The 55,120-nt window shown below is 69.1% G+C and carries 56 protein-coding genes and 2 riboswitches (1 of these 58 cut by a window edge); of the genes, 34 read left to right on the top strand and 22 right to left on the bottom strand.

Annotated elements, in window-relative coordinates:
- Window positions 1-1,649 carry the 3' portion of a 4-alpha-glucanotransferase gene (gene malQ / locus GVV77_RS15070; protein ID WP_159619718.1) on the top strand. Its footprint begins 532 nt before the window's first position, so 1,649 of the gene's 2,181 nt are visible here — the last part of the coding sequence; the start codon falls outside the window, past its left edge; its stop codon occupies window positions 1,647-1,649.
- 45 nt (window positions 1,650-1,694) lie between these two features.
- On the opposite strand, the gene GVV77_RS15065 is transcribed toward malQ, so the two are convergent.
- The 6 genes from GVV77_RS15065 to GVV77_RS15040 all read right to left on the bottom strand — a co-directional run bounded on the left by GVV77_RS15065 (window position 1,695) and on the right by GVV77_RS15040 (window position 8,295).
- On the bottom strand, window positions 1,695-1,973 hold the full coding sequence (locus tag GVV77_RS15065) for an acylphosphatase (protein ID WP_159619716.1): 279 nt from the start codon (window positions 1,971-1,973) through the stop codon (window positions 1,695-1,697).
- 48 nt (window positions 1,974-2,021) lie between these two features.
- The gene (locus tag GVV77_RS15060) at window positions 2,022-2,714 is read right to left on the bottom strand and encodes an alpha/beta hydrolase (RefSeq protein ID WP_201293254.1); all 693 of its coding nucleotides are present in this window, start codon (window positions 2,712-2,714) and stop codon (window positions 2,022-2,024) included.
- A 267-nt stretch (window positions 2,715-2,981) separates the two neighbouring features.
- On the bottom strand, window positions 2,982-4,322 hold the full coding sequence (locus GVV77_RS15055) for an ABC transporter substrate-binding protein (RefSeq protein WP_159619714.1): 1,341 nt from the start codon (window positions 4,320-4,322) through the stop codon (window positions 2,982-2,984).
- Between the two features lie 76 nt (window positions 4,323-4,398).
- Window positions 4,399-5,232, bottom strand: coding sequence for a carbohydrate ABC transporter permease (locus tag GVV77_RS15050; protein WP_120167494.1), 834 nt, complete (start codon window positions 5,230-5,232; stop codon window positions 4,399-4,401).
- A 77-nt stretch (window positions 5,233-5,309) separates the two neighbouring features.
- Window positions 5,310-6,248, bottom strand: a complete 939-nt coding sequence (locus tag GVV77_RS15045; protein WP_133403618.1) for a carbohydrate ABC transporter permease — start codon at window positions 6,246-6,248, stop codon at window positions 5,310-5,312.
- On the bottom strand, window positions 6,232-8,295 hold the full coding sequence (locus GVV77_RS15040; RefSeq protein ID WP_159619712.1) for a beta-galactosidase: 2,064 nt from the start codon (window positions 8,293-8,295) through the stop codon (window positions 6,232-6,234). Before GVV77_RS15040 ends, GVV77_RS15045 begins: the two co-directional genes overlap by 17 nt.
- A 199-nt stretch (window positions 8,296-8,494) precedes the next feature.
- On the opposite strand from GVV77_RS15040, the gene GVV77_RS15035 reads away from it, so the two are divergent.
- Window positions 8,495-9,511, top strand: coding sequence for a LacI family DNA-binding transcriptional regulator (locus tag GVV77_RS15035; protein WP_159619710.1), 1,017 nt, complete (start codon window positions 8,495-8,497; stop codon window positions 9,509-9,511).
- 125 nt (window positions 9,512-9,636) lie between these two features.
- Here GVV77_RS15035 and GVV77_RS15030 read toward each other — a convergent pair whose 3' ends face one another.
- Entirely contained in the window at window positions 9,637-11,784 is a 2,148-nt protein-coding gene (locus GVV77_RS15030) for an alpha-galactosidase (protein ID WP_159619708.1), read from the bottom strand.
- 101 nt (window positions 11,785-11,885) lie between these two features.
- Window positions 11,886-13,616, bottom strand: coding sequence for a sensor histidine kinase (locus GVV77_RS15025; protein ID WP_159619706.1), 1,731 nt, complete (start codon window positions 13,614-13,616; stop codon window positions 11,886-11,888).
- Between the two features lie 181 nt (window positions 13,617-13,797).
- Here GVV77_RS15025 and GVV77_RS15020 point away from each other — a divergent pair, with 181 nt between their 5' ends.
- A complete protein-coding gene (locus GVV77_RS15020) occupies window positions 13,798-14,556 on the top strand; it encodes a response regulator transcription factor (protein ID WP_159619704.1) in 759 nt (252 codons plus the stop codon).
- A gap of 82 nt (window positions 14,557-14,638) precedes the next feature.
- On the opposite strand, the gene GVV77_RS15015 is transcribed toward GVV77_RS15020, so the two are convergent.
- The 3 genes from GVV77_RS15015 to GVV77_RS15005 form a co-directional block, all read right to left on the bottom strand.
- Window positions 14,639-15,925, bottom strand: a complete 1,287-nt coding sequence (locus GVV77_RS15015; protein ID WP_159619702.1) for a glycoside hydrolase family 26 protein — start codon at window positions 15,923-15,925, stop codon at window positions 14,639-14,641.
- Window positions 15,926-15,940: 15 nt separating this feature from the next.
- Window positions 15,941-16,015: riboswitch (cyclic di-GMP riboswitch) on the bottom strand.
- 138 nt (window positions 16,016-16,153) lie between these two features.
- On the bottom strand, window positions 16,154-16,726 hold the full coding sequence (locus GVV77_RS15010) for a dihydrofolate reductase family protein (RefSeq protein ID WP_159619700.1): 573 nt from the start codon (window positions 16,724-16,726) through the stop codon (window positions 16,154-16,156).
- 81 nt (window positions 16,727-16,807) lie between these two features.
- A complete protein-coding gene (locus GVV77_RS15005; RefSeq protein WP_201291467.1) occupies window positions 16,808-17,878 on the bottom strand; it encodes a LacI family DNA-binding transcriptional regulator in 1,071 nt (356 codons plus the stop codon).
- A gap of 177 nt (window positions 17,879-18,055) precedes the next feature.
- Between GVV77_RS15005 and GVV77_RS15000 the strand changes: the two genes are divergently transcribed.
- The 6 genes from GVV77_RS15000 (at window position 18,056) to GVV77_RS14975 (ending at window position 23,637) form a co-directional block, all read left to right on the top strand.
- Window positions 18,056-19,144: a mandelate racemase/muconate lactonizing enzyme family protein gene (locus tag GVV77_RS15000; protein ID WP_159619698.1), complete on the top strand. Its 1,089-nt coding sequence runs from the start codon at window positions 18,056-18,058 to the stop codon at window positions 19,142-19,144.
- Window positions 19,145-19,205: 61 nt separating this feature from the next.
- Window positions 19,206-20,180 carry a C-terminal binding protein gene (locus GVV77_RS14995; protein WP_159619696.1) on the top strand — a complete coding sequence of 325 codons (975 nt, stop codon included), beginning with the start codon at window positions 19,206-19,208 and terminating at the stop codon, window positions 20,178-20,180.
- Window positions 20,177-21,232, top strand: a complete 1,056-nt coding sequence (locus tag GVV77_RS14990) for a zinc-dependent alcohol dehydrogenase (protein WP_159619694.1) — start codon at window positions 20,177-20,179, stop codon at window positions 21,230-21,232. Before GVV77_RS14995 ends, GVV77_RS14990 begins: the two co-directional genes overlap by 4 nt.
- Window positions 21,225-21,980, top strand: a complete 756-nt coding sequence (locus tag GVV77_RS14985) for an SDR family oxidoreductase (RefSeq protein WP_159619692.1) — start codon at window positions 21,225-21,227, stop codon at window positions 21,978-21,980. Before GVV77_RS14990 ends, GVV77_RS14985 begins: the two co-directional genes overlap by 8 nt.
- Entirely contained in the window at window positions 21,977-22,663 is a 687-nt protein-coding gene (locus tag GVV77_RS14980) for a bifunctional 4-hydroxy-2-oxoglutarate aldolase/2-dehydro-3-deoxy-phosphogluconate aldolase (protein ID WP_159619690.1), read from the top strand. Before GVV77_RS14985 ends, GVV77_RS14980 begins: the two co-directional genes overlap by 4 nt.
- Window positions 22,660-23,637, top strand: a complete 978-nt coding sequence (locus GVV77_RS14975) for a sugar kinase (RefSeq protein ID WP_159619688.1) — start codon at window positions 22,660-22,662, stop codon at window positions 23,635-23,637. Before GVV77_RS14980 ends, GVV77_RS14975 begins: the two co-directional genes overlap by 4 nt.
- Window positions 23,638-23,664: 27 nt before the next feature.
- Here GVV77_RS14975 and GVV77_RS14970 read toward each other — a convergent pair whose 3' ends face one another.
- Window positions 23,665-24,120: a MarR family winged helix-turn-helix transcriptional regulator gene (locus GVV77_RS14970; RefSeq protein ID WP_159619686.1), complete on the bottom strand. Its 456-nt coding sequence runs from the start codon at window positions 24,118-24,120 to the stop codon at window positions 23,665-23,667.
- Window positions 24,121-24,417: 297 nt separating this feature from the next.
- Here GVV77_RS14970 and GVV77_RS14965 point away from each other — a divergent pair, with 297 nt between their 5' ends.
- Window positions 24,418-25,839 (top strand): dihydrolipoyl dehydrogenase family protein, encoded by a 1,422-nt coding sequence (locus tag GVV77_RS14965; protein ID WP_159619684.1) that lies wholly within the window; start codon window positions 24,418-24,420, stop codon window positions 25,837-25,839.
- Window positions 25,840-25,908: 69 nt separating this feature from the next.
- Here the strand turns inward: GVV77_RS14965 and GVV77_RS14960 are convergent, their stop codons facing one another.
- Complete coding sequence (locus GVV77_RS14960; protein ID WP_159619682.1) at window positions 25,909-26,526, bottom strand: ABATE domain-containing protein; 618 nt, start codon at window positions 26,524-26,526, stop codon at window positions 25,909-25,911.
- A gap of 277 nt (window positions 26,527-26,803) precedes the next feature.
- Here GVV77_RS14960 and GVV77_RS14955 point away from each other — a divergent pair, with 277 nt between their 5' ends.
- The 6 genes from GVV77_RS14955 to GVV77_RS14930 all read left to right on the top strand — a co-directional run bounded on the left by GVV77_RS14955 (window position 26,804) and on the right by GVV77_RS14930 (window position 30,698).
- Entirely contained in the window at window positions 26,804-27,448 is a 645-nt protein-coding gene (locus GVV77_RS14955) for a uracil-DNA glycosylase family protein (protein WP_246199854.1), read from the top strand.
- Between the two features lie 117 nt (window positions 27,449-27,565).
- Window positions 27,566-28,630 carry a spore photoproduct lyase family protein gene (locus GVV77_RS14950; RefSeq protein WP_159619757.1) on the top strand — a complete coding sequence of 355 codons (1,065 nt, stop codon included), beginning with the start codon at window positions 27,566-27,568 and terminating at the stop codon, window positions 28,628-28,630.
- Window positions 28,631-28,753: 123 nt separating this feature from the next.
- A complete protein-coding gene (locus GVV77_RS14945) occupies window positions 28,754-28,948 on the top strand; it encodes a hypothetical protein (protein WP_133403634.1) in 195 nt (64 codons plus the stop codon).
- Between the two features lie 148 nt (window positions 28,949-29,096).
- The gene (locus GVV77_RS14940; RefSeq protein ID WP_159619756.1) at window positions 29,097-29,846 is read left to right on the top strand and encodes a YqjF family protein; all 750 of its coding nucleotides are present in this window, start codon (window positions 29,097-29,099) and stop codon (window positions 29,844-29,846) included.
- 11 nt (window positions 29,847-29,857) lie between these two features.
- Entirely contained in the window at window positions 29,858-30,196 is a 339-nt protein-coding gene (locus GVV77_RS14935; protein ID WP_159619680.1) for an ArsR/SmtB family transcription factor, read from the top strand.
- Between the two features lie 4 nt (window positions 30,197-30,200).
- Window positions 30,201-30,698: an SRPBCC family protein gene (locus GVV77_RS14930; RefSeq protein WP_159619678.1), complete on the top strand. Its 498-nt coding sequence runs from the start codon at window positions 30,201-30,203 to the stop codon at window positions 30,696-30,698.
- 62 nt (window positions 30,699-30,760) lie between these two features.
- Here the strand turns inward: GVV77_RS14930 and GVV77_RS14925 are convergent, their stop codons facing one another.
- Window positions 30,761-31,453 carry an SDR family oxidoreductase gene (locus GVV77_RS14925; protein ID WP_159619676.1) on the bottom strand — a complete coding sequence of 231 codons (693 nt, stop codon included), beginning with the start codon at window positions 31,451-31,453 and terminating at the stop codon, window positions 30,761-30,763.
- Window positions 31,454-31,558: 105 nt separating this feature from the next.
- Between GVV77_RS14925 and GVV77_RS14920 the strand changes: the two genes are divergently transcribed.
- The 3 genes from GVV77_RS14920 (at window position 31,559) to GVV77_RS14910 (ending at window position 33,961) form a co-directional block, all read left to right on the top strand.
- Window positions 31,559-32,113 carry an AMIN-like domain-containing (lipo)protein gene (locus GVV77_RS14920; RefSeq protein ID WP_159619674.1) on the top strand — a complete coding sequence of 185 codons (555 nt, stop codon included), beginning with the start codon at window positions 31,559-31,561 and terminating at the stop codon, window positions 32,111-32,113.
- A 214-nt stretch (window positions 32,114-32,327) separates the two neighbouring features.
- Window positions 32,328-33,524, top strand: a complete 1,197-nt coding sequence (locus GVV77_RS14915) for a TerC family protein (RefSeq protein ID WP_159619672.1) — start codon at window positions 32,328-32,330, stop codon at window positions 33,522-33,524.
- Between the two features lie 98 nt (window positions 33,525-33,622).
- Window positions 33,623-33,961 carry a YciI family protein gene (locus GVV77_RS14910; protein ID WP_159619670.1) on the top strand — a complete coding sequence of 113 codons (339 nt, stop codon included), beginning with the start codon at window positions 33,623-33,625 and terminating at the stop codon, window positions 33,959-33,961.
- 35 nt (window positions 33,962-33,996) lie between these two features.
- Here GVV77_RS14910 and GVV77_RS14905 read toward each other — a convergent pair whose 3' ends face one another.
- Window positions 33,997-35,640 carry an ABC-F family ATP-binding cassette domain-containing protein gene (locus GVV77_RS14905; RefSeq protein WP_159619668.1) on the bottom strand — a complete coding sequence of 548 codons (1,644 nt, stop codon included), beginning with the start codon at window positions 35,638-35,640 and terminating at the stop codon, window positions 33,997-33,999.
- Window positions 35,641-35,744: 104 nt separating this feature from the next.
- Here GVV77_RS14905 and GVV77_RS14900 point away from each other — a divergent pair, with 104 nt between their 5' ends.
- Together GVV77_RS14900 and GVV77_RS14895 are read left to right on the top strand one after the other, a co-directional pair.
- Entirely contained in the window at window positions 35,745-36,719 is a 975-nt protein-coding gene (locus GVV77_RS14900) for an ATP-grasp domain-containing protein (protein ID WP_159619666.1), read from the top strand.
- A gap of 32 nt (window positions 36,720-36,751) precedes the next feature.
- The gene (locus GVV77_RS14895) at window positions 36,752-37,183 is read left to right on the top strand and encodes a ChaB family protein (RefSeq protein ID WP_159619664.1); all 432 of its coding nucleotides are present in this window, start codon (window positions 36,752-36,754) and stop codon (window positions 37,181-37,183) included.
- Window positions 37,184-37,222: 39 nt separating this feature from the next.
- Here the strand turns inward: GVV77_RS14895 and GVV77_RS14890 are convergent, their stop codons facing one another.
- The 5 genes from GVV77_RS14890 to GVV77_RS14870 all read right to left on the bottom strand — a co-directional run bounded on the left by GVV77_RS14890 (window position 37,223) and on the right by GVV77_RS14870 (window position 40,832).
- Window positions 37,223-37,528, bottom strand: coding sequence for a PRC-barrel domain containing protein (locus GVV77_RS14890; RefSeq protein WP_159619662.1), 306 nt, complete (start codon window positions 37,526-37,528; stop codon window positions 37,223-37,225).
- A gap of 76 nt (window positions 37,529-37,604) precedes the next feature.
- Window positions 37,605-38,651 (bottom strand): iron-siderophore ABC transporter substrate-binding protein, encoded by a 1,047-nt coding sequence (locus tag GVV77_RS14885; RefSeq protein WP_159619660.1) that lies wholly within the window; start codon window positions 38,649-38,651, stop codon window positions 37,605-37,607.
- Between the two features lie 115 nt (window positions 38,652-38,766).
- Window positions 38,767-38,997 (bottom strand): DUF6480 family protein, encoded by a 231-nt coding sequence (locus tag GVV77_RS14880; protein ID WP_159619658.1) that lies wholly within the window; start codon window positions 38,995-38,997, stop codon window positions 38,767-38,769.
- Between the two features lie 74 nt (window positions 38,998-39,071).
- Window positions 39,072-39,344 (bottom strand): hypothetical protein, encoded by a 273-nt coding sequence (locus GVV77_RS14875; protein ID WP_159619657.1) that lies wholly within the window; start codon window positions 39,342-39,344, stop codon window positions 39,072-39,074.
- A gap of 117 nt (window positions 39,345-39,461) precedes the next feature.
- Complete coding sequence (locus tag GVV77_RS14870; protein ID WP_159619655.1) at window positions 39,462-40,832, bottom strand: dihydrolipoyl dehydrogenase family protein; 1,371 nt, start codon at window positions 40,830-40,832, stop codon at window positions 39,462-39,464.
- Between the two features lie 103 nt (window positions 40,833-40,935).
- Between GVV77_RS14870 and GVV77_RS14865 the strand changes: the two genes are divergently transcribed.
- Window positions 40,936-41,757 (top strand): CPBP family intramembrane glutamic endopeptidase, encoded by an 822-nt coding sequence (locus GVV77_RS14865; protein ID WP_246199852.1) that lies wholly within the window; start codon window positions 40,936-40,938, stop codon window positions 41,755-41,757.
- A 97-nt stretch (window positions 41,758-41,854) separates the two neighbouring features.
- The gene (locus GVV77_RS14860; protein ID WP_159619653.1) at window positions 41,855-43,921 is read left to right on the top strand and encodes a sensor histidine kinase; all 2,067 of its coding nucleotides are present in this window, start codon (window positions 41,855-41,857) and stop codon (window positions 43,919-43,921) included.
- Here the strand turns inward: GVV77_RS14860 and GVV77_RS14855 are convergent.
- Entirely contained in the window at window positions 43,918-44,991 is a 1,074-nt protein-coding gene (locus GVV77_RS14855) for an NAD-dependent epimerase/dehydratase family protein (RefSeq protein WP_159619651.1), read from the bottom strand. The genes GVV77_RS14860 and GVV77_RS14855 overlap by 4 nt on opposite strands.
- Window positions 44,992-45,139: 148 nt before the next feature.
- On the opposite strand from GVV77_RS14855, the gene GVV77_RS14850 reads away from it, so the two are divergent.
- From GVV77_RS14850 to GVV77_RS14825, 6 genes are all read left to right on the top strand, one after another.
- Window positions 45,140-46,234, top strand: a complete 1,095-nt coding sequence (locus tag GVV77_RS14850; RefSeq protein ID WP_159619649.1) for a YihY/virulence factor BrkB family protein — start codon at window positions 45,140-45,142, stop codon at window positions 46,232-46,234.
- A gap of 110 nt (window positions 46,235-46,344) precedes the next feature.
- Complete coding sequence (locus tag GVV77_RS14845; protein ID WP_159619648.1) at window positions 46,345-47,394, top strand: FecCD family ABC transporter permease; 1,050 nt, start codon at window positions 46,345-46,347, stop codon at window positions 47,392-47,394.
- 77 nt (window positions 47,395-47,471) lie between these two features.
- Window positions 47,472-48,482 carry a FecCD family ABC transporter permease gene (locus tag GVV77_RS14840; RefSeq protein WP_159619754.1) on the top strand — a complete coding sequence of 337 codons (1,011 nt, stop codon included), beginning with the start codon at window positions 47,472-47,474 and terminating at the stop codon, window positions 48,480-48,482.
- 1 nt (window position 48,483) lies between these two features.
- Entirely contained in the window at window positions 48,484-49,332 is an 849-nt protein-coding gene (locus GVV77_RS14835) for an ABC transporter ATP-binding protein (protein ID WP_159619647.1), read from the top strand.
- On the top strand, window positions 49,329-50,375 hold the full coding sequence (locus GVV77_RS14830) for a siderophore-interacting protein (protein ID WP_159619646.1): 1,047 nt from the start codon (window positions 49,329-49,331) through the stop codon (window positions 50,373-50,375). The genes GVV77_RS14835 and GVV77_RS14830 overlap by 4 nt, the downstream gene beginning before the upstream one ends.
- 123 nt (window positions 50,376-50,498) lie before the next feature.
- A riboswitch (cyclic di-AMP (ydaO/yuaA leader) is annotated at window positions 50,499-50,732 on the top strand.
- 4 nt (window positions 50,733-50,736) lie between these two features.
- Complete coding sequence (locus GVV77_RS14825) at window positions 50,737-51,591, top strand: M23 family metallopeptidase (protein WP_159619645.1); 855 nt, start codon at window positions 50,737-50,739, stop codon at window positions 51,589-51,591.
- A 25-nt stretch (window positions 51,592-51,616) separates the two neighbouring features.
- Here GVV77_RS14825 and GVV77_RS14820 read toward each other — a convergent pair whose 3' ends face one another.
- Window positions 51,617-52,576 carry a diacylglycerol/lipid kinase family protein gene (locus tag GVV77_RS14820; protein ID WP_159619644.1) on the bottom strand — a complete coding sequence of 320 codons (960 nt, stop codon included), beginning with the start codon at window positions 52,574-52,576 and terminating at the stop codon, window positions 51,617-51,619.
- A 98-nt stretch (window positions 52,577-52,674) separates the two neighbouring features.
- On the opposite strand from GVV77_RS14820, the gene GVV77_RS14815 reads away from it, so the two are divergent.
- The 5 genes from GVV77_RS14815 (at window position 52,675) to rpsN (ending at window position 55,074) form a co-directional block, all read left to right on the top strand.
- Window positions 52,675-53,460, top strand: coding sequence for an SGNH/GDSL hydrolase family protein (locus tag GVV77_RS14815; protein WP_159619643.1), 786 nt, complete (start codon window positions 52,675-52,677; stop codon window positions 53,458-53,460).
- A gap of 62 nt (window positions 53,461-53,522) precedes the next feature.
- Window positions 53,523-54,011, top strand: a complete 489-nt coding sequence (locus tag GVV77_RS14810) for a MarR family winged helix-turn-helix transcriptional regulator (protein ID WP_159619642.1) — start codon at window positions 53,523-53,525, stop codon at window positions 54,009-54,011.
- 350 nt (window positions 54,012-54,361) lie between these two features.
- On the top strand, window positions 54,362-54,598 hold the full coding sequence (rpmB, locus tag GVV77_RS14805; RefSeq protein WP_026545364.1) for a 50S ribosomal protein L28: 237 nt from the start codon (window positions 54,362-54,364) through the stop codon (window positions 54,596-54,598).
- A complete protein-coding gene (gene rpmG, locus GVV77_RS14800) occupies window positions 54,598-54,765 on the top strand; it encodes a 50S ribosomal protein L33 (protein WP_019481734.1) in 168 nt (55 codons plus the stop codon). Before rpmB ends, rpmG begins: the two co-directional genes overlap by 1 nt.
- Before the next feature lie 3 nt (window positions 54,766-54,768).
- Entirely contained in the window at window positions 54,769-55,074 is a 306-nt protein-coding gene (gene rpsN / locus GVV77_RS14795) for a 30S ribosomal protein S14 (protein ID WP_120167570.1), read from the top strand.
- Window positions 55,075-55,120: the final 46 nt, after the last annotated feature.

The following is a 55,120-nucleotide window of genomic DNA, read 5'->3' as shown; positions in this document are numbered from 1 at the left end:
CACGGAACTGGGGCCTGATGGCGCAGCTGTATTCTGTTCGGTCCTCGACCTCGTGGGGGATCGGAGACCTGGCGGACCTGGGCCAGCTCGCCGGGGTGGCTGCCGAACAGGGCGCCGGCTTCGTGCTGGTGAACCCGCTGCACGCCGCCGAACCCGCGCCGCCGGTCGAACCCTCGCCCTACCTGCCGACCACCCGGCGGTTCTTCCATCCGATGTACCTGCGCATCGAGGCCATCCCCGAGTACGCGCGGCTGGACGCGGAATCGCGCCGGATCGTGGACGGGCTCGCGGCCGGATTCCGCGACGCGAACACCACCACTGACCTGCTGGACCGCGATGCGTCCTTCGCGGCGAAGCTCACGGCCCTCGAGCTGATCTTCGCCGTGGAACGGCCGGCGCAGCGGCAGTCCGACTTGGAAGACTACTGTGCCGGGCAGGGACAGGGGCTCGAGGACTTCGCGCTCTGGTCCGCCCTGGCCGAGACCCTCGAACCCGGGGCACCGGAGTGGGACGAGGCAGGCAGGCCGGGCACCCCGGCGGCCCGCCGGGCCCGGGAGCGGTTCGCGGCGCGGGTGGAGTTCCATCAATGGCTCCAGTGGCTGTGCGACGAGCAACTGCAGGAGGCCCAGCTGGAAGCCACCGATGCCGGAATGGCAATCGGTATTGTTCACGACCTCGCAGTCGGGGTTCACCCCAGCGGCGCCGATGCGTGGGCGCTGCGGGACGTGCTGGCCCAGGGGATCAGCGTCGGGGCCCCGCCGGACATGTTCAACCAGCACGGGCAGGACTGGAGCCAGCCGCCGTGGCACCCCGAGCGGCTGGCCGAATCCGGATATGCCGCGTTCCGAGACATGCTGCGGAATATTCTCCGGCATGCCGGAGGGATCCGGGTCGACCACATTCTCGGCCTGTTCCGCCTCTGGTGGATCCCGGCCGGAGCCGCACCCGGCGGCGGAGCCTACGTGTATTACGACCACGAGGCCCTGATCGGGATCCTCGCCCTGGAGGCGGAGCGGGCGGGGGCGCTCGTTGTCGGCGAGGACCTCGGCGTGTTCGAGCCAGGCGTCCAGGAGTATCTGGCCGAGCGCGGAATTTTTGGCACCTCCATCCTGTGGTTCGAGCAGACCGGCAGTGGACCGCGGCCCCCCGAGGAGTACCGACGGGCCTGCCTCACCACCGTGACCACCCACGACCTCCCGCCGTCGGCCGGTTACCTGGTCGGCGAGCACGTCGTGCTGCGCGAGTCCCTCGGGCTGCTCAGCCGCCCCGTCGAAGAGGAGCGCGCAGCGGATCGGGCGGTCCAGGAGAGCTTCCTGGCGCTGCTCCGCGAGCGGGGACTGCTGTCCCGCGGGGAGGCGTCGGTCCAGGAGACCGTCGAGGCGCTCCACGCGTTTATCGCGCAGTCACCGTCGGCGCTGCTCGGTGTTGCGCTTGCCGACGCTGTCGGGGAACGCCGCACGCAGAACCAGCCGGGAACCAACAATGAATACCCCAACTGGCGCATCCCGCTGGCCGACGCCGGGGGCCGTGCCGTCCTGCTTGATGAACTGGCCGAGAACCCGCGTTTCCTGTCCCTGGTGCGGGCGCTGCACCGGCCCGCTCCCGTGGCCGGGCAGGCAGCTAGGCCGGGGGGCCCGGCGGAAGGCTGATCGGGCCGGCAGAGAACGACGGCGCGGGCGGATGGCAGCTGCCGGTCAGGATCCCCGGAATCCGGTCAGTCCCCCGGAGGGGGCGGTGATCACCGCGTCGACGCCGGCCACCCGGCCTGGGGTGCTCCCGGAGCGCAGCCGGCTCAGCAGCTCGCGGAGCGCCGGTTCCGGTCCTTCGGCGACAATGTCCACAGAGCCGTCGTCGCGGTTCACTGCGGTGCCGACGAGGCCGAGCTGCTCCGCCTGGAGCCGTGTCCAGTAGCGGAAGCCCACCGCCTGTACCTCACCGGAAACGACAGCTTCGAGCCGCTGGTGCCCGCTCATGGCCTTCCCTCCCTGCCGCAGTAGAACCTGAGCACGTCCCTGATCCCACTAGACGCGCTGGTGCCAGTTGAGCCAGGAGGCGGCCTCCTGGGCGATGCCGGCCGGGACGGTGTGGGGTCCGTCGAACTCGCGGTACGCCACCTCGTATCCCTCCTGCTCGAGCGCGGGGACGACCTTGCGGCTCGTCGATGAGATCGGCAGCACCGTATCGCCCGTGCCGTGCGAAATGAACATCGCCGGTTCGCCGCTGCGCGGGGCCGGCGGGATGAAGCCGGGGGAGAAGGCGACGATGCGCCGGAACAGGTCGCCGTTGGCAAGGCCCAGCCCCAGGGCGTAGGAGGCGCCGTCGGAAAAGCCGCCGATCCCGACCATCGACGGATCGATGGCGACCAGATCGAAGACCTCTGTAAGGGACCGGTTGATCACATCGACGTCGGGCCCGTAGGTCTCCCGGATGGCGTCCCAGGTGGAGCCCCGGGAGGCGGGGGAGAGGATGACGATGTTGTACTGGTCCGCGATGCGGCGCAGCAGCGCCAGCCCGCCGGCGGCGTCGCCCCCCGCGCCGTGCAGGGCGAGAAGCAGCGGAGCGGGCCGGTCGGCCTGCAGGCCTTCGGGCACGTACACGAGGGGATCACGCCGCGCCTCGAGCCCCAGGGGGTGGACCCCCTTCATCGTCCGGTCGTGCTGCGCATCCGGGTCGGGCCGCGCCGAGAGCAGCGCCGGGTTTTCCTGATTCTGCACGCTTCCTCCCGGAGGTCCGCATCCAAAAACCGCTGTCAGCAGCGCACACTGGCCGGCCCCCAGAAGAAAATCGCGGCGCGTCACCACAGATGTCAGTTTAGGGGAGGTGATGCCGTTAGGGCAGGGCCGCGGGAGAAGGTTTCGGCAGGGAACCTGCCGGTAAAACAGATCACCACCCCCGCCGGTGCGGCGGAGGTGGTGATCCGGGTAAGCGGGCGGCCCCGGGGCGGGGCCTCCCTGTGGAGATGGCCGCGGGGCGGCCGGTCGTTACTCCTTGACGGGGATGGACTGCGACTTCAGGGACTCGACGGTCGCTTCCTCGCCGGAGGCAAGGGCATCCATGAGGGTGCCGTCGCCGCCGATGGCCTTGCCGAACCCGTCCGAGACGTCGGTGTAGGTCTGGGTCATCGTCGGGCCCCAGGTGAAGTTGGGGTCGACGTTCGAGGAGGCCTCTGCGAACACATCGTAGATCTTCTGTCCGCCGAAGTACTCGACGCCACCGCTGAAGGCCTCGAGGTCCGTGGCCGACTTCGCGGCGGGGTAGAGCCCGCCGAGTTCGTTCGCCAGGGCCAGGGCTTCGGGGTCGGTGTTGAGCCACAGGGCGAACTGCGCCGCCTCGTACGGGTGCTCCGAACCCTTCAGGACCGCGGTGGAGGAACCGCCCCAGTTGCCTGCGGCCGTTCCGCCGTCTTCCCACTGCGGCATGGGCGCCACGGCCCACTTGCCCGAGGTGTCGGGGGCGCCGGTGGCCAGTGTCGAGGCACCCCACACCGCCGAGATCCAGGTCCACTGGTCACCCTCGTTGAACGAAGCGTTCCACTCGTCCGAGAAGGAGGGCAGGGTCGAAACCTGGTCCTTCTCGAGCAGTCCCTGCCAGTAGTTGGCGACCTGCTCGGACTCCTCACCGGTGAGGTTCACATCCCAGCCCTCGTCGTCGTTGGAGAACCACTGACCGCCGGCCTGCCACACATTGCCGGCGAACCAGTTCACGTCGCCGCGGGGGAAGTTGGTGATGTAGGAACCCTGGGCCTTGATCTCCTCCGCTGCGGCAGCGTATTCCTCCCACGTGGTGGGAACCTCGATGCCGGCCTGCTCGAAGAGATCCTTGCGGTAGAACATGGCCATCGGGCCGCTGTCCTGAGGCACCGCGTAGACGGCGTCGTCCTCGCCGAAGGTCACCTGGCCCCAGGTCCAGTCAACGAACTGGTCCTCGGCGTCGGAGACGTTCTCGCAGGCCGCGATGTTCTCGAGGCCGTCCTGGACGCGGAAGTTCGGCAGGGCGTCGTATTCGATCTGGCCGAGGTCCGGCGCGTTGCCGGCCTGCAGCTGGTTGAAGAAGTTCTGGTAGGTGCCCGAGTTGCCGTTCGGTCCGGTCTGCACCTCGACCTGAATGTCGGGGTTTTCCTCGTTCCACAGGTCGACAACCTTGTCCATGCCCGGAACCCAGGTGGTGAAGGTCAGGTCGACGGGACCGGACGACGGCTCGCACGAGCTGCCGCCTTCACCGCCGGCCGTGGAGTCGCCTCCGCCGCCGCCTGCGCAGCCGGCGAGGGTGAGCGCAGAGACCATGGCAAAGGCTGCGGTGGCTTTTCCGTAATGCGCGCGCATTTTCTTTTCCTATCGGTGGGGGGTGCTCCGCGGCGGTTGCCGCGGAGCAGGTTAGTGGAGGTGTTGGTGCTGGAAGCTACTTGACGCTTCCAGCGCCCAGCCCGCTGCTCCAGAAGCGCTGAAGCGCAAGGAAAGCTGCGATGAGCGGGAGGATTGAGACGAGGGCTCCAACGATCACGAGGACCCTCAATTCGGGAATCTGGCTGATCTGGCTGTTCCACGCGTAGAGGCCCAGGGTCACCGGGAACAGGGTCTGGTCGCGGAGCATGATCAGGGGCAGGAAGAAGTTGTTCCAGATCGCCACGAACTGGAACAGGAAGATTGTCACCAGCGCCGGCGCCATCAGGCGGGTGGACACGGTGAAGAACGTCCGGATCTCCCCGGAGCCGTCGAGCCGGGCGGCTTCGAGCAGTTCGCCGGGGACGCTGGCCGCCGCGTAGATGCGGGCGAGGTACACGCCGAACGGGCTGACCAGGCTCGGGAGGAACACGGCCCACAGGGTGTTGGTGAGCTTGACCTCGCTGAAGATCAGGAACAGGGGCAGGGCCAGGGCCGTGGCCGGCACCAGCACACCGCTGAGCACGATGTTGAAGATGGCCTCGCGGCCCTTGAACTCGTACTTGGCCAGGGCATAGCCGCACATGGCGGCGATGATGGTGCCAAGGAGCGCGCCCAGGCCGGCGTAGATCGCGCTGTTGAGCAGCCAGCGCCCGAACACGCCGTCGCTGTAGGTGAAGAGCCTGCCGATGTTGCTGAAGAACGTCGGGATCGACTCCATGGTGAACCACAGCGGCGCCGTGCCGGTGATCTGGCCGCCGGTCTTCGTCGAGGAGACCAGCAGCCACCAGATGGGGGTGAGGAAGTACAGGGTGAAGACACCCATGATGAGCATCGCCCCGGTGCGGGACATGATGCTGTGCCGGGGGCCGCGGGGGGCGCTTCCCCTGCGCATTGACTTTCGGGTTGAAACTGGGGCCGCTGCTGCGCTCACTGGCTGACCTTCCGCTGGGTTGCCTTGAGGAAGACGAAGGAGAGGATAAACGTTGCCAGGGCCAGCACTACGGAGAACGCTGCGGCAAGGTGGTAGTTGGGCACCGACGCCGTGGTGTACACCGCGAGGTTCGGGGTGAAGGTGCTGCTGATGGCCGAGCTGAAGCTGCGAAGCGTCTGGGGTTCGGCGAGGAGCTGGAGCGTACCGATGATCGAGAACACTCCGGTGAGGATGATGGCCGGCACGACCAGGGGGATCTTGATGCGCCAGGCGATCTGGATGTTGCTGGCGCCGTCGAGCTTGGCGGCCTCATAGATTTCGGTGGGGATGGCCAGCAGCGACGAGTAGATGATCAGCATGTTGTAGCCCACGTACACCCACGTCACGACGTTGGCGATGGCCCACAGGACGAGCTCCGCGGAGAGGACGTTGACCTCCGAGGTGATCAGCCCGAACGGCGAGAGCGTCGGCGAGTAGAGGAAGCCCCACATGATCGCGGCGATGACGCCGGGAACGGCGTAGGGGGCGAAGAACGCGAGGCGGAAGAACTTCTTGCCCTTCAGCAGCGGGGAGTCCAGCAGCAGGGCGAACAGCAGGGCCAGGCCGAGCATGATCGGAACCTGGACGACGCCGAAGAGGACCACCCGTCCCACGGACCGCCAGAACTCGGTGTTCTGGAACACCTGCTGGTACTGGACGAAACCGCCGAAGACCTCCTGCGGTGCCCCGAAGGTGCCCTCCCGCTCCACGGTCAGGAGCGACTGCACCACGGCGAAGACGATCGGGATGGCGTAAAACGCCAGGAACAGGACGGCGAACGGCGCGATGAAGAGGAGCACGGCGCGGCGCTGGGCCGCGAAGGTCTTGGTTCTCCGGGGTTTCTGCGCCCCCTTGGCCAGTGCCGGAGAAATGCTTGAACTAGTCACTTTCAACATCCTTTGAGCCTGTGGGGAGGCCATTGGTTGGGTGGGCGGGGGTGGAGGTGCAGACAACCCGTACGGCGCCTGCGGGGACCACGACGACGTCGGCAACTTCCTCACCGACAATCAGTTCCTGGCCCTGGATTGCGTGTTTGTGTTCTTCGTGCGAGTGGTTGATCAGGAAGACGTAGCTCCGGTCCCCGCTGGAGCGGACGACCGTCTCCAGGCCCTCGGGGGAGGACGCGACGGTGATCCCGGCGTCGACGGCGGCCTGGGAGAGCGTGTCGCGCAGCGCCGCCGGCTCGAGCGCGGTGGCGAGGTACCAGGCGGTGCCGGCGCCGTGCCGATTGCGGGTGACGGCGGCGGTGCCGGCAAGGTGGCCGCCGGTGAAGGAGACCATGGCCTCGGCTCCCTCGAGGCGCAGCGCCTCGCTCCACAGCGACGCCGCGGTGCCGTTGTCCAGGGCCGGTGCGTCGCCGGGAGCCAGGGGAAGGAATTCCTCGGTGCGGATGCCGAGCAGTTCGCGGTACGCGCCGGGGTAGCCGCCGGTGCGGACCTTCTCGTTCTCGTCGACAATGCCGCTGAAGAAGGTCACGAGCGCGTGGCCGCCGCCGGCAACGTAGTCGGCCAGCGCCGCGGCGTCGCTGTCCCGCACCAGGTACAGGCCGGGCACGACGGCGAGCTTGTAGGCGGAGAGGTCGGCACCCGGGGCGACGATATCGACGGTGATGCCTGCCTCCCACAGGGCCTTGTAGGCGGCGTGGACCTGATCGAGGTAGGCGACGTCCGAGGACGGGTGGGACTCCCGGTCGTAGGCCCACCAGGCTTCCCAGCTGAAGACCAGGGCGGCCTCGGCGGTCACGGTGCTGCCGCCAACCTCGGTGAGGCGTTCGAGGATGCCGCCCAGTTCGACGACTTCCTTCCAGACCCGAGAGTCGGTGCCGGCGTGGGGGAGCATCGCGGAGTGGAACTTCTCGCTGCCCTGGACGGAGGCGCGCCACTGGAAGAAGCACAGGCCGTCGGCCCCGCGGGCGAGGTGGGTAAGGGAGTTCCGGATCATTTCCCCGGGTGCCTTGGCGATGTTGCGCGGCTGCCAGTTCACGGCCGAGGTGGAGTGTTCCATCAGCAGCCAGGGCGAGCCCTGGGCGAGTCCGCGCGTGGCATCGGCGGCGAAGGCCAGTTCCATGGTCGGTGCCTCGAGCCGGTGGTCGAGGTAGTGGTCGTTGGCGATGACGTCCATGTGCGGCGCCCAGGACCAGTAGTCCTGGGTGCGGATGTGGGCCGTGACCATGAAGTTGGTGGTGACCGGCACGGTGCTGTGCTGCCGCAGGATCTCCGCCTCGGCCGAGTAGTAGCCGAGCAGTTCGTCGGAGCTGAAGCGGTGGAAGTCCAGGACCTGGGTGGGGTTGTACGCGGAGATGGTGGTGCGCGGAGGAAGGATCTGGTCCCACCCGGAATAGCGCTGCGACCAGAAGGTGGTACCCCAGGCGGCGTTGAGCGCGTCGAGGGTTTCATAGCGGTTGCGGAGCCAGCCGCGGAAAGCGGACGCGGAGACGTCGCAGTAGCACAGGGCGTTGTGGCAGCCGAGTTCGTTGGAGACGTGCCAGAGCCGGACGGCGGGGTGGGCGCCGTAGCGGCGGGAGACCTGCTCGACGAGGCGCAGGGCGTGCTCGCGGTAGACCGGGGAGCTTGAACACCAGGCCTGCCGTCCGCCGGGCCACGCCCGGACTCCATCGGCGGACTGGGGGAGGATCTCGGGGTGCAGGGTGGTCAGCCAGGCCGGGGTGGAGGAGGTGCCGGTGCCGAGGTTGACGCCGATTCCGTGCTCGTGGAGCAGGTCGAGGATTTCATCGAGGCGTTCGAACGAGTAGATCCCGGGCGAGCTTTCGAGCTCGGCCCAGCCGAAGATATTGATGGCCACGAGGTTCACGCCGGCCTGCTTCATCAGCTGGACGTCTTCCTGCCAGACCTCACGGCCCCACTGCTCGGGGTTGTAGTCGCAGCCGTAGACGAGCTTTCCGTTTCCGGACAGCTCCGTGACTGGATATTTGTTCAGGTTCAACCCTGCTCCTTCGGCTTGCTCTGCACGTGCAAGACGAGAAGGGGCCTCGTTGCCTTGAACGCTCTGTGAACGCTCCCAGAAACCGCGGAACCGAAGTCCTCTGCAATTTCTGGGAGCGTTCACAGCGTAGCAACGGCCCCGGAGGCTGTCAACGGCTGAGCGGCCTCCGGGCAGCCGGAGGCTCGGCTACAGTACAGATATGTCCCTCACCCGAATGCGAGCACGGCGCGCCACGATCAACGACGTCGCCGACGCTGCGGGGCTGTCCCGGGGCACCGTCTCCCGGGTGGTCAACGGGGAGAAATATGTCTCGGCGGAGGCGCGGATGGCCGTCGAGGCGGCGATCGCCCAGGTGGGTTACGTGCGCAATACGGCGGCCCGGAACCTGGTCACCCAGGAGTCCCGCGCGATCGGCCTGATCATCCACGAGCCGCATTCGCTCCTGTTCGAGGACCCGAACATCGGCTCGATCCTGCTGGGTGCCAATGAGGCTCTCTCCAAGGCCGACTACCAGCTGGTCACCCTCATTATCGACTCCGACCGCGACAGCCACCGGGTCGCCGACCACCTGCGTGGGGGCCTGATCGACGGCGCCGTCATCGTGTCGGCCCGCGCCTCGGATCCCATTGCCGCCGCCGTCGCCGACATCGGGCTGCCGGCCGCCTTCGTCGGGCATCCCGACGGCACCCCGGACCTGCCGTACGCGGCGATCGACAATGTCGAGGCGGCACGCACGATCACGAGCAGGCTGCTCGGCACCGGCCGCCAGCGCGTCGGCATGATCGCCAGCGCCCTGGACCGCGACTCGGGCCAGGACCGCCTCGCCGGGTTCCGGGCCGCGATGGGGGAGCGGTACAACCCCCGCCTGGTGGTTGAGTACCCCCTCTACACCTACGCGGCCGGCTTCGAGGGCATGCAGAAGCTGCTCCGCCGCGACCCGTCGATCGACGGCGTGTTCGCCGCCTCGGACGCGGTGGCCGCCGGCGCCATGACCGCGCTGCAGGAGGCCGGACGGCGGGTGCCCGAGGACGTCGGCATTGTCGGCTTCGACGACAGCAGCTGGGCCCTGCGGTGCCGGCCCCAGCTCTCCACCGTGCGCCAGCCGGCAGGGCTCCTCGGCACCACCGCGGCCGAACTGGTGCTCGCCCAGCTGATGGGCCTGCCCAGCTCGCCGCGTGTGCTCGAGACTGTCGTCATGTGGCGCGGTTCGGCCTGACCGCAGACCGCGCCTGACCGCAGACCGCGCCTGACCGCAGACCGCTCCTGACCGCAGACCGCGCCTGACCGCAGGGCCGACCCCGACGCATCAGGACCCGGTGAACGGGAGGAACTCCGGAGCGACTAGCCCTCGGCCCGCCTCAGCTCGATCAGGACCGACTGCTCCGGAAACAGCACCGGCGCTTCAAGGCCCACCGAGCCCAGCAGACGCCCGCTAAGCGACAGCGGGGAGCCCTCGGCCGCCGCCTGCACCCAGGCCAGGGCCGACTGCCCGTTCCCCGGAAGCTCGCGGTGGGGCGCTGCGAGCGAGATGCTGTAGGTGCCCTCAGGGTCGAGCCCGGGAAAGACGATCCGTCCCGGAGGGTAGCTGGCGCTGGAGGCGGTCAGTGAGTAGCCGAACAGGGCCGATGAGCCGTCGCGGGCGACGACGCCGCGCACGTCCATCGCCGGGTCGGGAAGGTCCGCGTAGACGGTGTGCCCGGTGTGGAGCACGTCCCGCCACGCCTTATGGACCTCGATCCACTCCGCCAGTGCGGCGGTGTCCTCGGCGCTAAGGTCCGAAATGTCCCATTCCACACCGAAGTGGCCGAAGACGGCCGTGGCGGCGCGGAAGGTCAGGCCGTGCGCGCGGCCGGTGGAGTGGGAGACGGGCCCGCCGACGTGCATGCCCATCAGCTCCGGCGGCACCAGGAGCCCCGTGTACTTCTGGTTGGGCAGGCGTTCGATGGGGTCGATGCAGTCACTCGTCCAGATGCGGTCGGTTCGAGCGAGGATGCCGAGGTCCACCCGGGCTCCGCCGGAAGCGCAGCTTTCAATCTCGAGGCCCGGGTGGCGCTGCTTCAGCTCGTCGAGCAGGCGGTACAGCGCCAGGACATTCTCGTGGATGACCGCGTGGCCGGTGCGCGCGTCAGCGCCATCGAGCACCTCGCGGTTGTGGTCCCACTTGACATAGGAGATGTCGTTTTCGGTGAGCACCGCGTCGATTGACTTAAGGATGTAGTCGTAGGCCTCGGGGTTCGCCAGGTTGAGCACCTGCTGCTGACGTCCGGGCACGGGCAGGCGGCCCTCGGCCTGGATGATCCAGTCCGGATGGCTGCGCGCCAGGTCGGAGTCGGGGTTGACCATCTCGGGTTCGAACCACAGCCCGAACTCCATCCCGCGCGACTTGACGTGGTCGATCAGCGGGGTCAGCCCCTCGGGCCAGACCGCGGGGTCCACGAACCAGTCGCCGAGCCCGGCTGTGTCGTCCCGGCGGCCGGAAAACCAGCCGTCGTCCAGCACGAAACGCTCGATGCCGACGGCGGCGGCCTTGTCGGCGAGGTGGGTCAGGCGCTCAAGGTTGTGATCGAAGTAGACCGCTTCCCAGGTGTTCAGCGTGACCGGGCGCGGGCGCCGCGGGTGGTTGTCGCGGAGCCGCAGTTCCTGGTGGAAGCGGGCGGCGAGCGCATTGAGCCCGTGGCCCCAGGACCCGAGGGCCTCGGGCGCGTCGTACCGGTGCCCGGGTGCGAGGACGATCTCGCCGGGGAGCAGCAGCTCCCCGGCGCCGAGGAAGGCCTCGCCGGTCGGCGTCTTCTCGACGAGCAGCTGGTGGTTCCCGCTCCAGGCGGTGTGGACGGCGTGGACCAGGCCGCGCTGGAACCCGAAGGCCGGTTCACCGGCGCCCAGCAGCAGGGTCGCGTCGGCACCGGGGCGGCCCTTCCTGCTCTCCCTGCGGTAGCTGCCCGCCGTGAGGGCATGGCGCTGGGGGCTGCGCTCGCGCAGGTGCCGGCCGGTGGTGTCCAGGACCTCCTGCGCACTGGCCGGAAGGGGGAAGATGGCCAGCAGGGAGCGGACTTCGTAGGCGATGTCGGCAGTGTTGACGACGCCGAGGCGCTGGCGGAACAGGCCCGCTTCGGTGACCGTCAGCTCGGCCTCGAGGGTCAGGCCCGCGACGGCGTCGACGGCGGTGAGCCGCACGTCGTGCGCCGTGGACTGCAGGTCGGTGGTGGTAAACGCCGCGGAGATGAACGACCCGCCGCGGTGCCCGGTGAAGCCGGCGGTTCCCTGCCAGCCGAACGACTCCTGTGGAACCAGGGTCAGACGGGCCGGGATGTCGATCCCGCCCGAGACCCGCTGCGGGCGGAGGGCCGCTGCGAGGGCAACAAGCTGGTCCTCGGCGATGTCCCCCAGGGCCTCGCCCCAGTAGAGAACCGCCGGGAGACCGTTGGTGGTGGTGTCGAGCACAACGCTTGTGCCCGAACGCGAAAGGTGAAGAACGGGGGAGGACTGCATTCCTCATTTCTACTGCAAAACCGGGAACCGGCGTCAATCACCAGGCAGTGCCGGAGCGCTCCGGCGGGCCGTCCGCCACCGGCGCCGGCCGGGACTCCCGGCTAGGCCGGAAGGTCGGCCGGCGCCGGGTGGTCCGGAAGGGTGACGGTGAAGCGGGTGCCCCGGCCGAAATCGCTGCTGCAGGAGATCGTTCCGCCGTGGCCCTCGACGATGGCCTTGGTGATGGAGAGGCCGAGGCCCGTGCCGGGAATTTCCGATTCCCGGGCCGAGCGGGCGCGGAAGAACTTGTCGAAGACCCTCGCGGCGTCCGCCGGGGTCATTCCGGAGCCGGTGTCCTCGACCGACAGGACCACCTCGTCGCCGTCGGGCCGGGCCGTGATGGTGACCGTGCCGCCCTCCGGGGAGTACTTGATCGCGTTCGACAGCAGGTTGTCGATCGCCTGGGAGATCCGCTGCGGGTCGGTGTGCGCCCACAGCGGGGAGGGCACATCCACCCGGATGGTGATCCCCCCGGTGCGGGCCTGGGCGCTCAGAGAGCCGACGCTGGAATCCACAAGGCCCGCGATGTCGGTGCGGCGGGGGTGGATGCTCAGCGCGGCGGAGGCCGACAGCAGCAGGTCCGAGACGATCTCGAGCAGGCGCTCGGCATTGCTGTGGGCGATGTCCAGGTAGTAGGCGGTGCGCGGCGGCACCTCGTCGCCGGAGTCCTGCGCCAGTTCGAGGTTGCCGAGGATCGAGGTCAGCGGCGTCCGCAGCTCGTGGGAGACATTGGCGATCAGATCGTCCTTTGCTGCGATCGCCTCGACCAGGCCGGTGACATCGCTCGAGGCGATGACGGCGCCGCTGAACTCGCCGGAGTCGCTCTTCATGGCCCGCGCCGCCGTGGAGAGGGCCCGCTGGTCGCTGCCCTGCCCGATCCAGATCAGGTAATCCGCGAAGGACTCGCCGTCGACCGCCCGGCGCACCGGGCGCTTGGCCTCCGGCAGGACCGTCCGCTGATCCTGGCCGAACAGTGCGAGCGCTGACTCGTCGGTGCCGGAGCTTCCGGAGGGCAGGGCGAGCCGGTGGAGGAGGTTCTGCTGGTGGTTGGTGAGGATCGTCTCGCCCTCGGCATTGACCGCTACGACGCCGACGTCAATGGTGTCCAGCACCGTGTGCAGGAGCCGCTCGCGCTCCTTGCTCGACTTGAGCAGCTCACGCAGGATGGCATCCTTCTTCATCAGTTGCCGCTGCTGCAGTGCTACATTGGCGGTCGCGAAGCGGACCGCGAGCGCGACCGCGAGCAGTGTCACGGGGAGGAAGACCGTGCCGCTCAGCTCGGCCGCGGTGACATCCGGGAGCTTGGCCAGCAGCGGAAACCCTACGATCAGCAGGGGCCCGACGAAGCTCATGAGCACCGCCAGCCAGCCGAGGATGCCCGCGGCGGCCAGCCAGATGACCGGGAAAACTGCGAGCGCACCGAGGCCGGGAAGAATTTCCAGCCCGCTGTTGCGGGTCACGGCAATCGCCAGCAGGTCACCGACCGGGATCAGCAGGGGGGCGGCCTGGGGCAGTCTCTCCCAGGGGATCAGCCAGCAGATCAGGAACAGCGCCGCGTGGATGGCGAGTCCGAGCTGGAACCAGGGGAGGCTGAGCAGTCCCGGCCAGATGCTCGGCGCGGCCAGCACGATGCCGATGACGATGACCGTCAGGGGCAGCTGGCACAGGCCGATCCGGACCCGCGGACCGAGCCGCCGGAAGTAGAGGTTCGTCTTTGTGGTCGGGGTGGACTCGACGGGCGGAGGCTCATACAGAAAGGCTGGACGCGCGGGTTCCGTATGAAGAGAGGACATTTCTCTATTATTGCTCCCGTACGGGCAATGAGGTGCAGAAATTCGGTAAAGAAACTGCGGCAATCTTGCGTAACTTACTTAACACGAACTTCCCTTGTAGCCTGTAAAACAATCACGGGTCTCAAGGTGCACGAGGGTGAATACGTTTCACCACTCCCGGCCTCCGGCGTAAGGGAAAAATATGGGTGAGCAGGGGACTGCCGTCGTTATTGAAGACGACGAGGATGTGCGCAATCTCTTGAGCGCTGTCCTCCAGCAGTCGGGGTTCGAGGTTCACTCAGGGGCGACGGGGCGTGACGGGGTCCTCGCGGTGCGCGGCAACAGCCCCACGGTGGTGACCCTGGACGTCGGACTGCCCGATATCGACGGTTTCGAGGTGCTCCGGCGCATCCGGGCGTTCAGCGACTGCTATGTCATTATGCTGACCGCACGCGCCGATGAACTGGACACCCTCATGGCCCTTCAGTCCGGCGCCGACGATTTCCTCACCAAGCCCTTCCGGCCCCGCGAGCTGAGGGCCCGGGTCGCTGCCATGCTCCGGCGTCCGCGGGAGGCCGGAGGGCCGGCCGGCGCATCCCCCGAGGCGGGGGCGGCTCCGCAGCAGCCGGTGCTGCGCCACAACGGCCTCGTGCTCCACCAGGAGACCCGCACGGCCAAACTGTTCGACGCCGAAATCAGTTTAACGCGGAGCGAGTTCGATTTACTTCATGACCTTATGCGCAGCGGCGGGTCGGTCCGCACTAAAGCCGATTTAGTCCGTGTCGTGCGCGGCGAGCAGTACCGCGATGCGGCTTACGTTAGCGATGTGGACGAGCGGGCTGTCGAAGTGCATATCGGAAATCTTCGAAAGAAGCTCCGGGAAGATCCCCGCCAGCCCGCCTGGCTGGTGACCGTCCGGGGCGTGGGATACCGGCTGGCCCCGGAGCGGGTCGAGAACTAGAAGTCCCCACATTGCGGAAATTCCGGGCTTTCCACTCCGGTCGACCGCCCGGAGCGGAAGGCGGGTCCGCCCCGGGGACGGCTCAGCCCGCGGGAGGCCGGGCGGCGAGCGCCTGTGCCAGCGCAGACGCCGAACCGGCGCTGCTGTTGATCCGCCAGTCGGCTTCCTTGGCGAAGTGGAACCAGACCAGGGCCGTGACGTCGGGCTGGGCCGCGAGGTAGCGCACCAGGGACGTGTTCCAGCCGGACTTCGAGCCGCCCGCCTCCGCCGATGCGGTCTCGGCGATCAGGATCTGCTTCCCCGGGGCGAGCCGGCGCAGCTCCGCAAGCCCTTCTCCGAACAGGGCATCGGGCTCCACCCAGGTGCTCCACGAGGCGGAGGCGCCCCAGTTGTAGCCGTCGAGCGCGACGGCGTCGACGTACTGGGCTCCGGGGTAGAGCTGATCCAGGGGCGTCGACCCCCAGTACGGCACGTTCGGATTCCATACCCAGGAGATATTGGAGGCGCCCGTGGAGGCCACGACGTCGTGCACATGGCGCCACGCCGCCGCGTAGTCGCCGGCCTCGTTGCCGTTGATCCCTTCCGCCCAGGGGTACCAGTTGCCGTTCATCTCGTGGCCGAAGCGCAGCATCACCGGGTGGCCCCACTGGGCCAGGGCGGAGCCCCACTGTCGCAGGTACGGGTCGAAGTCCCCGGCGGTGATGCGGTCCAGGGAGTAGGCGGGCTGGGCGGTGCCGCCGCCCCAGAGCCAGGGTTCCCAGGTCAGCAGGGTCACGGCACCGCGGGAGCGGACGGCGTCAAGCTCGGCCAGCGGCGGGGCCTGGGCGAAGTCCTTGTAGGACAGGACGACCGACGGCGCCTCACCGGCGAGCACGGCCACCTCGTCCAGCTCACCGGCGGCCATCGGACCGCCGGGGGTCCCGGCGCCGAAACGCAGCGGCGCCGCGCGGATCCCCGGCACGGGGGCGGGTCCGGGGGGCGGGGCGTAGGTCAGGGTGAAGGGCGCAGAGGCGAGGCCCGAGCCCGCCCGTGCCTCGATGAGCACCGGGCTGCCGGCGTCGGGAATGACAATGCCGGCGGTGAAGGATCCGGACGCGTTGGCGGTGAAGGGAACGGAGGCCGTGCCGGCGGTGAGGGTGCCCTTCGACTTCTTGGGGAATCCGGTTCCGGAGACGGTGACCAGCGACCCGGCGGGTCCGCTGGAGGCGCTGAGGGAGATGGACGCCGTGGCGGCGTGCGCCGGCTGGAGCGCCCCGGGTCCGAGCGCCGCAACGACGGCGGCAAGGCAGAGGGCGAGCGCGGTGCGGAGCAGGCGTGCCGCCAACCGGCGGGGGGCGGGCAGGGCGGTGCCCGGGGAGGCATCGTGCATGAGAGACCTTTGCTGTTCGGAAGCCCGGCTGACCGGAAAGGCCCCGTGGCTTTGCGTCACCGGCTCGCACCGGTTTTGCCCTTGTCGAAAGCGGGGCCGCAGCCGCCGCTGGAGGGCAGGTTCGCTGCCGCCCTCCCCTCCATTCTCGAACCGCCGGGAGAGCGGCACCAGAGGATTATCCGCAGGAAAGGCACAGGAAAAGCGCGGCATCCGGGCCTGGGCGGGTGCCTAGGAGGGATTGGGCTGCCAGCGGGTGACTTCGTAGGTCAGGTGGGCGAACTGGGCGAGCTGCTCCGCGCTGCGCAGGTTGAGCCGGTCCGACTGGATAAAGCGTGGCAGCAGCGGCGCCCCGGCGTCGAGGGTGACCGGGGCGATCGCCACCTGCACCTCATCGAGCAGGTTGGCGTCGAAGAACTGGCCGGCGAGGTCACCGCCGCCCATCAGCCAGATGTCCTTGTCCCCCGCAGCCTCGACGAGCTGCGGGTAGACGGCGCCGGGCTCGCCGCAGACGAACCGCACATCGGCGCCGTCCGGCCGGGGAAGGTCCCGGTTGGTGAAGACGAACGCGGGGCGGTTCCCGTAGAACTCCCGCCACCGTCCGGGGCGCTCGAGGACGCCTTCGGCCTCGAGCATCCACTCATAGGTCTTCGACCCCTGGACCAGGACCGTGATGCCGTCCAGGAAGTGCCCCTGGTGGTAGGGCTCGGGCTGATCCACGGCGAAGAGCCAGTCCATCGAACCCTCCCCGTCGGCGAGGAATCCGTTGAGGGAGGAGGCGGCTCTGTAGATCGTTTTCGTCATGGTGCGGGTCCCTTCGGTCCGGTGCGCTAAGACTAGCGCCTGGGGGCCGCCGAAGGGCCGCCCCCGAAGGAGGGATCCGCTTTAAGACGGCACGTTTGCGGCGCCGGCGGACGGTCCCGAACGCGGCGGCCCGGTGGACCCGCGCACCACCACCTCGGGGGCGCCCGGCACCAGCACATCCTCGGGGGGTGCTCCTTCGAGCTGGGCGCAGAGTGCGTCGACGGCGGCCTGCCCCAGCTCCATCAGCGGCATGGCGATGGCCGTCAGGGGAGGGTGGAGGAACCCGGCGAGGGGGAGGTCGTCATAGGAGATGACCGAGATGTCCTCGGGAATGCGCAGCCCGGCGGCATGGACGGCCGAGAGGACGCCGATCGCCTGGTTCAGGGTGCTGGCGTAGATCGCGGTGAGGTCGGGATGGTCCGCCAGGAGCCGGGTGGCTGCGGCATAGCCGCCCTGCTCGTTGAACTCCCCTGATTCGATCGAGGGTTCCGGAATCCCTGCCGCCACCGCGGCGCCGAGCAGCCCCGCCCGCCTGCTGACGGTCGGCGCGAGCTGCTCCGGACCCGAGACATGGCCGATCCGACGGTGCCCCAGCGCGAGCAGGTGGTCGAGGGCAGCCTGGCTGGCCGCCTCGATCTGCAGCGAAATGTTCCGCCCGGAGCCCGCGACGACCCGGTTCACGAACACGTGCGGAATCCGGGAGTCGGGCAGCATGCCCAACAGCGGGTGGTCGGGGCGCGCCGAGGCGATGAGGAGCCCGTCCACCCGGTGGCTCGCCACGAGGTCGGCGAACTGCCGGTCCACGCCGGAATCGGCGGAGTCCTCCGCCAGCAGCATGGCGAAGCCGCGGACCCGCGCCTGCTGGACGGCGCCGCGGGTGATGCGGGAGTAGACCGGGTTGGTGAGGTCCGGGATGAGCAGGGCAAGGGCGCGGGTACTGGCGCCGGCCAGGGCGCGGGCGCCGGTGTGCGGCTGGTAGCCGAGGTCCCGCACCGCGTCGAGGATGCGCGTGCGGGTCTCCTCCCGGATGGAAAGGGTGCGGTCGTTGTTCAGGACCCGGGAAACGACCGATTTTGTGACACCGGCATGGTTGGCCACGTCAATGAGGCGGGACCGCTGTTTCGGGTGGAGCGGAGCGTCGGCGTCGCGCACTGGACCTCCCTTCGATGCATGCGGCAGTCTGATTCTGCCATAGCAGCAGATGTGATGTTGACCTCACCCTGGAATCGCCGTAGGGTGGACGCCGCCGGGGAAAACCGGTTTTCTAGGCGTCGGACGGCCCTCCGGGGAATGGCCGGCTCCTCGGTACCCACGTCCAAAGGAGTGACCATGGCCAAAGTCGAAACAATGCAGACGGACCTTTACCGGATCCCCCTGCAGCAGACGCTGACCGACAGCATGCACGGGGTGATGCTGGATTTCGAACTCATCACCGTGCGGGTGACCGACAGCGACGGGGCCGTGGGCCTGGGCTACACCTACACCGTCAACCACGGCGGCGCGGCCGTGGCCGTGATGATCGACCGCTACCTCGCGCCGCTGCTGCAGGGCCAGGACGCCGACCGCATCGAATCGCTCTGGCAGCAGATGTGGTGGGCCCTCCACTACGCGGGCCGCGGCGGACATGTGACCTCGGCGATCTCCGCAATCGACATCGCGCTGTGGGACCTCAAGGGCAAGAAGGCCCAGCAGCCTTTGTGGCGCCTCTTCGGCGGGTTCGACCCCAAGGTGCCCGTGTACGCCGGCGGGATCGACCTTCAGCTGCCGATCGAGGACCTGCTCGCCCAGGCCGACGGCTACCAGGAGCACGGGTTCCGTGCCATCAAGATGAAGGTCGGACGGCCGCAGCTGCGCGAGGACGTCGCCCGGGTGGCCCGGATGCGCGAGCACCTCGGAGAGGACTTCCCCCTGATGGTCGACGCGAACATGAAGTGGAGTGTCGACGAGTCGATCCGCGCCGCCCACGCGCTCGCCGACTTCAACCTGGTCTGGATCGAGGAGCCCACAATCCCCGACGATTTCGCCGGGTACGCCCGCATCGTCCGCGAAGGCCGCCAGCCGATCGCCGGAGGCGAGAACCTCCACACCCTGTACGAGTTCCAGCAGGCCATCACCGCCGGTGCCATCACCTTCCCCGAACCGGACGTCAGCAACTGCGGCGGCTACACCACCTTCCGGAAGGTCAGCGCCCTGGCCGAGGCGCACAACCTCCCGGTCACCTCGCACGGGGTGCACGACCTCACCGTCCACGCCCTGGCCGCGGCACCCAACCGCACCTACATGGAGGCCCACGGATTCGGGCTCGACGCCTACCTTGCCGCGCCGCTGCGCATTGAGGACGGCTTCGCCGTGGCGCCCGAACTTCCCGGCCACGGCGTCGAGCTGGACTTCGCGTCCCTCGAACGGGTGCGTGCATGACGGTCGCGGAGGTTCGGACCCGGTGGAAAAGCACTAGCATTCCAGTTCACGGAGGGATGAGATGTCCGATCAGCTGAAAATCGTCATCACCGACTGCGACCACGACTCCATTGCCATTGAGGAGGAGCTCGCCCGCAGGCGCGGGGCCGCCCTCACCCTGGCCTCCTGCCGCACCGAGGACGACGTCATCGCCGCCGCCGCGGGAGCCGACGGGATCCTGGTGCAGTACGCGCCCATCACGGCCCGGGTGCTCGACGCACTCCCGGGACTCAAGGCCATCGGGCGCTACGGGGTGGGCGTCGACACGGTCGACGTCGACGCCGCCACGGCCCGCGGCGTCGCGGTGTGCAACGTGCCCGACTACGGGACCGAAGACGTCAGCGACCACGCGATTGCGCTGGCCCTGACCCTGGCCCGCGGAGTGACCCAGCTCGACCGGCGCATGCGCGCCGGCGAACACAGCCTGGCCGCGGTGCGGCCGCTGCACCGGACCGCCACCCGGGTCTTCGGCATCGTCGGGCTCGGACTCATCGGCTCGGCCGCGGCCCGCAAGGCCCGGGGTATTGGGTACACGGTGATCGGTTACGAACCCCGCCTCACCCCGGGCTCGGTCACTCCCGACGGCGTTGAAGTCGTAGCGTTCGAGGAACTCCTTGCCCGCGCCGACGTCGTCTCCCTCCATGTGCCGCTGAACGCCGAGACGCACCACCTCATCGACGCCGGAACCCTCGCGGCCATGAAACCCGGAGCGGTGCTGGTCAACACGTGCCGCGGCGGGGTCGTGGATACCGCGGCGGTGGTTGCCGCCCTGAAGTCGGGGCAGCTCGCCGGGGCGGGCCTCGATGTCTTCGAACAGGAACCGCTGCCGGAGGGCCACCCCCTCCTGGGTCTCGGGAACGCGGTCCTCACCCCCCACGCCGCCTGGTACAGCGAGGAGTCCTACGGCGAACTGAAGAGCCGGACCCTTGAGAACGTGCTCGATGTGTGCTCCGGAACCGTTCCGCGCAATATCCTCAACCCGAAAGTGCTCTCATGACCCCCTCCGATTCGACAATGAAGGCCGCCGTGCTCACCGCGCCGGAGACCGTCGCGGTGCAGCAGGTTCCCCTGCCCGAGGTGCCCGACGGCTGGGCGCTGATCCGGGTCGAATACACGGGCCTGTGCGGCACCGACTTCTCCATCTACCACGGCACCCACCCGCGGGCCGCGCCGCCGCTGATCCTGGGCCACGAAATCACCGGCACGGTTGCCGTCGCCGCACCGGACGGCCCGGCCGAGGGGACCCGGGTCGTTGTGGAGCCGCTGATCACCTGCGGCACCTGCGGCCCCTGCACCAGTGGGAATTCCCACGTGTGCTCTCGCCTCAACCTCTACGGCATCGACGCGCCGGGCTCGCTGGCCGAATATGTCGCCCTCCCGGCGCGGGCGCTCCTGCCCGTCGATCCGAAGGTGCCCGCACGGCAGGCCGCCCTCGCCGAGCCCCTGGCCGTCGCGGTGCACGCCGTCGCCCGGTCCGGGCTGTCGGGGGGCGAGCGCGTCGCCGTCTTCGGCGCCGGCCCGATCGGGCTGCTCACGGCCCTTGTCGCCCGGGAGGCCGGCGCCGGGGAGGTGTTCCTGATCGAGCCGAGCGAGGACCGCCGGGAGGCGGCCGGGCGGTTCGGTTTCTCCGTCCTCGCACCGGGTGAGGACCCCGCCGGCACCGTCCGCTCAAGGACCGCAGGCGCGGGCGCCGATATTGTCTTCGACTCCGCGGCCCACCCTTCCGTCGCCGCCGCCCTCTCCGGGGCGGCCCGTGTGCAGGGCACCATCGTGCTCGTCGGGGTGTACAAGGAACCGGCGAAGCTCGACCTCCAGGGAATCACCTTCTCCGAGCAGACACTCCTCGGTGTGCGGGTCTACACCCGGCAGGACATGGAACGGGCCGTCGGGCTGATCGAGGCCGACGTGCTGCAGCTGGACCGGCTGCCCATCGAGGTCTTCGGCCTCGGCGAGGTGCCCGAGGCCTTCACGAAGGCCATGTCGGCCGGCGGGGTCCTGAAGGTCCTTGTCGGGTCAGCGGGCGAAGAGAGCGGGGCGGCCGATGTCTAATCCCTTCGACCTCACCGGGCGCACCGCCGCCATCACCGGGGCCTCCCGCGGCATCGGCCGGGCCACTGCCCGGGCCCTGCTCGAGGCGGGAGCGGACGTGATCGCCCTGCAGCGCAGCGCGGTTTCCATCGAACTCGAGGAGACCGCCGCGCGGCTGGGCCGCCGGATCGACACTGTCCCGGTGGACCTCACCAGCGAGGAGTCGATTGCCCGGGCGATCGCCGCCGCCCTGGCCGCCTCCGAGGTGCACATCCTCGTCAACAACGCCGGGACGCAGATCCGGCACGACGCCGTTGAGTTCCCGCTGGCGGACTTCGACACCGTGATGCAGGTCAACACCCGCGCCGTCTTCCAGCTGTGCCAGGGCTTCGGTGCCCCCATGCTGGAGCGCGGCGAGGGGAAGATCGTGAACCTCGCCTCGATGCTCACCTTCCAGGGCGGGTTCCGGGTGCCGGCGTACGCGGCATCGAAGGGCGCCGTCGGACAGCTGACCAAGGCGCTGAGCAACGAATGGGCGGGCCGGGGCGTCAACGTCAACGCCGTCGCACCCGGCTACTTCGCCACCGACATGAACGAGGCCCTCCTGGCCGACGGGAACCGCTCGACGCAGATCCTCGAGCGCATCCCCGCAGGACGCTGGGGGAAACCGGACGACCTGACAGGAGGAGTCGTGTTCCTTTCCTCGCGTGCCGCCGACTACATCCACGGCACCATCCTTCCGATCGACGGCGGGTGGCTGGGCCGATGACTTCTCCCGCCTCCCTCCAGCGTCCGGCCGCGGGCGAGGCCCTGCTCCGGAACCCCGTGATCGCGGTACTCCGCGCGGGCCACGCGGACCAGTACGCCCCGGTGATTGACGCGCTCCTCGCCGGAGGGGTCACCTCGATCGAGCTGACCCTCAGCACCCCCGGCGCGCTCGAGGAGCTGCCGCGGCTCCTCGAACGGTTCGGGACCGAAGCCGAAATCGGCGTGGGTACGGTCACCAGGGTCCAGCAGGCGCACCAGGCCATCGACGCCGGAGCGGCCTACATCGTCACCCCGGTGATGGACCTTCCCACGGTGGGCCTGTGCGTTGAGCGGGGCATCCCGGTCTACCCCGGCGGCCTGACCCCCACCGAGCTGCTCGCCGGCTGGAACGCGGGGGCGACGGCGGTCAAGCTGTTCCCCGCCTCCACCGTGGGTCCCGGGTATATCGGCCAGCTGCGCGGGCCCTTCCCGGACATCGCCGTCATTCCCAGCGGCGGCATCGGCATCGCCGACGCGCCCGGCTGGATCGAGGCCGGTGCGCTCGCCGTCAGCCTCGGCGGACCGCTCCTGCAGGACGCCTTCGCCGGCGGAAGCCCGGCGGGCCTGATCCGGCGGGCCCGCGAGGTCTCCGAACTGGTGGCACGGTCACGTCCGGTGCCCGCACCGAGGGGAGCAGAGGAATGACTGCGGTGCCCGGCGGGAGCCCCGCCGGGTCCGCCGGGGTGGTCACCTTCGGTGAGACCATGGCCCTGATGAGGGCGCAGACGCCCGGGCCGCTGGCCCACGCCTCCGAGCTGGGCCTGGGCATCGGCGGTGCCGAGTCCAATGTCGCCATCGCCCTGGCCCGGCTCGGCGCCCCGGTGTCGTGGTTCGGCCGGGTGGGTGAGGACAGCCTCGGTGACCTCGTGGTCCGCGAGCTGCGTGCCGAAGGCCTCGAGGTGCGCGCGGTCCGGGACCCGGCCGCGCCCACCGGGCTGATGATCAAGGAGCGGCGCACCCAGCACACCCAGAAGGTCTGGTACTACCGGGCAGGCAGTGCCGGCTCCCGCCTCGGCCCCGCCGATGTGCCGGTGGAGGAGATTGCCGCCGCCGGGCTCCTGCACGTCACGGGCATCACCCCGGCGCTGTCGGAGTCGGCCGCCGACGCCGTCGACCTCGCCGTGCAGACGGCGCGCGCAGCCGGCATCCCGGTCTCCTTCGACGTCAACTACCGCGCGGCGCTGTGGAGCCCCGAGGCCGCCTCACCCGTGCTCCGGGGTCTTGCGGGCCGGGCCGACATCCTGTTCGCTGGCGACGACGAAGCCGCCCTGCTGGTGGGCCCGGCCCAGGGGCCGCGGGAACTCGCCGGCGCGCTCGCGGAGCTTGGGCCCTCGCAGGTCGTGGTCAAGCGCGGCGCCCAGGGGTGCGCGGCCCTGGTGGACGGAGAGTACTTCGAGCAGGCCGCCATTCCGGTTCAGCCCGTGGACACCGTCGGTGCCGGTGATGCCTTCGTCGCCGGATATCTCGCCGAACGGCTGCGGGGGCTTCCGCCCCAGGAGTGCCTGCTGACGGCGGTGCGCACCGGAGCCTTCGCGTGTCTGGTGCCCGGAGACTGGGAGGGGACGCCGAGGCGCAGCGAACTCCCGCTGCTTGAGGCGACGGAGCCGGTGTCGCGCTGACCCCGGCAGCCCTGCCCGGCGCCGGTTCTAGCCGGCGGCGGAGCCGGCCCGGGTGGCTGCCGCGATAATCCCGCGCATTGAGTCGTTGAGCGTTTCCACCTGCTCCCGGGTCAGCCCGAGCCGCTCCAGCATGGTCCCCGGCACCCCGACGGCCTCCGCCCTCAAAGCGGTTCCCGTCTCCGTCAGGCGCACCGCCAGCGTCCGTTCGTTCCCGGGCACCCGGTTCCGGGTGATGTAGCCCAGGGACTCAAGGCGTTTGAGCATCGGGGAGAGGGTGGCCGGCTCCATCATGAGGGTCTCGCTGATCTCCCGCAGCGACCGGTTGTCCTGCTCCCAAAGGATGAGCATCACCAGGTACTGGGGGTGGGTGAGCTTCAATCTCTCAAGGACCGGACGGTAGGCGTTGACCACCGTCCGTGAGGCAATGGACAGCGCAAAGCAGAGCTGGCGCTCGAGCATCAGATCGTCGTCGGGTGCGGCCATGGCTCCATCCTGAGGTGAAAGGACTTCCTGTGGAATAAAGCTTAGCGTACTAACAGTTAGAGAATCTGAATGCGGAAGACCCCAACGAAACAAGCCCTCATCGGGATTGTTCGGGGCGGGCCTTTCCATCCTGACGGGCAGGCTCTGTGCGGCCTGCCGTGCCAGGGGCGCTGAGGATCCGCGCTTGTACCAACGCGGCAGGGAGTCGACCTCCCGGGCGGCAGCACAAAGATCAGGGTCTGTTTCCGGGCCCGGTAGGCCGGCTTTCCCGGCCCCACGTGGTGGAAGGTAAAAATTGTGACTGAAGTAAAGACAGCCGACGTTGTCGTTATCGGCGGCGGCCCGGTTGGAGAGAATGTGGCCGATCGGGCGGTCCGGGGCGGACTGACGGCGGTGCTGGTCGAATCCGAACTGGTCGGCGGCGAGTGCTCGTACTGGGCCTGCATGCCGTCCAAGGCGCTCATCCGTTCCGGCGCCGCCCTTTCCGCCGCACTGTCCCTGCCGGGGGCGCGCGAAGCGGTGACCGGCAGTCTCGACGCCGCCCAGGTGTTCGCCCGCCGGGACGCGATGGCGGCCAACTGGGACGATGCCGGCCAGGTCAAGTGGGTGGCCCAGCAGGGGATCACCCTGGTCCGCGGCCTGGGGCGCATCTCCGGGGAGCGCGAGGTTGAGGTCACCGCCCAGGATGGCACGGTCACCACGATCCAGGCCCGCCAGGCCGTCGTGATCGCCACCGGGTCCGTGCCGGTAGTCCCCGCCATCGAGGGGCTCGATGAGACTCCGTTCTGGGGCACCCGCGAGCTTGTCTCCGCCGAGGACGTTCCGCAGTCGATCACAGTGATCGGCGCAGGCGTGGCCGGCACCGAGCTGGCCCAGGCCTTCTCCCGGCTCGGGGCGAAGGTGACGATTATTGCCCGCAGTGGAATCCTTCGGGGATTCCCGGCGCCGGCGGCCGACCTTGTGAAGAACGCACTGGAAAAGGAAGGGATCCGGGTCCTGACCGACACCGGCATCCGGACCGTTGCCAAGAACGGTGAAAACTCGGTGGCCGTCACCCTCGACAGCGGTGACACCATCGAGTCCGACAAGCTGCTCGTGGCCACAGGCCGCCGGCCGGCGCTGGACGGGCTCGGACTCGAGGATCTCGGGCTGAGCCCGAAGGGCCTTCCCTCGGATGACACGGGGCGGGTCCGCAGCGCAGGTGACTGGCTCTATGTCCTGGGTGATGCCGCCGACAAGGTGATGTTGACCCATCAGGGCAAGTACGAAGCCCGTGCCGCCGGTGATGCCATCGCCGCCCGTGCCGCCGGTACCCTCGGTGATGACGTCGAGCCGTGGAGCAAGTATGCCGCGACGGCGAACTCGTATGCGGTGCCGCAGGTGGTCTTCACCGATCCGGAGATCGCCATGGTGGGACGCACGCTCGAGCAGGCGCAGAAGGACGGCGTCAACGCGTCGGAGGTCTCGCTGCCGATCGCGGTGGCCGGTTCCGCCCTCCACTCCGAGGGGTACACCGGATGGGCGCAGATGATCGTCGACGAGGACCGCAGGGTCATCATCGGTGCGACCCTGGCCGGGCCGGACGTCGCTGAGATGCTCCACGCGGCGACGATCGCGATTGCCGGCGAGGTGCCGTTGGAGCGGCTCTGGCACGCGGTCCCGTCGTTCCCGACGGTCAGTGAGGTCTGGCTGCGGCTCCTCGAACAGTACGGGCTGTAAGCCAGTACGGCGGCGGATCCAGTGCGGGAGCGCGCCGGCTCCCGATGCTGGAGGCGGTGTCCCGGGCGATTACGAGCCCGGGGACACCTCCTCCGCATGGGTGCGCTTGTAATAGGCGCGCGAGGCGCGGACGCGCATCCCGCAGGCCGGCGTGCACCATTCCCTGCGGGGATGATCCTTCAGGAAGAACAGGAAACACCCCGGAGCCTGGCAGTCGCGCAGCTGGTGCAGCCGCTCCCCGGAGAACAGGTCGGCGGCGTCCCGGGCCAGGGCCGACAGCGCGGACCGGGGAGCGGTGCTCCGGGCCCGGGTGGACTTCGACAGCGCACCCTGCGGGGTGAGGGTCAGGACCGGCGATGCCGGGGCCAGCGCGGCGGCGCGGTTCAGGACCGCGACGGGCCCGTCGGCCGGGCTGAGACCCTTGGTGAGGTCCGAGGCGAGGGTCCGCACCGCGCTCCGCAGTTCGAGGAACAGTGCGAGGTCGGCCTCCCCGGCCTCGGCGAGCTCCTCGGCGGGCAGTTCGATCCCGTCGAGCTGCGGGGCCACTTCGAGGACCCAGGCCGCCACATCGGCCGGCGTCGAAAGTCCCTCCCGGGGCTTCCCGCGTACCGCGAAGTAGGTGTTCGCGAGGTCCAGGGCCGGAGAGTCCCGGATGACCGGAGCTCCGCCCTCATATGTCATGAGCATCTTCTCATGATAACAGTAATCGATAAACGTGAGAACAGCGCACTCCATGCTATCGCATGGCACTCCGCCCGGCTCCCTTCGGATGAGTTCCGGGACGGCGGCGTGTCCGCTGCGACACGCCGCCGCACTTCCCCGTGAAGGCGGGCCCGGTCCGCCTTCTGAGGCGCGGAGGGGCGGGGATTATGGCCCCTGCGCGGGGCGAAGCCCCCTGCGGCGTAAACTGGAGATCTGCGGACAAGTTTGTGCCACTCCAGGCGATGTCCGCTAGGAGGTTGAATTGGCACAACGTATGGCGGACCCCACCTATCAGGCCCAGCAATGGGAGCGGCGCTACGATCCCAACATTGAAGACGTGAACCGGCTGTGCGATTCGCTCGGGGCCCTCAAGCCCGGGTCATCCGTTCCGTACATCGATCCGGTGCACGACGTCGATGGCTGCAAGATTGTCAGTCTTTTCTCGAGTCCCGGTTCATCGCTGCCCTCGGGGTTCGTCTCGTTCGAAAACGACGATCCGGCCTCCGTGCGGATCGCCGAGATCTACGAGTCCGCTGGCCTGCGCCCCGAGCAGGTCATGCCGTGGAACGCGTACCCGTGGTTCCTCGAGGAGGGCAAGGAGCGGGCGCTGTCGATGGATCAGATCGCCGACGGTGTGAAACCGCTCCTGAGTTTCCTCCAGCAGGTTCCGCGCGCCTCAGCCCTGATCGCCCACGGCGCCGACGCCCATAAGGCGGCCCGCCGGCTCATGAAACTCGAGAACCGGGCCATCTACAAGCGCGGCTTCAAGATCTATGAGGTGCGCTCCACCAGCGAGCGGGCCTTCAAGGGGACGCCGGCGAACCAGGAGATCTGGCTCAAGGAGATCCATGCGGCCTACACCGACGCCATGGGCCGCGCCGGCATCCGGGTGCGCCAGACCATCTAGGCCGCACCGGGCCGGGGCCGTTCGTTGCCCGGATCGCCGCAGCCCGGGCCATCCCCGGAGTGTCGGTGCGCCGCGATAGCGTGGAATTCCCCCACGAACCGGAGCCAGGCATTCATGATTGAGGCGAGCAAACTCCTGCAGGTCAGCCGTATCTACATCGAGCCGGAGGCGGCCGCGCTTCCCCGGGGCCAGCAGGTGCTGGCACGCTGGCCGGAGGCCGAGGTGGTCGAAGTCGCGAGCCACTGGCGTATCCCCGAGCTCAGCGGCGACGAGGCGAACGTCCGGCGCTGGGTGCGGATCAAGACCGAGGCTCTCGTCGTGGGCGTCAAGAAGTCGCTGGCGGCAAAGCCCAACGGGCGCTCCGCCGACTTCATCGCGCCGTCCACGGCGAACGGCTGCGCGATGGCCTGCGCCTACTGCTACGTCCCGCGGCACAAGGGCTACAGCAACCCCATCACGGTCTTCGCGAACATCGAGCAGATCAGCGGCTATCTCGAGCGGCACGTGGCGCGCCAGGGCATGAAGCTCGAGCCCAACCAGTGCGATGACACCGCCTGGGTCTATGACATCGGCGAGAACAGCGACTGTTCGGTCGACGCGATGGTCAGCGACAACGTCCGGGACCTCGTCGATCTCTTTGGGAGCCTGCCGACGGCCAAACTGTCCTTCGCCACCAAATACGTCAACCGGGACCTGCTCGGCTGGGACCCGCGTGGCCGGACCCGGGTACGGTTCTCCCTCATGCCCGAGCGGCTGGCGCGGATCGTCGACGTCCGCACCTCGCCCATCTCTGAGCGCCTTGCCGGGGTCAATGACTTCGTGGAGGCCGGGTACGAGGTCCACCTCAACTTCTCCCCGGTGATTGTCACGCCCGGGTGGCAGGAGGAGTGGCGCTCGCTGTTCGCGCAGATCGACGCCGTGCTGACTCCGCGGGCCAAGGAGCAGCTCGCGGCGGAGGTCATTTTCCTCACCCACAACCAGCAGCTCCACGAGGTCAACCTCGGCTGGCACCCCCGCGCCGAGGAGATCCTGTGGCGGCCCGAGCTCCAGGAACAGAAGCGCTCGTCGAACGGATTCATCAACGTCCGGTACACCGCCGCCGAAAAGCGCGGCTACCTCGACGACTTCCGGGCACTGATGGGGCGCCACCTTCCGTACTGCCGTATCCGCTACGCCTTCTAGTCCGGTCACATACGACGGTTGGATTTTTCCTTGTCCGCGTATCCCCCCGGCCCTACAATCGATTCACCCCGCAACGGCCGACTCGCGCGGCTCGGTGGGCATTTTCAGGGAGAGGACGTTTCCATGATGATCCGGCCCGAGTCGGGCGGCTCCGAAACCCCTGGGCGGCGCAGGTACCAGCGACCCTCGCCCACGGCACTGCGGAACCCCGAGTCGAACAAGCTGCTGCGCGACCTTTCGGCGCGGCGCCACCAGGCGATGCAGAGCCTGACCAACCGGGCGCGGGCGAACCGCCGTACGCCCCCTCCGTCCACCTGAGACGGATCCGCGCCAGCTCCGCGGGAACTCCCCGGGAGCAGGCGGCGGGCAGGCAGTCAGCGGGCGGAAGGGCGGCGCGGTGACCTCCAAGCATTCCCGACCCCCCAGCGCCTGGCCGGATCCGCCGCCCCTTCCGCGCCCGCTCATTATGGACCAGTTCTGGGCCGACGCGGTCTTCCTGCACTGGAGGATCCCGGTAGCAGCCGCCGCGCGTTACATGCCGCCGGGGGTGGAACCCGATGAGATCGACGGCTCCACCTGGGTCGGCCTGATCGGCTTCCGCATGGTCGGCGCCGGGCTGGGGCAGGGGATGCCCGTTCCCTACCTTGGGTCGTTCACCGAAATCAATGTCCGCCTGTACTCACGGGGGCCCGACGGCGTGCGCGGCGTCGTCTTCGTCACCCTCGACGCGTCGCGCCTGGCCGTGGTGCTGGCCGCCAGGGCCTTCGGGATCAACTACGTGTGGTCACGCTGCCGCCCGACAGGGGAGAAGGCCGGTGCCGTCGGCGGGGAGCGGTTCGGCTACGACGTCCGGCGGTTCAGGGGCCGAGCGTCCTCCTCGTTCTCGGTGCGCCCCGACCGGACCGCGGCCGCGGCTGATCCCCTTTCGCTGGAACTGACCGCCCGGTACGGGCTGCATACCGGGCTCGGCGGCCGCACGCTGTATGTCCCCAACACGCACGAACCCTGGCGCCTCTTTCCCGCCGAAGTGGTCCACCTCCGGGATTCTCTGGTGGCGGCGGCGGGCTTGGAGGTGTCGGGACCGCCCGAGTCCGTGCTCTTTTCGCCAGGGGTGCAGACCCAGTTCGGGAGGCCGGGAGTTCCGGCGGCGCGCCTGGAGAGGCGCCGGGTCCCCCGTACCGGAAAAACCCTTGACGCCGGATGGACGCCGGCGTAAGTTACAACCAAATGGTTGTAGATCAAGCGAACGATGCCAGGCTGGACCGCCTCTTCCAGGCACTCGCCGATGCCACCCGCCGCGATATCCTCGCCCGGGTCATGACGGGGGAGTACTCGGTGTCCGGACTGGCCGCCCACTACGCCATGAGTTTCGCCGCAGTGCAAAAGCATGTCGCGGTAATGGAGCGTGCCTCCCTCGTCACGAAGGAGAAGCGCGGAAGGGAGCAGATCGTGCGGCCTGATCTTGAAGGTGTGCAAAAGGCGCGGCGGCTGCTCGAAGAGTACGAGCTGATCTGGCGGCAGCGTGTGGACCGGATCGCTGACATTCTCGCTGAGGAAAAGGAGTAGTCCCATGACATTCATCTCTTCGCACCAGGACCCGGAGGCCCTCAGCCTCACCTTCGTCGCCGAGTTCGACGCCGGCGTCGAGCGGGTATGGCAGGTCTGGGAGGACCCGCGCCAGCTCGAGCGCTGGTGGGGTCCGCCGACCTACCCCGCAACCTTCCAGCGCCATGAATTTGTGCCCGGGGGGTCCGCCAGCTACTATATGACCGGTCCCGAGGGGGAGAAGTTCCACGGCTGGTGGAAGATCACTGCCATCGATGCACCCCGCCGCCTTGAGTACGACGACGGATTCGCCGACGAAAACGGTGTGCCGGACGACAAGATGGGGGCCACCCACAGCGTCATGACCCTCGAGACCGTCGAGGGCCGCACCCGGATGACCACGGTGACCTCCTTCGAAAGCGCCGAACAGCTGCAGCAGATGCTGGAGATGGGCATGGAGGAGGGGAGCAGGGAGGCGATGGGTCAGATCGACGCGCTGCTGGCCGAACCCGCGCGCGCCTGAGCAGTAGTCGCCCGGCCGGCCCGGGCCGGCCGGGACCGACGCGGGCCGCAGGTCCCGAAGCCTCAGACCATCCCGGACGGACGGATGCTCAGCGTCTCGATGGTCGCCTCCCGGGAGGCGTCGGCGGCGAGCCGCACGGCCTTGGCCACCTGAGCCGGCTGGATCCAGTCCTCGGGGGAGTACTCCTTGCCCTCAAGCCGGTGCAGTTCCTCCTGCATGTCGGTGGCCACCCGGCCCGGGTGGATCGAACTGACCCGCACCCCGTGCCGGCGCTCCTCCTCGCGGAGGGCGTCGGTGAAGGCGCGCAGGGCGAACTTGGTGCCGCTGTAGGCCGCCGATCCGGGCCCCGAGGTGTAGCCGGACCCCGAATTGATGGCAATCACCTGACCGCGCGAGGCGCGCAGGGCCGGAAGAAGCCGCCGGGTCAGGCCAACCACGGCGAAGAGGTTGACCGCGAAGCTTTCCCGCCACGCGTCGTCGGACAGGTCCGCGATGGCACCTCCCCGCAGGACGCCTGCCGAGTGGACGAGCAGGTCGAGCCGCCCGATGGCCGCGCAGACCTGCTCCACCTCCGCCGGATGCTGAAGGTCCGCGGCGAAGATGCCTGCGGAGGGAAGACCGGCGGCCAGTTCCGTCAGGGCGGCGGAATCGCGTCCGCCCAGCAGGAGGTGGTGGGTGGGGGCGAGCTCGGCGGCGATGGCACGGCCAATGCCGCGGGAGGCGCCCGTAACGAGGGCGACGGGGAGTCCGGTCATGAAGCCACAATAACAATCCGGCGCCAACCTGCCGGGCGCCGGATCCTTCCTTTCGAGTCGGCGCTACCATAATTGCACCTATTCCGCAACCTTAGATGGTGTGTAATGAAAAATCTCAAGAAGAAATCGTCCTCCGCGCTTGCAGTTCTTGCACTCGCGGCGGGGCTGGGGATCGCGGCTCCTGGGCCGGCGTCGGCTGCCTACTGCGGCATCACTTGGGGTTCACTGCCCAAGACGGCCGCTGCTCAACCGACGGCGCCGATCACCAACGTGCGTGCCGGCCGGCACGCGTGCTTCGACCGGATGGTGATCGACCTGCGCGGGGAGCGGGTCGGCTACGACGTCCGCTATGCCCGGAGCGTCCATGCGCCCGGGTCCGGTGCGCCTGTACCGCTCCGCGGTGCGGCGGACCTCTCGATCCGCGTCAAGGCTCCCGCCTATGACGCCCGTGGTAATGCAACCTACCGGCCCTTCAACCGCAGTGATGTGGTGAGCACGGCCGGGTACAGCACCTTCCGGCAGATCGCCTACGTGGGCAGCTTCGAAGGGGAGACCACCTTCGGGCTGGGCGTGCGCGCCCGGCTTCCCTACCGCGTGTTCACCCTTGACACGCCGGGGACCGGCTCACGGCTCGTGGTCGACGTGGCCCACCGGTGGTAGCACCGGGGTTCGGCCGGGGGCGGTGATCCGCCTCCGGCTCCACCCAGGTGGCCCATCCGGACCCGGCATCCAACAGAGCCCGCAGCGGTGCCCGCACCCCTGCGGGCTCCGTCATGTTTCCCGATCCGGAGGCGCCGGGTAAGTCCGTCCCAGTATCGTTGAAGCCTGCCGGCCGTGAGCCGGCGCTCAGCCTCTGGGAAGGAAACACGTACGGATGGATGTTCCGTTTTTCGTCTGGGTCGTCACGGGCATCGGAATCGTGGGCCTGCTGGCCTTCGACTTCTTCTTCCACGTCCGCAAGGCCCACACGCCGACGCTGCGGGAATCGGCGATCTGGTCGTCCATCTATGTGGGAATCGCCGTCCTTTTCGGGTTGGGGGTCCTGGTGTTCGGCGGTCCCACCGCGGGCACCGAGTACTTCGCCGGTTACATCACCGAAAAAGCGCTGTCCGTGGACAACCTGTTCGTGTTCCTGATCATCATGTCCAGTTTCCGCGTACCGCGGGCCGACCAGCAGAAGGTGCTGCTGTTCGGCATCGTCTTCTCCCTCATCGCACGCACCGGCTTCATCTTCCTCGGTGCGGCACTGATCAACTCGTTCGCCTGGGTGTTCTACATCTTCGGATTGATCCTGCTCCTCACCGCCGGGAACCTGCTGAAGCCCGGCGGACACGACGACGACACCGAGCCGGCGATGGTGCGCCTGGCCCGGCGGTTCCTCCCCGCGTCCAAGCACTACGACGGCGACAAGCTGTTCACCATCGAGAACGGCAAGCGGGTCCTCACCCCAATGCTGCTGGTCATGATCGCCATCGGCGGAACGGACATCCTGTTCGCGCTGGACTCCATCCCGGCGATCTTCGGGCTCACGCAGAACGTGTTCATTGTCTTCACCGCCACGGCGTTCTCCCTGATGGGCCTGCGCCAGCTGTTCTTCCTCATCGACGGGCTGCTTGACCGCCTGATCTACCTTTCCTACGGCCTGGCCGTGATCCTGGGGTTCATCGGCGTCAAGCTGATCCTGCACGCGCTGCACGAGAACAACCTCCCCTTCATCAACGACGGCGAGGAGGTGCCTGTGGTGGAGGTCGGCACCGGGGTGTCCCTGACCGTGATCCTCGGAGTCCTCCTGGTGACGGTCCTGGCCTCGGTCTACAGCCCCAAGGGCAAGGCCAAGAACGCCGTCTCCGGCGCCCGGCGCCATGCCACCGACTACCTCGACCTCAACTACGAGACGGACATTGTCGAGCGCGAACGGATCTACGCCAAACTGTGCGCCGAGGAGGCCGACCTGAAGCGGCTTCCGGAGAAGTACAAGCGCCTGATCCGCAACGAGACCGAGTTCCTCGAGCTCATCGGCAGGGCGCACGCCGAGCACGACAAGGCCCTCGCCCGCGAGCCCGGCCGCTAGCGGTACCCGCGACGCGGAGAGGGACGGCTCATCGGACGCCGGTCCTCGATGCGCCTCCACCAGTTGCGGGCGGCCCGCCGGCGGGGCACCATCGGGACATGACCAAGTACCTCATCTCCTTCCCGAGCGAAGCCATGGTGGTCAGCGCCGAGGATTTCCCGATCGTCTCCGCCGAATCCCACGCCGTGATCCAGGAGGCGAAGGATGCCGGAGTCTACGTCTTCGGCGGGGGGATCAACGAGCAGGTCGATCCCGTGTTGGTCTCCGCCGACGGCTCGGTGGGCACCGAACTCTATCCGGGCTCCCAGCTCACGGGCGGGTTCCTCGTGCTCGAACTGCCGACGCGCAGGGACGCGCTCGAGTGGGCTCGAAGGATCGCGGTGGTCTGCCGTTGCCCGCAGGAGCTCCGCGAGTTCGGGTACGACCCGGAGAGCTAGCCGGACCCCGCGCTCGGAGGTGTCCCGGGGCCGGCTCAGGCGGGGCGGACCCGCACCTGGCCGCCGTCGACCTCCCACCGGGTGTCAAGGCGGACGTTCTCCAGCAGCCTGCGGTCGTGTGAGACAAGGAGAAGGGCCCCGGTGTAGCCCTCGAGGGCCGACTCGAGCTGTTCGATGGCCGGAAGGTCGAGGTGGTTCGTCGGTTCGTCGAGGACCAGGAGGTTGACCCCGCGGGCCTGAAGCAGCGCCAGCCCCGCCCGGGTCCGTTCGCCGGGCGAGAGTGAGCCCACCCGGGCCCCGGTCTGGTCAGCCTTCAGGCCGAACTTCGCCAGAAGGGTACGCACCTCGGCCTGGCTCAGCTGCGGCATCAGGCGTTCGAACGCGTCCCCCAGGGGCGCCTCCTCGTCCAGCAGACGGCGGGCCTGGTCGATCTCGCCCACGGCCACGCTGGCGCCCAGGGCCGCCGTGCCCTCCGCGGGGGCCTCGTGGCCGAGCAGGAGGCGCAGCAGGGTGGACTTCCCGGCACCGTTGGGCCCGGTGATGCCAATGCGCTCGCCCCCGTTGACCTGCAGGGACACCGGGCCGAGCGTGAAAGCGCCCCGCCGGACGGTCGCCTGGTTCAGGGTCGCCGCGACCGAACTGGACCGCGGGGCGGCGCCGATGCTGAACTGCAGCTGCCACTCCTTGCGGGGTTCCTCCACCTCATCGAGGCGGGCGATGCGCGACTCCATCTGCCGGACCTTCTGGGCCTGCTTCTCGGAGGACTCCATGCTGGCCCGGCGGCGGATCTTGTCATTGTCGGGGTTCTTCTTCATGGCGTTGCGCACACCCTGGGAGCTCCACTCCCGCTGGGTCCGGGCCCGGGCCAGGAGGTCCGACTTCCGGTCGGCGAACTCCTCGTAGGCCTCCCGGGCGTGGCGCCGGGCCACGGCCCGCTCCTCGAGGAAGGCGTCGTACCCGCCGTCGTACACGGCCACCTGGTTCTGGGCCAGATCGAGTTCGACCACCGTGGTGACGCAGCGGGCCAGGAACTCCCGGTCATGGGAGACAAGCACGACACCGCCGCGGAGGTTCTGAATGAAGGACTCAAGGCGGGCGAGGCCGTCGAGGTCAAGATCATTGGTCGGCTCATCGAGCAGCACCAGATCAAAGCGGCTGAGCAGCAGTGCCGCCAGGGCGACGCGGGCAAGCTGGCCGCCCGACAGGGAGGTCATGAGGGCGTCCGGGGCCACACCCACCGCGAGGTCGGCCAGCACCGGCGGGATGCGCTCCTCGAGGTCCGCGGCGCCGGAGGCCAGCCAGTGATCGAGCGCGGCCGCATAGGTGTCCTCCGCCTGGCGGGTTCCCGAGCCCAGCGCCTCCGCCGCCTCCTCCATGGCCGCCGTCGCGGCGGTCGCCCCGGTCCGGCGGGCCAGATAGGCAGTGACGGTCTCCCCGGGGATCCGCTCGTGCTCCTGGGGCAGCCAGCCGACGAACGCGTCAGCGGGGGCCGTGCGCACCGAACCGGCGGCGGGAGCGTCGGCGCCGGCCAGCAACCGCAGCAGCGTAGACTTCCCCGCGCCGTTCGCCCCGACCACCCCGACGACCTCTCCCGGGGACACCGTGAGGTCGAGGTCGGTGAACAGGATCCGGTGGCCGCGGCCGCCGGCGAGGGACTTGGCCACGAGTGTTGCAGTCATGGGTCCAGTCTAGGAGGCCCACCGCCCCGGGCCCGCCGGGCCGGCGGGATCCCGCGCCCGGCTAGGATGGGCGGAACCCGATCACCCACGCCGCGGGAGGACCCATGAAGACCATCTACGCGCTCCATGAAAATCCGGACTGGTTTCCGCCCTTCGCCCGGGCGTTCGAACAGGAGGGCGTCGAGGTGGTGGAGTGGGTGCTCACCGATGGAGTGCTCGACCTGGACGGCGTGCCGCCCGAAGGGATCTTCTGGTCCCGGATCAGCGCCTCGGCCCACACCCGCGGCCACGGACTGTCCAAGGACTACGCCCGCGCGGTGCTGTCCTGGCTTGAGGCCTCCGGACGCCGGACGGTCAACGGGCGGCGCGTGCTCGAGCTGGAGATGAGCAAGGTGGACCAGCTCACGGCGCTTCGGGCCGCGGGGATCGACACGCCCCGGACAGTGGCGGCCATCGGACGGCGGCGCATTCTCGAAGCTGCGGAGGCCTTCGAGGCGCCGTTCATCCTCAAACACAACCAGGGCGGCAAGGGACTGGGGGTGCGGAAGTTCGACTCCCACGCCGAACTGGCCGACTACGTCGCGTCCCCGGATTTCGAGGAGCCCGAGGACGGAATCACCCTGGTGCAGGAATACCTGCAGGCCGCCGAGCCCTTCATCACCCGCGTCGAGCTCGTCGGCGGGAGCTTTATCTACGCGATCAAGGCCGACACCGCGCGCGGCGGGTTCCAGCTCTGCCCCGCCGACGCCTGCGCCATCGACCCGGTGACGGGCCGGCCGGTTATGCCGCCGGGAGCCACTATCGCGCCGGAACCCGGCCAGCAGCTATTTTCCCGAAGAGAGGGGTTCGACTCCCCGATCATCGCCGCGTACTCCGACTTTGCCCGGCGAAACCACCTTGAGGTGTGCGGCATCGAGTTCATCGAGACCGTCGACGGGAGGGTGGTGACCTACGACGTCAACACGAACACCAACTACAACGCCGTTGTGGAGGCCGGGGCGCCGCTCTCGGGCCCGCGGGAACTCGTCCGCTACCTCGCCCGGCTCGCCGACCCGGACAGGCAGTCGGCACCGGCCTAGGATTGAGGCACGCTCCCGGAGGAGGGACACCGATGGCAGGAGACAAGGGAAAGCGCAGGGTAACGAAGAACGAGCTGCCCAGCACGCTGCAGCGGTCGGGCGGTGCCGCCCGGGCCACGTTCGCCCGGACCCTGGAGTCAGCCGAGGAGCAGTACGGCGACGGTGAGCGGGCGCACCGCACCGCGTTCGCGGCGCTGAAGCACACCCACGAGAAGGTGGGCGATCACTGGGAGCCGAAGGAGAAGAACGGCCCTTCCGATGCCCGGGCCGAAGGCGGTGCCGACTCCTCCCGAGACACGGCCGGCGGGGTTGACGCCAACGCCTCCAAGGCACACCTCTACGACCTGGCGAAGCGGCTCGGCGTACCGGGCCGGTCGACGATGACCAAGAGCGAACTCGTCGACGCGCTGCAGAAGGCGAACGACGCCTCCACCCGCAGGGCCCGGGAGGCCGAGACGCGCTGACGGCGCACTGACCGGCCGCCGCGCCGCCCGCGGCTGCCGCTACAGCCCGTAATAGTCGCCCAGCAGCCGTTCCTCTTCGGCGGAGAGCTCCTTGTCGCTGGCCACGTCGGGGGCGTCGCTGATTCTGTCCCGGGTCCACCCGAGGTGGAGGTCTCCTCCCTCGAAACGCGAGCCGGCAAGCGGAACGAAGTGCTCCCGGGTGTTCAGCAGGCCCAGCGAGACGGTGACCCAGCCCGGCGCTCCCGAGGACTTCTCAAGGTGGACCTCATTGACGGCACCGAGTTTGGTGCCCTCGCTGTCCCACGCCGTCGCGTCCTGCAGTTCGTTGATATCAAGCTGGGCCATGGCTGCTCCGTTCGTTTTTACCATTTCAGCCCAGATCGCCGGGATGGGCAATGGCCCGTCCCGGCGCCCTCCGGGGCTATCCGGCGTTGTCCACCGCATCGCCCAGCAGCGGCAGGAACTTCTCCAGGGCCCAGGGCAGGCTCAGGGGGCTGGCCGCGGAGATCGAGAGGGTGAGGGTGTTGTCGCTGTCGGCCACGAGCGCACCCGACTTGACGGCCGGAATCTGGCCGAGCAGCGGGTCGGTGGCAACGGCGTCCTTCGTGGCTTCGTCAGGCACCCAGGTGACGAAGACATCGGATTCGAGTTCGTTGGCCCGCTCGGCCGACCAGGGGATGAAGAATTCGTCGGAACCCTCCGCGGCACTGCTGATGACCTCGGCCTGCTTCATGCCCAGCGAGGACAGGAACCGGGGGCGGTTGTCGTTGGCGGTGTAGAGGCTGACCGGCTCCGCTCCGGCGGGGTCGAGGGTGCCGTAAATGAAGCTCTTCCCCTCAAGCTGGGGGTAGTCGGCCGCGGCGTCGTCGATGGCCTTCTCCGTGTCGGCGACAAGGTCCTCGGCCTGCTCGGGCAGGCCCAGTGCCTCTCCCACGAGGCGGGTCGAGTCCTGCCACGCCGTGCCGTAGGCGGTCTCGGGGTAGGCCACGACCGGGGCGATGTCGCTGAGCGTGTCGTAGTCCTCCTGCGACAGCCCGGAATAGACGGCGAGGATGACGTCCGGGTCGGTGGCCGCGATGTCATCGAAGGGGAGGCCGTCGGTCTCCGAGTACTGGACGGGGGCGTCGTCGCTGCCGATCGGGGCGCCAAGCTCCTCCAGTTTCGCGTCCTTCCACGGGGTCGAGCCCTGGTCGTTCCCGCCGTAGGTGTCAGTGGGCATCCCGACCGGAACCACACCGAGGGCGAGCGAGACATCGGCGTTGACCCAGGAGACCGTCGCCACCCGCTCGGGCTTTTCCTCAAGGACGGTTTCGCCGAAGGCGTGCTCGATGGTGACGGGGAACGCATCCGCCCCAGCCTCGTTCCCGCCGGACCCTGCCGATTCTCCGGACGCGGGGCCGGTGGAGCAGGCCGAGACGGACAGGACGGCAGCGGCCGCCAGGAGGGCGCGCGTGCGGAGGGGGGCCATGGGGCTCCTTGACTTCTTGGGTGACCCTTCGGGGTCTTTCGATCAGGACAGAAGTAAGGCTAGCCTAAGCTAAGGCCGCTTGAGAAAAGTCCTTCTAGGCCGGGGCGGGAGCCGGTCAGAAGAAGTTGGCAATATAGCCGACGAAAAACAGCAGAAACAGCAGGACGATGATGCCGGTGACGGCGAGCCAGATGCGTGAGAAGCCCTTCGAGGGCCCGGCCTCGCCGTGGCCCTGCTGCGCGGCGGTGCTCGCCTCGCCGGGAGGAGTTTCCCCCGGTGGCACCCCGCCGCCGGGCTCCAGCCCGGTGAGGTTGTCGTCCTTCGGGTCGGGATTCGCTGCGGACATCTTTTCCTCCGGGTTGACCAGCGGGTGGTGGTGCTCCTTAGCCTACCCCGAGAAAGGTAAGTCTGCTTAGGATCTCAGCCGGCGGGCTGCGCTGGTTCCTCCATACGCTCCTTCGGCGCCTCCCGCTTCGGTGTCCACGACATGGTGATATTGACGCCGTCGTGCGTCTCGTTGACGAAAAGGTGAAGGTCCTCGCCCAGGAGGGCCTCGTGCTCGAAGTCGTCCCCGGCGTCGCGTGCCATCTCGCCCAGGCGGCAGATGGCTACGGCCATGGCGCGGCCCCAGTCCTGTGGGTGTTTGCTCGTCGATTCCTCGGTGGCTGTGAATTTTCTGCCGGTCGTGTTCATGTCTCTCCCTGATCCGGAGGTGGAGAACGTGCCTTCCCTCAGATGGAAAGCGTTTCCATTTTATCAGCGGGTCCGTCCGGGCGTCAGGGTGCCGCCGGGTTGCGAAAAGTCCGGGTCTCAGGACCGCAGGGCCGCGCGGGCAGCCTGGCCGATCACGGCGCTGTAGGTCGGGTAGGCGAACTTCACCCGTGCAAGGGTTGCGAGGTCGGTGCCGGCGGCCATCGCCGCGGCCACCGCCTGGATGACCTCCACCGCGTTCTCCCCGACGGAGTGGGCGCCGAGGATAAGCTCCCGGTGCCGGTCGGTCACCAGCTTGAGGAAGCCCTGTTCGCGGTCATCGATGATGGGGCGTTCCACCGCGGCGTAGGGCAGCACGACGGCGTGGCACTGGGAATCGCGGGCCCGCGCCTGGGCCTCGGTGAGGCCGACCCCCGCATAGTCGGGGTCGGTGAATCCGCCCTCGGGCAGCAGGTGGTGCGGGGTGGTGCGGTTGGCCCCCAGCACCGCGTTCTCTGCGGCGGTCTCACCTTCAAACACGGCCGCCTGTACGAGCATGCTCGATCCGTTGGCATCCCCGGCAACAAAGATGTGCGGCACGTTGGAGCGGAGGTAGTCGTCGACCGGCACGGCGGTGCGGGTCGACTCGACGGAGGCAGCCTCAAGGTTCAGCCCGTCGAGGTTCGCCGGCCACCCCGCGGCCATCACCACGGACTCCACGGAGATCTCCTCGGACTGCCCGCCGCTGCGCCAGGACAACCTCAGCGCGCCGTCCGAGGGCCGAATCGCGTCGATCCCGGCGATGCCGGTTTCCACCCGGACCCCCCGTGCGCTGAAACCCTCGGTGACGGCCGCCGCGACATCGGCGTCCTCGGTCATCAGGATCCGCGGGGCGACATCGAGGAGCAGCACCTGCGATCCAAGGGCATGAAAGATCGTGGTGAGCTGGGCGCCGGTATGGCCCCCGCCGATCACCGCGACCGACGCCGGAAGCTTCGGCATGGAAAGCACCTCATGGGGCAGGACTGCTGCCTCGGCCCCCGGAATGGGAAGGCGCCGCGCGCTGCCCCCGATGCACAGGATGATCGACCGGGCGCTGACCAATCGGTCTCCGATGGCCACCGTGTGTTCGCCGGTGAAGGAGGCATCCCCCGCGAGCAGATCGATGCCGAGCCGGTCGATGAGCGCGGGGTACCCCTTGGCGGCGAGGACCCGCTCAACAGTGGCGCGGACCCGGTCGACGGTGGTGGGCCAGTCAACCTGCGGTTCAGCGACAACGATGCCGTAGTCGTGGGCGGTGCGGACCTCGCGGAACAGCCGGGCGGTCTTGGCCAGGACACGGGTGGGAACGCAGCCGGAATTCACGCAGGTTCCGCCCAGGGCCGAGCGCTCAACCACCGCCGTGCGCGCCCCCAGCTCGGCGGCGCGCGCGGCGGCGGCCATGCCCGCAGGCCCCGCTCCAATGACGAGCACGTCGTAGGTGTAGTCCATGAGGCACTCCCTGGGTGGACGGCAGATGTTCCGCTATCCTGTCGTGGATCCCCCCGCACCTCAAGGCCATGACTCCCGCGGCCGCCGGGAGTACGCTCGATGTGTGAGCACCTCTACGACGGCAGAACCGATCGTCCGGCACTCCGCGCTGAACCTGGTTCCGGCCATCGCAGCCGTCCTGTCAGGGTTCCTCCTCTTTGCCCTCGAGTACCGGGTGGCGGGGTATCTCCTGCTCGCCGCCGCGGTCGCTGCGGCCGCCCTGATCAGCCGCCCCCTGCTCAAGGACGTCGGGCTCGCGGCCCTGGGCATCACCATCATCAGCACCGTCCCGATCACCACGGACATCAGCATCGGCCACATGGCCGTCATGGGGGCCGCGATGGTCCTTGCTGTCGGGCTGCCCTACGCCGTCTCCCGCTGGGTCTTCCGGGACCACGCCATCCGCTTCCCGGTCCTGACCGGCTCGAAGTGGTCCCGGACCGAACGGTGGTACCTTGCCGCCGTCGTCGTGATCGGGTACCTGATCCTGCCCGTGTACATGATCCCGACCGGGGTGTACCGGAACTGGCCGGCGGCCAGCGACGGCACAGACATCTTCAAACTGTTCCTGGGCACCAACGTCCTGGGAATCTGGGACGAACTGTTCTTCATCTGCACGCTGTTCACGCTGCTGCGCCGGCACCTGCCGGAATGGCAGGCCAACCTGCTGCAGGCGGTGGTGTTCACCTCCTTCCTGTGGGACCTCGGATTCCACGCCTGGGGCCCCTTCCTGATCTATCCCTTCGCCGTGATCCAGGGCTGGATCTTCGCGCGCACCAAGTCGCTCTCCTACATCGTCAGCGTCCACCTCCTCTTCGATTTCGTGCTGTTCCTGGTGCTGCTCCACGCCCATAACCGCTGGTTGTTCCCAATCTTCCTGTACTGACTGCAGTGAGCCGTTAGGCTGGATGCCACCGGTTCGCAGCGGCGCGCCGGGCCGCGGGCCCGTGCGGCCCGCCGGGGACAGATCTCTGGAGGAAAAGGTGCGGGAAGGGCAGCTCACAGGGCCCGTGCAACGGATGGCGGCGCTGCCTCCGGCGGTTCTCCATGTGCTTTTCGCCGCAGCCCTGGTCACGGCCGTCTACATCGGCAGGGGCACCCAGTTCGAATCCAGCGGCTACGCCCTGGCCTGGCCCGCGGCCGGGGCCGGCTTCCTCTGGGTGCTGTGGGCCTGGCCCCGCCGCGTCGGCGTGGCGTTGGCCCTGACGGGCATCTTCGTCCTCACCTCCCTGCTCAACGGGTTCACCGGCCTGCCCCCGGATGCCGCCCTCATCACCGGCTTCGGCAACCCGGTGCAGGCGCTCGCCGCCGTGTTCCTCTTCACCCGGTTCGTTCCTACGCGGACCCAGCAGAGCGTGGGGGAGTATCTGGGCCTGGCCGCGGCGGCGGTGATCGCCTCGGTGATCGGCGGCGCCGTCATCGCGGCGGGCGCCTATGCGGCAGGTTCGGGCCTCACCGTTCTCCAGGGCTTTTCGCCCTGGGTTGTCCGTAACGCCGTCTCCCTTGTCACGTTCGGAAGCTTGGCGCTGGTGGCCACCCGGACCGTGCCCGGACCGTCGCCCGCCCGGCCCTCGGCCCGCCGGTGGGTCGAATTTGTCGCTCTGGCAGGGGCCACCGCGCTGCTCTACATCGTCAGTTTCGTGCCCTCGAATCCGTTGCCGATCGCCTTCGTCACCCTTCCGGCGAACATCTGGGCGGGCCTGCGCCTGACCACCGGCTGGGCGATGGCGCACGGCCTGGCCAGCGGCACCCTTCTGGTCTGGCTGACCATCTCCGGCAACGGTCCCTTCGCCACCCTGCCAGCGGATGCCGCGGCCTATGTGGCCCAGGCATTCACCTTTGTCGCCTTCTCGGTCTCGGCGGTCCTGGCCCTCAACGGCGAGGAGCGGCTGCGCCTCATCGCCAGCCTGTCCGAGGCACACCGGGAAGCCCAGGCCGCGACCCAGCTCCGCGACGTCGTGATCGAGAAGATGTACGACGGCGTCATCGCCGTCGACGCCGCCGGCGCAGTGTTGGTGCACAACACAGCCGGGGCCCGCTGGGTGGGGGAGACCCGGCTGCGCTCGGACGTGCCCTGGACCGCGCGCTATGACTTCCGGACGACGGCCGGCGTGCCGCTGGCCGAGGAGGAGCTCCCGCTGAACCGTGCCCTCGCGGGGGAGACCGTGGAGCGGGAGAGCATCGATCTTCATCTGCCAGACGGAGAGTTGCTCCACCTCTCCGTCGACGCCGTGCCGCTGCCGGCCGGTCAGGGCGCGGTCATCGTCTTCCACAATGTCACGGTCGAGCGGCGGCACCAGCAGGACCTTGCCCGTTTCGCCTCGGTGGTGGCCCACGACCTGCTCACTCCGCTGACGGTCTTCGACGGATGGCTCGAAATCCTGGAGGACGAGGATCTCACCGAGGAGGAACGCGCAAGCGTTGTCCGGCGCCTGAGCCGGGCGAGCCTGCGCATGAGCAGCCAGATCCGGGCGCTGCTTGACTACAGCCTGGCGAAGGCGGACAAGCTCACCCCCGGACCAGTCGACGTGAACGCCGTCGTCTCGGCGATCGTCGACCTGCGCGCGGCCCTGCCTGCCGAATCGGATGCCCCGCCGGTCGACTTCCGGCTCGACCTGCGCAGCGACGTCTACGCCGACAAACGGCTGTTCACCCAGTTGATGGAAAATCTGATTGGCAACGCGGTGAAGTACGGGCCCACCAACGGCACGGCCGTGGTGTCGGTCACCTCGGAAAAGGACCCCGAGACCGGCTGGACGCGGATCGCCGTGGCCGACAACGGGATCGGGGTGCCGGCCGGGGACCGCGAGCGCATCTTCACCGAGTTCCACCGGTCCCCCAACGGCGCGTCCCGCGCCCCGGGCACCGGACTCGGGCTGGCCATCTGCCGCCGGATCGTCGAAAGCCACGGCGGGGACATCCAGGTCGAATCCCCGCCCACCGGCGGCGCCGTTTTCGTCGTCACCCTCCCGGCCGCCCCGGGCCAGCTGCCCGCCGGCATCGGGGCCGCAGCCGCCGGCTCGCCGGTCCCGGCCGGGGGCGCCTCCTAGCTGCCCTCCGGAGGCCGGCCGTTCCGCGGGTAGAGCGCGGGCGACGCGGGGTGGCCCCCTCCGCCCCGCATCCCCGCAAGGATGGCGGCCATCGCCTCGATCGAGGAGTGCTCGGGACTCCAGCCCAGCACCGCGGCGGCCCGGTCGGTGCTCATCACCGGCGACTGCGCGGCCATGTCGACCCAGCCCGGGTCCGTCCGCTGCACGCCGAGGGACCAGCTCACCCCCACGACGGCCCGCAGCAGGGCCACCGGCACGTTCAGGACGCGCCGGGCGCCCAGGAGTCCCCCTACGCGGGCGGGGGTGAGCTCCGGCGCGGCCGCGATGTTGAACGCGCCCGAGGCCCGCCGGTCGACGACGCGCCAGTAGGCGTCGGCGACGTCGTCGGCATGGACGGCCTGGAACACCATCCGGTCCGGAATGGGCACCACGGGCGGAGCGACCCGGCCGAGGAACACCTTCGGGATGAGCGGACCGAGGAAGTACCGGCCGACCTCGCTGCCGGCCCCTGTCTGGAAGATCAGGCCCGGCCGCAGCCGGGCCACGGGGATCTCCGGGTAGTCGAGTTCGAAGCGGTCAAGCAGCCGTTCCTGCTCCGCCTTGTGCCGGCTGTAGTGCGAGGTGGTGATTCCTCCGGTGGGCCAGGACTCGTCCCTGCGGACGGACTTGCCGGAGGGGGAGTAGGCCCCGACCGAGGAGGCGCAGACAAACTGCCGCACGCCGGCTTCCCCGGCGGCCCGCAGGGCGTTCTCGGTGCCCAGCACATTGGTCCTGTGCATAGCGGCTTCGTCCCGGTTCGGCTGGATAGCCCAGGCGAGGTGGATGACGGCGTCGACGCCGGCCAGCGCGCCGGGGAGTCGACGGCGGCCCTCGTCGGTGCCCACATCGAGGGTGTGCCACTCGACGCCGCTGTAGGGCAGGGCCAACTCGTCGGGGCGCCGCCGGGCGATTCCGACGATCGAGAGGAGCCCGGCATGCCCGGCCGCCGCACGGTCAGCGGCCGCCCGGTGGAGCCGCCGAAGCACGGCAGTGCCGACATTTCCGGTGGCTCCGATGACGGCAATACGCATGGGGACCGCTCCTTCTCGTCGCTTTGTTACACCGTAGTGGCTGTTCATCCAACTGGACTAGTAAGTAAGCTTATGGTGCAGTTACGGGGAGACAGTGCAGCGGCGGCCAGCCGTACGTCTGCAGCCAGGCACGTAGGTGGAGGTAGCAGTGAACAGCAAGAACGCATCTGAGGCAGGGACTCAGGAGGAGGCGACGCGCCTCAAGGCCCAGAACGCCCCGGACCCTGACGATTCGCGCAAGCCCGATGATCCGACCGAACTCGCCAAGCCGGCCTGGGGTTACATCCTCAAACGGACCGTGAGTGAGTTCAGCAAGGACCAGTGCACCGATCTTGCGGCTGCCCTTACGTTCTTCGCCGTGCTGTCAATCTTCCCTGCCATCCTTGCGCTGGTCTCCCTGCTGGGCGTCTTCGGCCAGGCGGAGGCGACCACCGCCCAGGTGATGGGCCTCGTTGAGCGGTTCGCCCCGGCAGACGCCGTCAACACCATTGAGCCCGTCGTCGACCAACTCGCCTCCTCCAACGCCGCCGGGCTCACGTTGGTCGTCGGTATCCTCGGCGCCATCTGGTCGGCCTCCGGGTATGTCGGCGCCTTCGCCCGCGCCATGAACCGGGTGTATGAAGTGCAGGAGGGGCGGCCCTTCTGGAAGCTGCGCCCGATCATGCTTGCCATCACCGTGACCGTGTTGATCCTCATCGTTGCCCTGGCCCTGATGCTTGTGCTGTCGGGGCCTGTCGCGGAGGCTGTCGGCAATACGATCGGCCTCGGTGCGGCGGCCGTAGCCGTCTGGAACATCGCCAAATGGCCGGTCATGGTGGCTTTCGCAGTCGTGATGATCGCCATCCTCTACTACGGTGCTCCGAACGTGAAGCAGCCCAAGTTCCGCTGGATGAGCATGGGTGCCTTCATCGCCCTGATCGTCCTGGCCCTGACCACCACGGCCTTCTCCTTCTACGTTGCGAACTTCGGCAGCTACAACAAGACCTACGGCGCCATCGCCGGCGTGATCGTGCTGCTGCTGTGGCTGTGGATCGCGAACATCTCCCTGCTGTTCGGCGCCGAGTTCGACGCCGAGGTGGAGCGGGGACGCCAGCTCCAGGCCGGCATCGAGGCGGAGGACACCATTCAGCTCCCGCCGCGCGATACCAAGGCCACCGACAAGAAGGAAGAGAAGACCCTCAAGCTCGTCAATGACGGGCGCGAACTGCGCAACAAATACGAGCGGGAGTCCCTCCACCGATAGGACTGCATGGATCGGACCGGAGGGGATTAGGGTACGGCTCCGTTTCCTAATCCCCTCCAGCGTAGGCTAGCCTTACCTCAGACCAATCCCGTGGCTGAGGAGAAACGCAGATGGCAGTGCGAGCGACCGCGCTGCCAGGGGCCGCCTCCGTAGTGGAGGGGCGCGCGCCGGGCGGACGGAAACGAAAGCTCCTCGCCGCGGCCGCCGCGCTCGCCCTGATTGGCGTCGCCTCCCTCACCCTGGGTGCCCGTCCGGTCGGGCTTGACACTTTCCTGCAGACGCTCACGGCCTTCGACGCGGCCAACGGCGACCACGCCGTGGTGGCATCCCGGGTCCCCCGCACCATTGCCGGGCTGCTCGTCGGGGCCGCCCTCGCCGCCGCCGGTGCCGCCATGCAGGGCGTGGCACGCAACCCCCTGGCCGACCCGGGCATCCTGGGCATCAACGCCGGGGCCGCCCTCGCGGTGGTTGCCGGGATCCACCTTTTCGGCGTCAGCGGGCCTTCCGGGTACCTCTGGTTCGCCTTCGCCGGGGCCGCCGCCGCGGCCGCAGCCGTCTACGCGGTCGCCGCGCTCGGCCGCGAAGGCGCAACCCCCATCAAACTCGCCCTCGCCGGGGCCGTCCTGGCCGGCGGGCTGGGCAGCATGACCAACGCCATTCTCGTCTCACAGCAGGAAACCCTCGACCGGTTCCGCTTCTGGCAGGTGGGCACCCTCTCCGGCCGCGGCTTCGAGGTGCTCGGCACCGCCGCACCGTTCCTCGCCGCCGGGCTGGTCCTGATCCTGTGCACAGGCCGGATACTCAATGCGCTCGCCCTCGGCGACGACGTCGCCCGGGGCCTGGGCCAGCGGGTAGCCCTCGCCCGGGCGGGCGTGGCGCTCGGCGTGGTGGTCCTGTGCGGGGCGGCCACCGCCGTGGCCGGCCCGATCGCCTTCGTCGGCCTGGTCGTCCCGCACCTCGTCCGGCTGCTGGCCGGCCCCGATTACCGGTGGGTGCTGGTCTTCTCCGCGGTCCTCGGTCCGGTGCTCCTCCTGGGCGCCGACATCCTGGGCCGGATCCTGCTCCCGCCCGGGGAGATCCAGGTGGGCATTCTGACCGCGCTCGTCGGGGCGCCGGTCTTCCTGGTGCTGATCCGCAGCCGGAAGGCTGCGGACCTGTGAGCGCCTCGACCCAGGCCGGTCGGCGGCCTGACCGCACGGCCGAGTCCGGAACCGCCGCCGGAGACCTTGCAGGAGTCTTGGCTGCGGGGCGCGCCGCACGGCGGCGGGCCCGCAGCGTCCGGGCCGGTGCGCTGGTGCTGGCCGTCGTCGTCCTGTTCGCCGTCTCGGTGCTCCTTGGCTCCTACACGGTCACCGTGCCCGACTTCTTCCGCATCCTGGGCGGGGCACAGATCCCCGGGGCCAGCTTCATCGTGCTCGAGAACAAGCTGCCGCGCGCCCTGATTGCCGTCCTCGTGGGGCTCGGTTTCGGCATGGCCGGGACGATCTTCCAGACTCTGCTCCGCAACCCCCTGGCCAGCCCCGACGTCATCGGCATCAGCTACGGGGCCAGTGCAAGTGCGGTGACAGCCATCGTTCTCTTCGGAGCCTCCGGGGCGGCGGTGTCGTTCGCCGCGGTCGCCGGTGGCCTGGCGGTGGCTGCCGCCATCTACCTGACCGCCCGCCGCGGCGGCCTCGGCGGGTACCGGCTGATCCTCGTGGGCATCGCCTTCGCTGCTGTCCTCCACGCCCTGGTGAACTTCCTGCTGACCCGCGCCGACCTCCGGACGGCGGCCGAGGCGCTGGTCTGGCTCACCGGATCCCTGAATTCAAGCAACTGGGACCGTGCCGTCCTGCTCGGGGGCGCCCTGGTGCTCCTTGTCCCCGCTGCCCTGGTGCTCTCGCGCATCCTCCAGCTCCTTGAGCTCGGCGATGACGCCGCCGCCGGACTCGGGGTGCGGGTGGAGGCCTCCCGGGCCGCCCTGATCCTGACCGGCGCCTGCCTCGCCGCCGTGTCCACCGCCGCGGCCGGTCCGGTGGCCGCCGTTGCCTTCCTCTGCGGGCCCATCGCCCGGCGCCTTGTGGGCGGACCGCCCTCCCTCGCCCTTGCAGGCCTGGTGGGCGCCGTCCTCGTCCTGGCCGCCGACTTCGTTGCGGCCAACCTGATCCCCGGCACCTCCCTTCCGGTGGGTGTCCTCACCGGGGCCCTCGGGGCGCCGGTCCTGCTCTGGCTGCTGATATCCGTAAACCGATCCGGCCAGGGAGGCTGACATGGCTGATACCCCGCGAGTACCCTCCACGCTTGAGGCGCGCTCCATCACGCTCGGCTATGACGAGCGGAAGGTGGTGGACGGGCTCACCGTGGCGCTCCCGCCGGGCAGGGTCAGCGCCATCGTCGGTGCCAACGGCAGCGGAAAATCGACGCTGCTGCGGGGCCTGGCCCGGCTGCTTCGACCCTCCGGCGGGTCGGTGCTGCTCGACGGGCAGGACATCCGCTCCCTCCCCTCCCGCGCCGTGGCCCGGACCATCGGACTGCTGCCCCAGGCGCCCGTTCCGCCCGGGGGCATCACCGTCGCGGAACTCGTCGGCCGCGGCCGCTACCCCCACCAGGGCTGGTTCCGACGCTGGACCCCCGGGGACGACGCCGCCGTGGCCGAGGCCCTGAGGGTGACGGACACGCTCTCCTTCGCCGACCGCCCGGTCGATGAGCTGTCCGGCGGCCAGCGGCAGCGCGTCTGGATCGCCCTCGCACTGGCCCAGCAGACCGACATCCTGCTCCTTGACGAGCCGACCACCTTCCTCGACGTCGCCCACCAGATCGAGGTGCTCGACCTGGTCACCGACCTCAACCGGGGCGCCGGAACCACTGTGGCCATGGTGCTCCACGACCTCAACCTCGCCGCCCGCTATGCCGACCACCTGATCGTGCTCAAAGACGGGCGCCTCGCGGTGCAGGGCCCGCCGGACGCCGTCGTCACGCCCGGCCTGGTGCGTGAGGTCTTCGGCCTGCAATGCACCGTCATCGCCGACCCCGTCGCGGGAACCCCCCTCGTGGTCCCGGTGGGCCGCCATCACGCCGCGCCCGTGCCCGCCGGGGCCCGCGCCGGGGCGGCGTCATGACCGAAACCACCCGGCGCCCGGCCCGGACCGCGCCGGCGGTTCCCCCGGTGCTCGCCTTCGACGTCGAGGTGAAGAAGGTTGAAAGGATCGGCGCGAACTTCCAGCGCATCACGTTCGGCGGGGACTGCCTGCGGGACTTCGGCGTGAACGGCCCGACCTGCGACCTGCGGATCAAGGTCATCATCCCTCCGCCCGGCGGCGGCACGGTCGACCTCCCCGGCGAACTTCTGCGCGGAGCCGGCGACGGCTGGTACCAGCGCTGGCTCGGCCTTGACCCGGCCGAACGCGGCGTCATGCGCACCTACACCGTTCGAGCGTCCCGCTGCCAGGGCCCCTCGCCCGAAATCGACGTGGACTTCGTCCTGCACTTCGACGCGGACGGCAGCGCCGGGCCGGCCGCTCGATGGGCTGCCGGTGCGGCCCCCGGGGCGACGCTGTGCCTGATCGGCCCGAACGCGGCGGCCGCCCGGTGTGCAACCGCCGGCGCCTACGGCGGCATCGAGTGGAAGCCCGGACTGGCGGGCTCGGTTCTCCTGGCCGGGGACGAGACGGCGGTCCCGGCCATCAGCGCAATCCTCGAATCCCTGCCACCGGATCTTGGCGGGCAGGCCTTCCTCGAAGTCGCCGACGCAGCGGACATCCAGCCCCTTGAAACCCCCTCCTCGGTGGAGGTCACCTGGCTCGTGCGCGGACGCGTGGAGCACGGCGGACTCCTGACCCAGGCCGTGCGCCGCGCCCTTCCCCCACCCGGCTGGGCCGTCCTGGCCGGGTCCGCCCCGGACCGGCAGGGCGCCCCCGGGCCCGAACCCGAGGAGGTGGACGTCGACCGCACCATCCTCTGGGAGACCCCCCAGGCGCTCTCCGCCGCGGCCTCCTCGACCGCCGAACGCCCGCCGGGGTCCCAGCCGTTCTATGCCTGGATCGCGGGGGAGGCCTCGATGGTCCGGGAGCTGCGCCGGTACCTGGTCCGCGACGTGGGCATCGACCGGAAGCAGGTCGCCTTCATGGGGTACTGGCGCCGCGGCAGGTCCGAATCTGCGTAGCGGCACGGCGTGTTGCTGCCGACACGCCCGGTGGAATATAACGGAATTGTAACTTCCGGCAAGATGAGTAAACTTGCTTGAAGTCTCAACACCGTGTATTCCCTGGTCCGTACGCCCAGCCCTGTCAGCGGACCGCCCTGACCCACCTCATGACAGGGGCGGAGGACCCACTTCCCGGCAGCACACCGCTGTCTTCGGGGTGAAGCCTTCACTGCATTGAACTGTCCGCACACAGCGGACCGGATGCCTGCATGCCCGCTAGAGGGGGCATGCAGGGTGCCGGCCCTGTGCAGTGGGGCCGAGTCGACTCTTGCTCGAACCCGACAGCTAACTTCGCTGGCGTCGCAGAGAGGCATTGAACTTGACCAACCCGGCCCTGCCCGGACGCCGCCGCGCGTCCGCAGCTGTCCTCAGCGCCACTTCAGCAACACCGGCTCCCGCCGCACCGGAAGCCGTCCCAGCCTTCCCGACCCGCCGCTCGCTGCGGCCCGAGCCGCTGCCGGTCCGCCGGCGCGAGCTGCGCCGCACGGCGGCCGCCGACACCAAGCCGGCGGGCCTCCTTCCGCGGATGCGCGCCGGAGCCCTCGTCGTCGGCCTGGCCGCCGTCGGCGCGGGCCTGGTGATGGGCGCCGTCCCCGCCCCGGCCTCAATGGACACCAAGACCTCCACGGTCCAGGCCGCCCCGGCCGCGTCCCTGCCGCAGATCACCGCCGACGCCGCCGCCGACATCGACTTCAGCCGCCAGAAAGTAGCCGGCGTGGCAATGACCAAGTCCGGCGCCACGGCCAAGACCCTCTCCACCGGGATCGCCCGCACCGGCGACAAGCCCACCCTCTCGGCGCCCCTCGAGAACCTGAGCGTCGCCTCGACCTTCGGCTACCGCGTGAACCCGCTCGGCGGCTACGCGCCCGAACTTCACACTGGCGTCGACTACGCGGGAGCGTGCGGAACCCCCGTCAAGGCCTCGGACAAGGGAGTTGTTGTCGACGCCGGCTGGCACGCCTACGGCGGCGGACAGCGGATCGTGATCGACCACGGTGACGGGCTCAAGTCCACCTACAATCACCTCAGCTCGATCGGCGTCAGCACGGGCCAGGCCATCGCCCGTGGCGCGCTGATCGGGGCCGTCGGCACCACCGGAAACTCCACCGGGTGCCACCTGCACTTCGAGGTCCTCGTCAACGACGAGAAGGTCGACCCCCTGCCCTGGCTCTAGGCCGGAACCCGCCCCTGCCGGCCGCCTACGGCAGGGGATTGCTGAGGATCGCCGGGTCCTTGCGGCCGTAGGGCATACGCAGCCGGAGCGACTCGGGCTTCATCTCGAAGGACATGTGCGTCGCCTTACCCAGCGGGTCGCCGTCGAGCTGCACTTCGAGCGGCTCGTGGAGCTGCACCTCGGCCCGGCTGCACTGGTAGTACTCCAGCGACGGATCCTTGCCCTTGCCCTTGGCGAAGAGCTTGCCCGCCACATTCAGCCAGCCGAACCGCCCGCGCGGCGCGACCGTCATCAGGTCGAGCAGCCCGTCGTCGATCTTGGCCCCGGGGAAGATCTCCAGGCCGCCCATGATCTTGCCGCAGTTGCCGCCCATCACGCTGCGCAGGCGGCGGTCGAAGGGGCGTCCGCCGTCGATCGTGATGGTGGTCCGGGCCGGTTTCCCCGGAAGGTTCCGGATTCCGGCATCGACGTAGGCGAGCCAGCCCACCTTGTCCTTGAGGTCGTCCCGGGTGTCGGACATAATCGCGGCGTCGTAGCCGAGGCCGGCCATGACGAGGAAGACGTGGGCCTTCTGCGCGCGGTCCACCGTGACGTGCACGACGTCGATCCTCCGTTCGGTCCCGTGGAACGCCGTATCGACGGCCTCCTCCGGGTTGTCCACGGCAATATCGAGGTTCCTCGCCAGCAGGTTGCCCGTGCCCAGCGGCACCAGGGCCATTGCGGTCCCGGTGCCCGACAGTTCCTCGGCCACGCACCGCACCGTGCCGTCGCCGCCGGCCGCGATGACGACCTCGACGCCCGCGCGCAGTGCTTCCTGCGCCTGTCCGTGGCCCGGATCCTCGACCGTGGTCTCAAGCACCAGGGGTGCCTCCCAGCCCTCCTCGGACGAAACCCGCTCCACGATCTCCCGGGCGTCCGCTCCGGTGTTCTTGATCGGATTGAGGATCAGCGCGGCCCGCTTGCCGGCACGGTCGGTGGTCGTCATGGATTCCTTTCCAGTCGCCTGTCGGGCCCCGCCTGTCACGGGTTGGCACGAGCCTACCCGGGCTGTGCCGCCGTTGGCAGACGCGATAACCTTTGCTGATGGATTTTTCCCAGCGGTATGTTGCACTCGGCGATTCCTTCACCGAAGGTGTCGGCGACCCGGACCCGGGCAGCCCCAACGGGGTGCGCGGCTGGGCCGATCGGGTCGCACAGCAGCTCATCCTGGCCGACAGCTCCTGGGGCTATGCCAACCTCGCCATCCGGGGCAAGCGGATGCGCCAGATCCTCGAGGAGCAGATCGACGACGCCGTATTGCTGCAGCCGACCCTCGTGACGATCTACGCCGGCGCCAACGACATCCTGCGCCCGCGCGTTGACATCGATGCGCTGATGGAGCACTACGACGCCGGAATCGCCCGGCTCGCCGCCACCGGCGCGGCGGTCCTCGTCTTCACCGGATTCGACTCCTCCGCCTCCGCCGTCTTCGCCAAAACCCGTGGCCGCACCGCCGTCTACAACGAGCTGCTCCGCGAAATCGCCGACCACCGCGGCGCCGACATCGTCGACTACTGGCGGATGCGCGAATTCCGGAACTGGTCCTACTGGGACGCCGACCGGATGCACATGGCCACGGCGGGCCACCTGCTCATGGCACGGAAGGTCCTCGAAACCCTCAAGGCCTCCCACAGCGTCGACCTCCCGGAGCTCGACGCCCGGCCCGCGCTGACCCGGCTCAATCAGCTCCGGGCGGACGCCCAGTGGGCACGCGACTATCTCTCCCCGTGGGTGGGGCGGCGGCTGCGGGGTGTTTCCTCGGGCGATAACCTCACGGCGAAGTACCCTGCGCTGAGCCAGCCCGACTGGTCCGGGGCTCCTGTCCGGTGAGCCGGGTTCCGCCCCCGGCTGCGGGAACAGGTCCGCTCCCCGGCATGTGTCAGGATAGGCCCATGGCACCGCCCCGATGGCTCACCCCCGACGAACGGCGGGCGTGGCTTGCGCTGTACGCTGTTTCGACGCTGCTGCCCGGAACCCTTGACGCCCACCTGTTCCGCGAGGCCCGCATCACCCTGTTCGACTACCACGTGCTGGCGATGCTCTCCGAGTCCGAGGACGAGAGCCTTCCCATGAGCGAGCTCGCCGCCCGCTCCAACGCCTCGCTGTCCCGCCTCAGCCATGTGGCCAAGAAGCTCGAGGCGCGCGGCTGGCTTTCGCGCAGACCCTCGACCCACGACGGACGGGTCACCACCGCGGTCCTGACCGCGGAGGGGATGGATGCCGTCCAGCGCCTGGCAGTGAAGCACGTCGACAAGGTGCGCGAGCTGGTCTTCGACTCCCTGGATAAACGCGACACCGCCGACCTTGAGCGGGTGGGACGGAAAATCCTCGCCGCCATCCAGGCCGACCATTGGATTCTCGGCGAGGACGGGCACACCTGAGGACTCCGCCCGGAGAGCGGGCGCGCGGGGCGCGCACGGTGCGAAAAAGGCTCCCCCTTCCGGTTTGGCGCTGAGCCGGACGGCACGTAGTATGGTATGGCGTTTGGTTGAGTCGCTCCCGCCCCGGCGGAAGTGGCACAGCTACCCGTAACCACCTGGAATATTAGGCCGCCGCCGGGACATCGACCCGCGGCGCCGAATCTTCACCGTCTTCCCCGCGGCGAGGCGCCTCGGCAGGTTCTCACCCTGCCAGGTCCACCTCCGGAAAGCTGCAGTAATAACGGTGTCATTACTGGTGGCGGGACGCTTCACAAGTGATTCCGTCACGATCATCTAACTGGAGGAGAGTTATGGCAGCCCACTGCCAAGTGACCGGAGCCGAGCCCGGCTTTGGACACAGCATTTCGCACTCGCACCGCCGCACGAAGCGCCGGTTCGACCCGAACATTCAGAAGAAGCGCTACTGGGTTCCGTCCCTGCGGCGCAATGTCACGCTGCAGGTTTCTGCGCGCGGCATCAAGACCATCGACGTGCGGGGCATTGACGCCGTCGTCGCCGAGATCCAGGCGAGGGGAGTGAAGCTCTAATGGCAAAGGATAAGGACGTACGTCCCATCATTAAGCTGAAGTCCACCGCCGGAACCGGCTACACCTACGTGACCCGGAAGAACCGTCGTAACGATCCCGACCGCATGGTCCTGATGAAGTACGACCCCAAGATCCGCAAGCACGTCGAATTCCGAGAGGAGCGCTAAAGAATGGCAAAGAAGTCAAAGATTGCCCGCAACGAGCAGCGCAAGCTGATCGTTGAGCGCTACGCTGCAAAGCGCCTCGAGCTCAAGAAGACCCTTGTCGACGAAAACGCTTCGGACGACGCCCGCGAAGCCGCACGCCTCGGCCTGCAGAAGCTTCCGCGCAACGCTTCCCCCGTGCGTCTCCGCAACCGCGACCAGATCGACGGCCGCCCCCGCGGAACGCTCCAGAAGTTCGGCATTTCGCGTGTGCGTTTCCGCGACATGGCCCACCGCGGCGAACTGCCCGGTGTGACCAAGTCCAGCTGGTAACCAGCACGCAGCATCAGCAGGAGAAGCCGGCGGCCCTTGGCCGCCG

This window comes from Arthrobacter zhaoguopingii (genome assembly GCF_009828605.1).
Lineage (GTDB): Bacteria > Actinomycetota > Actinomycetes > Actinomycetales > Micrococcaceae > Arthrobacter_D > Arthrobacter_D zhaoguopingii.
Note: the sequence above shows the minus strand (reverse complement) of the source record. Positions and strands in the feature narration are given on the sequence as shown.

Coding starts and splice junctions, on each gene's coding strand:
- GVV77_RS15065 (WP_159619716.1), bottom strand. CDS start 1,973: ATGAGCGGGCACCAGCGGCTCGAAGCTGTCGTTTCCGGTGAGGTACAG.
- GVV77_RS15055 (WP_159619714.1), bottom strand. CDS start 4,322: ATGCGCGCGCATTACGGAAAAGCCACCGCAGCCTTTGCCATGGTCTCT.
- GVV77_RS15050 (WP_120167494.1), bottom strand. CDS start 5,232: ATGTCCCGCACCGGGGCGATGCTCATCATGGGTGTCTTCACCCTGTAC.
- GVV77_RS15045 (WP_133403618.1), bottom strand. CDS start 6,248: ATGTTGAAAGTGACTAGTTCAAGCATTTCTCCGGCACTGGCCAAGGGG.
- GVV77_RS15035 (WP_159619710.1), top strand. CDS start 8,495: ATGTCCCTCACCCGAATGCGAGCACGGCGCGCCACGATCAACGACGTC.
- GVV77_RS15030 (WP_159619708.1), bottom strand. CDS start 11,784: ATGCAGTCCTCCCCCGTTCTTCACCTTTCGCGTTCGGGCACAAGCGTT.
- GVV77_RS15025 (WP_159619706.1), bottom strand. CDS start 13,616: ATGTCCTCTCTTCATACGGAACCCGCGCGTCCAGCCTTTCTGTATGAG.
- GVV77_RS15020 (WP_159619704.1), top strand. CDS start 13,798: ATGGGTGAGCAGGGGACTGCCGTCGTTATTGAAGACGACGAGGATGTG.
- GVV77_RS15015 (WP_159619702.1), bottom strand. CDS start 15,925: ATGCACGATGCCTCCCCGGGCACCGCCCTGCCCGCCCCCCGCCGGTTG.
- GVV77_RS15010 (WP_159619700.1), bottom strand. CDS start 16,726: ATGACGAAAACGATCTACAGAGCCGCCTCCTCCCTCAACGGATTCCTC.
- GVV77_RS15000 (WP_159619698.1), top strand. CDS start 18,056: ATGGCCAAAGTCGAAACAATGCAGACGGACCTTTACCGGATCCCCCTG.
- GVV77_RS14995 (WP_159619696.1), top strand. CDS start 19,206: ATGTCCGATCAGCTGAAAATCGTCATCACCGACTGCGACCACGACTCC.
- GVV77_RS14990 (WP_159619694.1), top strand. CDS start 20,177: ATGACCCCCTCCGATTCGACAATGAAGGCCGCCGTGCTCACCGCGCCG.
- GVV77_RS14985 (WP_159619692.1), top strand. CDS start 21,225: ATGTCTAATCCCTTCGACCTCACCGGGCGCACCGCCGCCATCACCGGG.
- GVV77_RS14980 (WP_159619690.1), top strand. CDS start 21,977: ATGACTTCTCCCGCCTCCCTCCAGCGTCCGGCCGCGGGCGAGGCCCTG.
- GVV77_RS14975 (WP_159619688.1), top strand. CDS start 22,660: ATGACTGCGGTGCCCGGCGGGAGCCCCGCCGGGTCCGCCGGGGTGGTC.
- GVV77_RS14970 (WP_159619686.1), bottom strand. CDS start 24,120: ATGGCCGCACCCGACGACGATCTGATGCTCGAGCGCCAGCTCTGCTTT.
- GVV77_RS14960 (WP_159619682.1), bottom strand. CDS start 26,526: ATGCTCATGACATATGAGGGCGGAGCTCCGGTCATCCGGGACTCTCCG.
- GVV77_RS14945 (WP_133403634.1), top strand. CDS start 28,754: ATGATGATCCGGCCCGAGTCGGGCGGCTCCGAAACCCCTGGGCGGCGC.
- GVV77_RS14940 (WP_159619756.1), top strand. CDS start 29,097: ATGGACCAGTTCTGGGCCGACGCGGTCTTCCTGCACTGGAGGATCCCG.
- GVV77_RS14935 (WP_159619680.1), top strand. CDS start 29,858: ATGGTTGTAGATCAAGCGAACGATGCCAGGCTGGACCGCCTCTTCCAG.
- GVV77_RS14930 (WP_159619678.1), top strand. CDS start 30,201: ATGACATTCATCTCTTCGCACCAGGACCCGGAGGCCCTCAGCCTCACC.
- GVV77_RS14925 (WP_159619676.1), bottom strand. CDS start 31,453: ATGACCGGACTCCCCGTCGCCCTCGTTACGGGCGCCTCCCGCGGCATT.
- GVV77_RS14920 (WP_159619674.1), top strand. CDS start 31,559: ATGAAAAATCTCAAGAAGAAATCGTCCTCCGCGCTTGCAGTTCTTGCA.
- GVV77_RS14915 (WP_159619672.1), top strand. CDS start 32,328: ATGGATGTTCCGTTTTTCGTCTGGGTCGTCACGGGCATCGGAATCGTG.
- GVV77_RS14910 (WP_159619670.1), top strand. CDS start 33,623: ATGACCAAGTACCTCATCTCCTTCCCGAGCGAAGCCATGGTGGTCAGC.
- GVV77_RS14905 (WP_159619668.1), bottom strand. CDS start 35,640: ATGACTGCAACACTCGTGGCCAAGTCCCTCGCCGGCGGCCGCGGCCAC.
- GVV77_RS14900 (WP_159619666.1), top strand. CDS start 35,745: ATGAAGACCATCTACGCGCTCCATGAAAATCCGGACTGGTTTCCGCCC.
- GVV77_RS14895 (WP_159619664.1), top strand. CDS start 36,752: ATGGCAGGAGACAAGGGAAAGCGCAGGGTAACGAAGAACGAGCTGCCC.
- GVV77_RS14890 (WP_159619662.1), bottom strand. CDS start 37,528: ATGGCCCAGCTTGATATCAACGAACTGCAGGACGCGACGGCGTGGGAC.
- GVV77_RS14885 (WP_159619660.1), bottom strand. CDS start 38,651: ATGGCCCCCCTCCGCACGCGCGCCCTCCTGGCGGCCGCTGCCGTCCTG.
- GVV77_RS14880 (WP_159619658.1), bottom strand. CDS start 38,997: ATGTCCGCAGCGAATCCCGACCCGAAGGACGACAACCTCACCGGGCTG.
- GVV77_RS14875 (WP_159619657.1), bottom strand. CDS start 39,344: ATGAACACGACCGGCAGAAAATTCACAGCCACCGAGGAATCGACGAGC.
- GVV77_RS14870 (WP_159619655.1), bottom strand. CDS start 40,832: ATGGACTACACCTACGACGTGCTCGTCATTGGAGCGGGGCCTGCGGGC.
- GVV77_RS14855 (WP_159619651.1), bottom strand. CDS start 44,991: ATGCGTATTGCCGTCATCGGAGCCACCGGAAATGTCGGCACTGCCGTG.
- GVV77_RS14845 (WP_159619648.1), top strand. CDS start 46,345: ATGGCAGTGCGAGCGACCGCGCTGCCAGGGGCCGCCTCCGTAGTGGAG.
- GVV77_RS14835 (WP_159619647.1), top strand. CDS start 48,484: ATGGCTGATACCCCGCGAGTACCCTCCACGCTTGAGGCGCGCTCCATC.
- GVV77_RS14830 (WP_159619646.1), top strand. CDS start 49,329: ATGACCGAAACCACCCGGCGCCCGGCCCGGACCGCGCCGGCGGTTCCC.
- GVV77_RS14820 (WP_159619644.1), bottom strand. CDS start 52,576: ATGACGACCACCGACCGTGCCGGCAAGCGGGCCGCGCTGATCCTCAAT.
- GVV77_RS14815 (WP_159619643.1), top strand. CDS start 52,675: ATGGATTTTTCCCAGCGGTATGTTGCACTCGGCGATTCCTTCACCGAA.
- GVV77_RS14810 (WP_159619642.1), top strand. CDS start 53,523: ATGGCACCGCCCCGATGGCTCACCCCCGACGAACGGCGGGCGTGGCTT.
- rpmB (WP_026545364.1), top strand. CDS start 54,362: ATGGCAGCCCACTGCCAAGTGACCGGAGCCGAGCCCGGCTTTGGACAC.
- rpmG (WP_019481734.1), top strand. CDS start 54,598: ATGGCAAAGGATAAGGACGTACGTCCCATCATTAAGCTGAAGTCCACC.
- rpsN (WP_120167570.1), top strand. CDS start 54,769: ATGGCAAAGAAGTCAAAGATTGCCCGCAACGAGCAGCGCAAGCTGATC.